Source organism: Paenibacillus sp. cl123 (assembly GCF_900101595.1).
Classification (GTDB): Bacteria; Bacillota; Bacilli; order Paenibacillales; family NBRC-103111; genus Paenibacillus_G.
Genome location: NZ_FMYY01000013.1, coordinates 51365 through 109035, shown reverse-complemented (window position 1 = coordinate 109035; position 57671 = coordinate 51365). Strand labels below are relative to the sequence as shown.

Here is a 57671-nt window from a genome sequence, read left to right as displayed (position 1 = left end):
GGCCCGTCCGGCTTCTTGGTAATACGACTCCATATTTTTCGGCATATTGTAGTGGATGACATACCGCACGTTCGATTTGTCGATCCCCATTCCGAAGGCATTGCTGGCCACCATGACGCGCACCTCGTCGTACAGAAACTGCTCCTGCGCCTCCGCCCGCTCCTTATCCGTCATCCCCGCATGGTACCGGCCCGCCGACACGCCCTGCCGCTTTAGAAACTCGCAGACCTGGTCGACCTCTTTGCGGGTAGCCGCATACACGATGCCGGCCTCTCCCGCATGCTCGCGGATATAGCCCGTCAGCACGTCGCGCTTGTTCTCGCCCTTCACGACCGTGAAGCTAAGGTTCTCGCGAGCGAAGCCGGTGACAAATACGCCCGGCTCCTGCAGTTGGAGATGCCGCACGATATCCGCCTGCACCTGGTCTGTCGCCGTCGCCGTGAAGGCCGCGATCCGCGGACGCTCCCGCAGCTTCGCGATCAGCTCGCTGATCCGCATATAGCTGGGGCGGAAGTCATGTCCCCACTGCGACACGCAGTGCGCCTCGTCGACCGCAACCATCGGCACGGTCAGCTCGGCCAGCAGGCCGAGGAAGCGCTCCGACTCCAGCCGCTCGGGCGCGACATACAGCATTTTATACTCGCCGCGAGCCGCTTTGCGGATGCGCGTCTCCACCTGCGAGTACGACAGCGAGCTATTGATATATGTCGCGGATACGCCGATGCTGTCCAGTCCGTCCACCTGATCCTTCATCAATGAAATCAGCGGCGATACGACGATCGTCGTTCCTCTCATCATCATCGCAGGGATCTGGTAGCAGATCGATTTGCCTCCGCCCGTCGGCATGATGCCCAGCGTGTCCCGGCCTTCCAGGACGCTGGCGATCACCGGCTTCTGCCCCTCGCGGAAATCCGAATATCCGTAATACTTGCGCAGCAGCTCGCGCGCGTCCTCCATCTCAAGAGGGCCCTGCCGCATCTCCGCCGGATCTTCCGGAGGCGCCTCCACTTCAAACAACCCGTTCCAATCCCATTCCATCAGCCGTTCTCTCCCTCCTCTCTTGATCCCGATCCCCCAAATCCGGTAAGTCTGGACACGAAAGGTTCCCCGTCCCAGCTTACTTCTGTGACCGCCTTCCGGCTCTTCACATCCGGCTCCTCCAGCAGCAGGAAAAAGTTAGCCGTCGGCAGCTCGCCCAGTCCATGCTTGGCCGACAGCTTGTCCAGATACGGCCGCATGCTATCGGCCGGTCCCGATAAATTCCCGCCGGCCGATGCGAAGGCATACAATGCGCTGGCTACCGGCACCCGCTTCACGCGGAAGCTTTCCGAAGCCCGCAGAAAAAAGTCCCAATCCCAATAGTGATATACCTCGGTATCAAACGGTCCCAGCCTTTCATGCAGCTCCCTCCGGTACAGGCATCCGGAAGCTACGAAGGTGGAAAACTTCCTCATCGCCTCCAGATCATGCTCATAGGCGAAAATAAACCGGCCGGTCGGACGGCGCGTCCCTTCGACGACCGTATAATCAAATATTTCCACATCCGAATATACCAGATCGCTGTCCTGCAGCTCGCGAACCATACGCTCCACATGCGCAGGCAGCAGCAAATCGTCATCATCGCAAAGCAGGATGTACTCCCCGCGGACGGCCGTTAAGCCCAAATTTCGCGCCGCCACATGCTTTCCGTTGCTTTCCATAGTCAACACAAGCGTATCCAGCTCGGGATATAATGCCGTCACACGCTCCACCGACTCTCCCGCATCGTTCACAATAATAATCTGCAAATGCGGATACGTCTGTCTGCTAAGCGATTCGAGCAGCTCCCCGAGCGCCTCAAGCCGATTGTAAGTCGGTATGATAACCGATACGAGCGGCTGTGTATCCATCCCGCTTCCCCTCGCCTTTCTGATTGCCTCTATATCAACTATACCGGAATATGCTCAAAAGGAAAACTGCTCAGCCTTGGCGATAAGGGCACAAACTTGCCAGAAGAGGTAGGAATCCTTACAGAAAATAGGAGAGAAAGCCCGTGGCTTCAGCCGCGGGATGAATCGGCTTAGGACAAGGGATAGCCTTTAGGCTGTTTTAATTGTCCTACATGGATACACGAATTTGTTGTAGCATATCCATCAAACTGATACCATGTTGGTATGGGACAATCGTACAGAACTACTAAAACGACCGTATCATTAATCAACTATCATGTTGTGTTTTGCCCGAGATACAGGCGTAAAGTGCTAGTCAATCAGGTAGAGACTCAGTTCAAGCAGCTTGCCCAGGGAATATGCGCTAAAACGATTGGGTACTTATCGCAATGGAAGTGATGCCCGATCATGTGCCTATTCTTCTGAATGTCCTGCCAACTGACTCTCCCGCTGAAGTCATGGCGAAATTGAAAGGAATAACTTCTCGTCGTCTCCGTGAAACGTTCAACCACCTGAAGCATCTGCCTTCTCTTTGGACACGTTCCTACTTTGTCAGTACGGCAGGAAACGTTTCAAGCGAAACCATCAAAAGATATGTGGAAGAACAAAAGACGAGGGGGTGAAGACATGCAGACGGTCACTGTTCAAATTCGCCTATTTCCATCCCATCCTTCTGTATTGGTGAATATGGGCAATGAATACATTCGGACGGTTAATCTTTTAACGGAGCAAGCCGAAGCATCTGGAACGTTTCCGAAGCTAACCTCAAAGAACATCGATGCGAATTTGCCCTCTGTCGTAAAGAATCAACTTATTCGAGATGCAAGAAGTATCTTCCAGAAGTCCAGGAAGAACAAGAAGCGTCCCATTCTAAAAAAGCGAGTGTACTACGTCAACAATCAGAACTATACGATTGGCGACGATAGCGTTTCTTTTCCTGCCTGCATAGATGGCAAAGTGCAACGTCTTGTTGTTCCTGCGTACATTGCCGAACGTGAGAGAAATATGCTTGCTAACAGCAAGCAAGGACTTCTTCGAGTCGTTCAGAAGTCAAACAAGTGGTTCGTTCATGTATCCGTTGAAAAACCGACCGGGCAAGCGACAGGAACAGCAGAAATGGGTGTTGATCTTGGCTTGAAAGTTCCAGCGGTTGTCGTGACATCAAACGGAAAGACGAAGTTCTTCGGCAATGGACGCAAAAATAAATTCATTCGCCGCACGTACAATGCCAGGCGGCGTAAACTTGGAAAACGAAAGAAGCTCTCTGCCATCCGAAAGCAACGTGGCAAAGAGAGCAGGTATATCAAAGATCAAAACCACAAAATCAGTCGCCAGATCGTTACTATGGCGCAGAGAGAGCACGTGTCGGTCATTAAACTGGAGAAGCTCTCAGATATTCGCAAAACGACAAGAACAAGTCGTAAAAACGCCAAGAATCTGCATAGCTGGTCGTTCTATCAATTGCAACAGTTCATTGCCTACAAATCGGCATTAGCTGGCATCCAAGTCATAGAAGTTAATCCAGCGTACACGTCACAAACATGCCCATCCTGCGGTGAGCGTAATCAGGCAAAAGATCGAATGTACCAGTGTTTTTGCGGATATGCAGCACATCGAGATCGTGTCGGTGCGATCAACATCATGCGTCAACCTGTGGCAGATGGCGTTCGTCCCAGGCTTTCTGGAAAAGCTGTGGGGGAATAGTCTGTCAGCCTGAATAGCTATAGGCTCTGATTCAGGACGGGCTATTGAACTAGCCCTTAACTTAGCAGCGGAAGCAGCGGAAACGGATGCGACCAGTAAACTAGCTAAGAATCCCACGCCTTCAGGCGTGTGGAGGTTCAAAATATGTTAGAAATGCTCAACTACATCTCTTTGTCTGATTCGTCACCCGGTCACAAACACCATTTATTGCTTGCAAGAAGAAAGGAGCCATACGTATGCTGCTCGAACAACCGGAATGGGGAGTCTTCTGGCAATATATTTTATTGTTTTTTCTGGCGGCCGCCCCTTGGTTGGAAGTATTCCTTGTCGTCCCTCTCGGCATCGCATGGGGTTTGCAGCCCGTGTCCGTCGCTGTTATCGGGTTTGCAGGCAACTGGATTCCCGTCCTGCTGATCGCCCTGTTCTTCCATCAGTTCAAGGCCTGGAGAATCCGGCGCAAAGCCCGCAAGGAAGGCCGCGACCCTCATGAGGTGGCATTGGAGGCCGCCGCTGCGGAGGAACAGGCCGCTTCAAAAAAACGGCGCCGGGCGCGCGGCATCTGGGAGCGCTACGGCATCCCCGGCCTTGCCCTGCTCGCACCGGCCATCGTCGGGACGGATATCGCCGCGCTGCTGGCGCTGTCATTTGGCTCCAAGCCCCGTTGGGTGCTCCTGTGGATGACGGTCAGTCTCGCCTTATGGACAATCGCTCTTGCAGTAGGCACCGTTTACGGCCTGGATTTCGTCGGTTGGTTTCAGAGGAAGGATGCCCCCGCATAAACCGTTCTCATTGTCCGTTTCGTCGGATTGATGTCCTGCGGCCATAGAGTGCGACTGCCCCATGCAGCGCACTCTTTCTGCTGTCTTCTTGCCGCCATGCCTATCGTCGAACCGCATGTATGGCATCTGCGGCAAATTTCTCGAAAACCCGCCCAGGAACCTAGTGACCGCAAGGAAATATAAGGGCTACAGCGACTACCTAGGTTTCTATCCGCAGGGAAAATATTTTTCGGCTCATGTAGGGAATTTCGCTATCTCATGTAGAATTAGTTAGAATCAAAAACAGGGTCAGTTGATCGAGAGATGCGTGAAAAATGATGACGATGCCTGAGTAAACGCCAGAGGCGAAGTCGGGACAGAAGTCAGGGCGAGAGCGGGGCGGAAGCGGGGGAGGTTAATTTACTCGCTTGCTAAGCCCTGTATCTATGCTGTTAAAGCACGGACTTTTCGTTCCTCTCCCTTCATGGGTACGTCGCGACGTCTATTTTCTCATCGGCAGCCCTAATGTGGTAAGGGAAAAAACGTATAGCATGCGCCCCAATGACGGGTAAAAGGCGAGAGTTGGACGGTTTTTCGTATATCATGCACCCCAATGGCGGGTAAACGGCGGGAGTTATACGGTTTTTCGTACATCATGCGCCCCACTGGCGGGTAAACGGCGGGAGTTATACGGTTTTTCGTATATCATGCGCCCCAATGGCGGGTAAAAGACGGGAGTTGGACGGTTTTTCGTACATCATGCATCCCAATGGCGGATACAAGGCGAAATTGGTGGGGATTATCCGCTACCGTTTAGCTCACTCATTTGTCCGAGCCCTGAGTAGTAGCGCTAAATAGCTTACAAGGACGGAGGTTTTATGCATGGCGTGGAAAACCGTTTACGAAACAGAGCATGTTACCCTAGTCGTTGATCAGGAGAAATCGCTCGTGATGATGGAGACGAGCAGCGGCGGCTATCGGCCCCGGTATGTCACGCTGCATTGGTCGCCCGAGCAGCTGGATGCGATGATTGATGCGCTGCAACTGGCGCGCCGCGAGCTGGCTGAGCCCGGACTGCCAGACTAACCGGAAGCCCATTTCCATGCAGAAGGATTTTGCCTGGGATGTGGAGCGCCAATCAGGTCCATGCTATGATAAAATTGGAACGTCAACCCACGATCGTCCGGCAATTATCCCGCTATTTCTCTTAATGAAAGCATGTGCTCCATCGGAGGAACATCCTATGCTCAGGCCACAAAGACTCTCCTCGCAAATGAGGTCCTATCGGGAAATTCAATCAACTTAAGGAGGTTTTCAGCATGCCGCCTAGATCCAAAAAACAACCCGCTCCTCTCGCAAACGCAGATGCATCCGCAGGTGCGGACAAAGATACTGCCACAGTCGCCTCCGCCTCAGCTCCTGAGACGGCGACGGCATCCGAGCAAGCTGCATCGCCGGCCCGCCGCCGCTCCGCTTCCCGGCAATCCGCTGAAAGTGCCGTCGCCATCAATGCCGTGGAAGCTCCACCGGCCGTTGACGACACGGTGCAGCCTGCTGCGACAGACACGGCAGCCGCTGCAGACGCCCCCGCCCATACTGAGGGCGCAAACGACGGGGTAGACTCCCCGGCGGCCGGGGAAGATGCAGCATCGCCGGCTGCAGACATGCACGCTTCTGTGAATGCTCCGGCTGATCAGTCTGAACCTTCGGATGCCGCCGCCCAAGAAACGGCCGAGCTTGTGCCCGCTGCAGACCTGGCTGTCCCTTCACATGAGGAAGTCGCCGTCACGGCAGAAGCAGAACCCGCGGTAACCGACGCGGAAGCGGTCTCTGCTGTAGACATGCCTTCCGCCGTGTCCGACAGCCAAACGTCCCGTCCGCGGCGCGGGCGGAAACGGCGTCAGCCCCTTGAGGCGGATGCTTCGGCTTCGGACTCAGCTGCGAACGCCAACGCCAAGACTGCCTCAACGCGCAAACGTTCAAGCGGGCGTCGGGCTGCGGCCGCATCGAAGGAAATGACGTCGGCCGCGCCGGAGAACTTCGACCCGGCTTCCGGCGCTATTGAGGCCGAGGTAGTGAAGCCTGTCCGCACCCGCGGACGCAAAAGTGCCGGAAAACCTGCGCCAGCCCCCATCGTAGAATCGGCGGACAGCCGGATTTTCTCCGAACCGGAAACGTCGGCATCGGCTGAGCAGCCGGAAGCGGCCTCTCCTCCGATTGAGCCGCCCGCCGCAACCGGAACTGGCTCCTCCCGATTGTCCGAGTCAGCTTCCGAAGCTGCCGACGGCCGGCTGCTGGAGCTGCTGGGCAGCGAGCTGAAGAAGAAAGAGCGCAAGCAGACGCATGAGAAGGACGGGGTTCACATCCGCAAGGATCTGAAGGAGCGTCTGGATCAGGCTTGCATGAACCGGAGCAAGGGCTTCAAAACGCTGCTGCTGAACTATGGCTTGGAGAAAGCTCTGGACGAGCTGGAGCGCGTGGAAGCCGAGAACCGCATCACCGAATAGCCGCATAGACAAATCATACGGCAAACAGGCAGGAGCCAGCTTCGACGGCTCCTGCCTGTTTGTTTGCTTTTTGCCTCGGCCGCTGTTAGATCGGAAGCAGCGCCACCTGATCCCTTTGCCGCAATTCTTGAACCATCCGGTACCAGGAATCCGGCTTTTCGCTCAGCGCTGAATAGTACGTTTCGAGAAACGTAGCGACGAGCTGCGCATCGACCGCTTGAACGCCTGCATCGTCTATGGGCATATAGCAGAATTCAAGGCCATGCACCGCCTCGCCGTCAATCTGCCAGGACGGGTGGACGTACTCCAAATCCAGCTTCAGATAGCCGAGATGCGCCAGCACTTCGCGGCGCACAACCGCATTCATCGCCTTTACGCCGCCGAACGCAAGCCCTTCCGACAGCTCGGGATTATAGATCTCAGCGAACATGCCGTTTAGCTTGCCTCCGGCCTCCGCGGCGGTCTGACGCAGATCGGCCATACGTCTGCCGGCAAGAAAGGGGCCGATCCCCTTTCCGTCTTTCCCGATGATCGTGAAGTCGGTCATCGCGATCTGCATATCCCGGTAATACCGGTATTCCGTTGCGCCAACGACCTTTCCTTCTTCAATGGCTACAAATACGCGTATGCCCGGGTCTTGAAGCGGCTCGGCCCAAAGCTCGTAAGCCAGCACTTCCTCGGCCGGGAATACGGCCTGCATCAAGGCGTGCATTTGTGAGAAATAAGGATCTTCGATATGGGTGATGCGATGATATTCCATGGATGCTCCGCCTCCTTTTCCCCTACAGCTTACCGCTTAACCGGCCACTCGTCAAATACTCCGATGTAGCCCGTCCGGCGAAATTCCCTCCCTCTCTTCACGATCAAGCTTGTAATAATCAAAAATGATTTGTTACCTAAATGAAATGTAATTTTCATCTCCCTTTAAGATTAAGCGCCTATAATAGAACTCGACCCCCTTTTTGATTATATATATTCCTTAAGGTCCGCTGCCGGTTGGCTGCGGGCCTCTTTCTTTTCGTTCAGAAGCCATGGCGGGGATTAGCGGTCCTGCTGCCGGCTATGCTCCTTGGAGTGGACAGAGCTGGGGACCGCTCATTAATTTCCCATTAAAAATAACCTCTCCGTACAACGGAGAGGTTATTGAGCAGGAATTTATTGAAGCAGGCGTTCTTCCATCCCTTTGACCAGAAGCCGCTTGCCCGCTGTCGTCCGGTAAAACAGGCGCTCCAGCAAGCCAAACAGCGTCCCGCTTATCCAGTACAGCCCGAGCGCAATCGGCGCCCGCCAAGTCACGAATAAGGGGATCAGCATCATCAATATCCCAATCATAACCTTCTGCCCCATGCTCATCGAGGGAGCCGCCGCGATATCAGTCAGCGGGATCAGACTTAAGGCGAAGGACAACATCCCCGTGATCAGCGGAATGAGATGGAACGGATCAGCCGCGGCCAAATGCGGAACCCATGGGACCAGCAGGGATGTCATTGTGCTGCCATGTGTGAGGAACAGGCCGTACATAGCGCTGAGTATCGGCAGCTGAAGCAGCGCGCCGGTGAAAGGCGCAAACGGTCGGTAACCATGCTTTTGATACAATTTATTCGTCTCTTGCAGGAGCTCAGCCGGATTTTGTCCGTGCAGATCTCGCAATTTTTTCAGTTCCGGATTCATGACCGCCGACCGGACCTGCTGCCTGGCGGCAGTCAGCTGAAACCGGTACAAAGCAAGCTTGACGAGCACGGTCAGGACGATAATGGCAAGTCCCCAATCTTGAAACACACGGTCGAGGACGGATAACATTTCGGCAAGCAGGGAAATAATCGGTTGAAACCAGGTATACATAGGATGCTCTCTCCTTTTCGTTCGTCACCCTTCAGGTTGACGATATGCGGGTCAGCGACTGGCAACCGCAGAGAGAGAAGGCGCATCCGGATTATCCGAGGAAAGGGGCGGCCGCTTGCGGCGGATGAAGACGATGCGCCTCGTATGGCCGGGCAGGTCGTGACTTCCCATGATCAGCGCCCAGCATGAAATTTTGTACGGCATATCGCAGCTTAAACTGCGAGAGACTGTGCCCATCCAAGGCGCTACGGCCCATACGGTGAAACCCAGCATAAACACAAGCAGCGGCATATCGATCGGCCATTCCATCTTCATCCCCCCTTTCTTCGCACAATATTAGCTCAGCGGCTTACTTAGCCAAAGCCAGCTTGCGGTATTTCAAATAGCTGGCCACTCGCCATGGCACGATATACCCGACCGCAATCAAATAAAAGAGCATCCCCAGCTCTGCCGGGTCCAGCCCGGACAAGTAGCTGCGCAATGCGAGACGAAGAGCGATCAGAGCCACAAGAACGACCATGAAAGCCTTGCTGCGCTTGGCGTAGATGAACCCGTCATCCCGGCGTTCATAATTCGTAGTCATAATCATCGGCACAGACAACACGGCCCCGCATAGCAAAGAGAGAATGACTTCCTTGGTCGAAAGAACCAGCTGCGGATTGAATAAGCCCAGTAGGCCAAAACTTAAGAAGAGCAGCGGCAGCAGAAGCCTGTACCCTTTTCCCCGGATAGGGCGGGAAGCGGCTTTCATTCTGCGCCAGAAGATAAGCCCGGCCACAAACACCATCATGACCATTGCACCGGATTGCATGATTACTCCCTCCATCCCCCACTATCTTTCCTGTATTGTATCACAAATAGGCCGTTTCGTGCGCCTTGCTTCGCTTGATACATCTTCCACACGACTCGGCTGCTTCACGGCTTGACCTGACCGCCGTACCTCATTAAGCTAAAAATAGACTAAATAATGCGGAGGAACTAACGATGAGCGAGGATTCATTCGAAACACGACCTGCGCCGCTGCCGCGCGAGGTATATGAAGACCAGGACGCGCTGGAGGCCCATGAGCGTGAGAAACAAGGCTGGGCGGAGGACGCTTACCAGCAATTTGTGCAGCAAGGCGGGCTGGAGCGGCTTCCCGGCTTAGGCAAACCGCTCCGGGTGCCTACCGGCGATATTCTCGACTCCGTGCTGCGCAATGCCAATGTAAAGCCGCCTTGGATCATGCTGAGAACCGAGATCGGCAATCGTATGGCTCAAGCGCTGAAGTTCATGGAGAAATCCCGCCAGCATCCGGAGCTTCATGACCTCCTGACTGAGATCAATAAACAAATTATTGAGCTCAATGCGCTGGCCCCGAGCCGGACCCTGCATCGCCAGCTGATCGGCAAGGACAATCTGCAGGAGCAATATACGCGCTGGTATGGCAAATAACGTGGGCAAGCCCCAAGCAATTCTCCGCCTCGCAGCCTCTCCGGACAAACGGCGCCCCCTGCTAAGCGCATAAAACCCCTGCAGACTGCCCGATTCTCGGTGAAGCCGAGAAGGCAGCCCGCAGGGGCTCAAAGCGAAGCCTATTCGATCATCTTAGAAGCTTTCATGAATCGTCTGATGCTCAAGCGGCAGCCGGCCTGTAGGTCTTGCCGGCTTGGCGGCTTTGCCGACCGGGATCATGACAACAGGCACATAACGCTCCGGAATGGAGAATTCGCGGATCAGCGCCTTGGCATCGTAACCGCCCATCGGTACGGTATCGTAGCCCTTGGCTTTGGCAGCCAGCATCAGCTGCTGGGCGGCAAAGGAGGCATTGCGAATCGCTTCATCGCGGGCAAGAACGGGATTGTTTGCGTAGGCTCCGTCAACCTGCTGCTTCATCATGCTGCGAATTTCCGGAGTTGCTTGCTCGTACACCTGCTCTGCCACCTTGTTGGCTTCCAGATCGCCAAGTACGACGATGACAGCCGAAGCGTCGACCACCTGCTGCTGGCCGTAGGCAATCGGCAGCAGACGCTCCTTGCCCGCCTGTTCGCGGATAACGAGAAAACGCCAGTGCTGCAAATTCCAGGAAGACGGGGCGCTGGAGGCCAGGGTCAGCAGCTCGTTCAGTTCCTCATCGGACATCGTGATACCCGGCACATATTGTCTGACCGAATGGCGGGACAGCAGGAACTGCTCGGCGGAAAACACCGTTTCTACTTGTTGACTCATCATATCCACTCCTTTATCTCTCTAACATTCTGCTCCTATCGTATCATAACGAACTTACTTTAGTAAAGCAAATAATTTTACTTCATGAACTCCGCTATTATGCCCGATATGGCAAATATAGCGTAAAGGTGCTCCCCTGCCCCTCTTGGCTGTATAAGGACAAATGTCCGCCCAGCAGCTTGGCCAGCTCCATGCTGATCGACAGACCGAGTCCCATCCCGCCATACTTGCGACTGATCGAGCTGTCCGCCTGACGGAAAGCTTCGAAGATCAGCCGCTGCTGCCCCTCGGCGATCCCGATCCCGGTGTCGCGGACCGAGAAAGCGATCCACCGATCAATCTGGTCCGGGCGATCGTCCTCCGCCCAGCGGATATCGATCACGATGGTGCCTTCATTTGTGAATTTCACCGCGTTGGAGACAAGATTCCGCATAATCTGATGCACCCGCAAACCGTCTGTCCACAGCAAATCAGGCAGATTGGGGTCCATTCTCGTTTCGAAGGCCACTTTCTTGCGCTCCGCCTCCTCATGATACTGATGATGCAAAATATGCGGGATCTCCGCAATATTAGTTTCCCCCAAATCGATGTCCAGCTTGCCGGCCTCCACCTTGGACAGATCCAGAATATCGTTGATCTGGCGCAGCAGGTCCTCTCCCGAAGTCCGGATAATAGTCAGATAGTCCAATTCCTCCTCCGTCCATCTCCCCTCATGCTGATCCGCAAGCAGCTGAGACAGCAGAATGACACTGTTCAGCGGAGTTTTCAACTCGTGGGACATATTGGCCAGAAATTCCGATTTATAGCGCGAAGCCAGAATAACCTGCCTTGCCTTCTCCTCGACAGCCGCCTTGGCTTCCTGCAGCTCTCCCTTTTGCACCAGCAATTGGTCGAGCGAAAGCCTCAGCTGCTCCGTCCGCACCCTCTCCATATAGAAGTCATACAGCATGAAGGCGAAGAAATAACAAAGCACGATGCCGAGCGGAAACGTAAATGGAAAAATGGACATGATGTAGGTAGAGGCGGGCAGCACGCCGAAAATCGCAAGATTAACCGCACTCAGCAAGTTGATGGACAAAATGCCTATGCTAAGCTTCCACCACAGCGTCCTCCCGCTTGCCCGGAACCGGATATTGAGCTCCATGCAGGCCAGCCCCAGCAAGGTCATATTGAAGCAGCCTACGAGCGCCGCTTCGCTGTAGCCGAACGTCAGACGGCTCAAGCCGATGCCGATGCCGATAACCGTTAGCCACCCCGGTTGACGGAAAATGAATATGGCTATAATCAGCGGCACTATTCTCAGGTCGAATATGACATTCTCATTCAGACGCAATCCGAACAGCATCGTCAGCCACCCGGCGAAAATGAACAGCAGCGCGAGCGCAGCCGACCGGCCCCGCTCCGGTATGATTCGGCTGAGCCCGACGCGCTGCAGCACATATTTGTAGACCAGATTAAACAAAAATGCAAGCGTAATCAGCAGGCTGATGTTAATAAAAAAGGTTTGATAGAATTGCATTTGTATCCTCCGGTCCGGTACCTGACGCTCGTCTTCATCCGCCTCACCCTGGAAAACCCGATTAATCCGGCTCGAAATTATTCGTCCCTTCCCAGGAAAAGCGCTTACATTCCTTATCCATTTGCTGTAAAATGAAATTATCCTGTCTGGATAAGGAGTGATAGCATGTTCATGCGCACGTCCGAATTTTATGAGAATTTACCCGCCAAATGCTGTACCAGCTGTCAGGAGCCTCTTGAAGAGATGGCCGATTGCTACAGCTCCACCTGTCCCAAATGCCGCGGCGTCACCTTTTATCCGCTCAGTCCCATCCATTCCGTACCGCCCGACAATCCCGAAGCTTAAATCGGCAGGAATCTCGCATCACAAACGAACGCCCCGGAAGGGGCGTTTGCTTGTGTTATGTTGTATTGTCATCCGATACAGGCTCACCCAAATATCCGTTACCAAGCTTCACGCATGGATTCACGTACCGCCACGGCAGGTCTCACAGCAAGCCCCGCCCCTTCGCTGCCCACCGGCAGCTTCAGCATCACGGCCCATGCCCGGCGAACCGGCTGCTCCCGTCTGAGTCTGCCCGCTTTGAGCCGCATCTCCTCCAGCTTGGCCTTGGATTGCGCCAGCTCCAGCAGTTGGTCAAGCAGCCTGCGGTCCTTCGAGGCCCTGATCGCAACGCCCGCCTCAACGAGCGCCTTGGCATTCTCTTCCTCCTGACCGGGGATCGGCTTATACAGCAGCATCGGGAGGCCGGAGGCGATCGCTTCGGAGGTCGTAAGTCCTCCGGGCTTGGTCAACAGCAAGTCCGCAGAGCCCATCCAGCGGTGAACCTCTTCGGTAAACCCGAGAATTCGCACATGCGGAGTCGGCATAGAAGCAAGCTCTTTCTCCAGCAGCCGCCTGGCTTTCTCATTGCTCCCGCATAAAAACACCAGCTGCAGCCGCTCCCGCACAAGCGGCGAACGGATTAAGGACCTCGTTTCCTCCGTCATCAAGCCCCAGCCTCCGCCCATGACCAGCACGACCTGCCGCTTGGGGTCCAGCCCCAGCTCAGAGCGGTAGGAGGCCCGGTCTCCGCCTCCGAAGAAGCTTGTCCGAACCGGAATGCCCGTGACGCTGATACGGGACTCGGCGATGCCCCGCTTCTCCAGCGCGCGGGCCACTTTCTCCGATCCGACCAGGAACAAATCGGTATGAGGCTGCACCCACAGCGCATGATCCGCATAATCGGTGATCACGGTGACCAGCGCCGCAGAGCAGCGCCCCTTCTCCTTCAACAGCGAGACGGCTGCCGCGGCCAAGGGGAAGGTGCAGATGACCAGATCGGGCTGTTTGGCCTTCAGCAGCTCCTCCAGCCTGGACTGGCCCAGCCTGAGGAAGGAGCGAGCCGCCGCCGACAACTCCATGCTCTCCCGGGACCTGCGGTAAAAATACCCGTAGAGGAACGGCAGCTTCTCCACCCCATGCAAAAATCCGTACTTAATAACAGGATGCAGGAGCGTGTAGACCTCCTGCATGTAATCGACGACCTCGGTCTCTACCTGCGGCCGGCCGACAGCACCGCGAGCCTCCGCCAGCGCCCGCGCCGCCTGACGGTGACCGTCGCCCAGGTCCCCGGTCAAGATCAGGGCGCGGATGCCCGGCCGCCGTTTGTTGGGTGTAGACATCGTTACGCCTCCTGCTTTCGTCCGTTTCATTTCCTCATCTAATCTCATTACCCATAAATCCCGCATTGAAACAAGCCTTGGGATAAAATCTAACATTTTTCTGTTCATTTATAGTACCATATTTAACCAGACGAATATATAGCTTCTCCTGAATCTGGCGGCGGCTATGCCTTTTGGGGATAGCCTGGCCCCTATCGCCTATGATAGACTAAGCTGGGTTTTATATACAGCAGAAGCATACATTATCTATTTCACAATGAAAGGACGAGCATGAATATGAAAGAGCTTGACTGGCTCAAAACATCCGCGGGCCTCGCGGCTCTGACCGTCGTCAGCGTACTGGTGTACAGCCTGTTGACCCGTCTGTCCGGCTCCGGCTATTATGACTTTCTTCTCTGGAATCTGTTCCTTGCCTGGATTCCATATATCTTCTCATCGGCCGCATGGGTGCTTCGCGGACGTATGTACCGGCTCCCGGCTATCCTGTGGGCGCCTCTGGCCGCGGCGTGGCTCCTCTTTCTTCCGAACGCCCCTTACATCCTGACCGACCTTATTCATCTCACGATACTCAAAAACAACTACGCGGCGGACGGCTGGTATACGTTCCAGTATTGGTACGACATGCTCGCAATTCTCCTCATCGCCTGGAACGGGCTGCTGCTCGGATTCGTCTCGACGTATCACTGGCATATCATGCTGCGCGAACGTCTCGGCGCCCTGCCAGGCTGGGCGATGGTCGCAGCGGTATCCTGGCTGTCGGCCTACGGCATCCTGCTTGGGCGTGAATACCGGCTGAACAGCTGGGATGTGCTGACAGGCACCGAGAAGCTGTGGCGCTCCCTGCTGGACAGCCTGGAGCCCCAAGCGCTAATGTTCTGCGGGCTGTTCGGCCTGCTCCTGCTTGCCGTCTACGCGACGCTTCACCTCTTGCTTCACAACGCGGAACGTCCGCGTTCCTACCGCTAGAGCAGCATCCGCCTCGTGGCGAACGGCCCCGGGCTTCTCCGGCGCCCGTCGTCTAGCCTAGCCCAATAAAAATCTCCGCGGCCCGATGCGAGCCCTCACCGGGTACGCTCCGGCAGGCGGCGCTCCCCAGCCCGCTTCCGCGGAGCCTGCGGCCAACCCCGGGTGCTGCCCTTGCTCCGCCGGAAGGCCGGCCAGCACTTGCAGGTAGTCGAAATCCGGATATGTCGCTTCATTCAGCAGATAAGCGCTTTGCGTAGCGAAGAGCACCCTGTGCCTGTTCAGCCGGGTGATGATGCTGCTACCGGAAGTAACGCCTATGCCATGGCCGAAATAACCGCCCTCCGGCATGACGATGACATTCTCCCCCTGATACTGCATCTGCCGCGGGTCTACCTGCGGATTTTTGAAGTACTGCACATCGCCGGGGAACGCTTCCCCTTGGCCCTTGACTGTAATCAGCCGCAAGTCCGCATCATGGTTCCAGGAGTACAAATACAGCCGTCCGAAGGAGCGGTCGAACGCCTCCCGGCCGATCGTATCCAGCACAGCTTTATACAAAATAATAATGATCGCCGTCGCGCATTCAAACGCATACAAGGGTCCGTTCGCATAAATATCTTCGACCGCAGCAGACGGGCTCACGCCGGGCCTCAGCTCGAAGCCGCCGTTATAGGTCAGCGACCAGTACCGCTCATTGCAGCGCGACAATTCGAACACCTCGAACGCCGCTCCGCTCACCCCGAGCGCTCTCGCGCTGGCTATAATGGCGCTCCTGGCCTGCAGCTCGAAGCGCAGCGCCTCCATTGAAGCATAATGAAACGGCGTCCTGCTGCTGCGCTTGCGGGCGTAGATATCCAGCTCCACGCCGGTTACGCCCGGGATGAACGGCGGCGCTTCCGCTCCCTGTATATAGATCATCTGCAGCCCCTCCTCCGCTAGAGGGGCCGGGATAATGCGCCCCTCGCTACATCTTATGCGGAGAAAGCGGCATTCAGGCCAATTTCCGGCTGCCGGTGTAATACCGGGCAGTCGACGGCAAATGGTCAACCTAATCCATCTCGTAGATCGACCCTGACTTGCTGGCGAACAGCTCAGTATACACTTTCTCGGCGTATGCGTCCGTCATCCCCGAAATATAGTCGGCCACCAGTCTCGGCCAGGACCAGCCGGCAAGATGGTTCTCATAATTCTCGACCCAATCGGGAGGAAGAATAAGCCTGCCCTGTTCCGGGACGATAAAGCTTTCCCACAGTCGGCGTATCATAATCTCGCTGCGCTTCTGCAGCCGCTGAACGCGGAAATCCTTGATCAGCGTAACCCAGGCGAGCTTCTTCAGAATTTCCATCGTCCGGTGCAGTTCCAGATCCTGCTGGCCGTCGCGCACGAACGTAATTTTTTTCCAGCCCTTCGCCGGATCGTCAATCATCCCGACCCGTCCGGCGAAAGTGCTGACCCAGCGCGCCTTCATCTCTCTGCGGGTGCGGGAGGCTTCTCGGTCGCAGGCCGCATATATTTCCTCCCATTGCTCCAGATAGGAGGTAAGCACTTCCTTGACCATAACAGGAATATCCACTTGATCCCAGCCGATATCCGAGTTGCCGTGATCGTTCACAATCTCCTGAACCAGGTGGCCGATGAGCCGGCTGTCTTCGAAAAATGTCCGGTTCATCTGAATTTTGCCCGCCCGGATGCCGTCCTCGATATCATGGGTCGAATAGGCAATATCGTCGCAAAGATCCATCAGCTGAGCCTCCAGCGTGGAGCAGCCCGCCGGCATCTTCCACCGGTCGCGGATCAACCCGATGCCGTCCGTCCACTCCATCCCGTACACGCCCTTGAGTCGATCAGGGTCATCCAGGCAATACGGATATTTATTAATCGCCAGCAGGACGGCCGCCGTCAGATCCAGACCGCTTCCGCTGCCCGCCCGCTTCTCCAGAAACATCAGAATGCGGAAATTCTGCGCATTGCCCTCATAAGCAAGCCCGTATTGTTCAGCCAGCAGATCGTTGAGCACCTCCTCGCCCTTGTGTCCGAAGGGCGGATGGCCCAAATCATGCGCCAGCGCCGCGCATTCGACAACGGCTTGATCCAGAATCAGACCCGGGTGCTCCCGGCGCTCCAGCAGCGGATACTGCTTGTTCATGCGCCTTGCCGACTCTCTGGCGATCTGGGATACCTCGATGGAGTGTGTCAGCCTTGTCCGGTAATAATCGCCCGTGCCGGCTCCGAACACCTGAGACTTGCCCTGCAGCCGTCTGAAAGCCGGCGACTGGATCAGCCGCGCATAGTCCCGCTCATACTCATCCCGTTCCTCGCTGAAAGTGCCGTGAGTCGGTTCGTCCAACCGAAATTGGCGCAAATCCATCTTGCTTCCTCCTAGACATCCCCGTCGTTGCCCGCAGCTGCCAGAGCTGCAGCCATCCCGGTACGACCGAATTGATTTTGTTGCAAATTGTACCACACTTGGAGCGGCGAGAGAAAGCGGCAAGCCTCCTCACGGGAGAAAAGGTTACATGGACATCCTCAGGCATCCTCATAGGTCGTGCGCTGGCTGCTCAATTACACCAGCCTCGCCTTGCCCAGCACGTTGATTTTTCACTTCATCGAGCGAAGCGGGCACGTTTCGCTCCTAGACCGCCCGCGAGCTTGGAGCTGGTTGCCCGGCCGCGTTTCGGCCTTTTAAGCACGCCGGCGGTTTCCAATCACCGGAGTTCACACGCTCCGAGATTGCCAAAAAGCCTGGCAGCGACCATCAAGATCGCCGCCAGGCTTATCGGGCTAGACGCCGCCGGACACGACGGCCGTTCAAAGGCGCGCGCTGCGCCCGTACGGGACCAGCCCGCTCCGTAGCATCCCTGCCGCCCTCTGTCCTGCCGCAATTGCCGCGGCGGGCGCATTGCTCAGCAGAGCTTATCGCACCGGCTGTGCCGGCTCTTGATCGGAGTCTGCCTCCGTCTCCGCTTCGGCAGCAATCCCCGATGGAGCTTCAGGCAGCAGATCATTGAAATATTGGGCGATGTACCGCTGACCGAACATTTCATCATACTGCAGCTCACGGTACACCTCCGCATCATCCTTGATGGATGGCGGAAGCTCGTTGTACAGCTGTCCGTCGGCGGCTACGACCAGATTGCGCAGGATGCCCGGCGCTTTCTTGGACAGCTCCAGCTGATACGCCCATGCCGGAGGCAGCTCCATCCCTATCCGGTCCAGCACATAAGCGCCAAGGAAGGAGCTGCTGATCACAGGCACTGTTTCCTTCGGCATATAAAAGTTGGACCAGGTGACAAGCGGCACGCTCTGCATCTTCTTCAATTCCTCGAGCGACCATTGCTCCGAACGATTGGTAGAGATGAAACCCGCCTGCGCGTACACATCATAGTCGTACCCCAGCATAGGCAGATGGTCGCCGTAGAATACGATAATCGTCGGCTCCGCAGACTGCTCGAAATGGTCGATCAGCATCTGCAGGCTTTTATCGGCATCCCGAACCCCTTGCGCATAAGTAGCCAGCGTATCTCTGGCCGTATCCGTCTGCATGCCCTTTACCGTAATCTCCTGATCGCCATACCGGCGGTCATCGTACGGACCGTGATTTTGCATCGTCACCGCGTAGATAAAGCTTGGCGCCTCGCTGCTCTCTACCTCGTTGATGATGCGGCGGGATACTTCGTCGTCCGAGATAAAGGCGCCCCGGTATTCCGGAGCCTCGAAGCCCGACTTGCTGATGAACTGGTCGAAGCCCATATGCCGGTATACCGACTCCCGGTTCCAGAACCAGCCCTCATAGGAATGAATCGCCGTGCTGGTATAGCCCTTTTCTTTGAAATAGGAAGCCAGACTTGGCAGCGGCTTGGATATATATTGCTGATAAGGCACCGAACCGGCCGGCAGGAAGCTCATCGATTGTCCGCTGAGCACCTCGAACTCGACATTGCTCGTGCCTCCGCCGAACTGCGGAGACAGCATATAGCCGCCGGTGCTCTCCTTCTGCAGGCGGCGCACCGTAGGCAGCGGGTCCTGGTCGAACGTAACGCCCGGAAGCAGCGTCGGGTCCCAGAACGCCTCATTCATAATAAAGATGACGTTAGGCTGCTTGACGCTCTCCCCGCCCCCTGCACTTGCCACGACCGCCTTGGCCTGACGGTAGCCGAACATCTCGTTCAGACTTTCGGCCAGTCCGCGCATAGCCGTCTCCGTGTAGCCCGGAGGGCGCTTGACGATCGTATTTTTCACATTCATCGTGAAAGCCACAGCGAGCCCGTTCTCCGCATAATTCTCGGACTGATTCCACACGATCTCGCCGGCGCCGGCCTTGTATACCAGCGTCTCGCTCCACGCCGCGCGGACCCCGAAGCCGTACAGCGCAACTACGCACAGCAGCCCTACGGCGACACGGACCGGAACCCGCATCCGGCTTCTCGGGAGCTTGGTCCCGAACAGGAACAGCAGCACAGCCGCCAGTCCGGCCAGACAGAGGCGGATGACCGCTTCCCGGCTCGTCACCAGCGGAAGAATATTCATGCTTTCTTTATTAAGGAAAATATCCCACGGGAAAAATGGCTCGCCGATCAGCTTGCGCTTGAAATAGCTCACCAAAGCGACGAGCGCGAGCAGCGCCGCACTCAGTGCTGCGGCGCCCGAATAGGCGCCGCAAATCGCATAAAGCAATAAAAAAACGAGCATGGCAAGCAGCCCGTTCAACGCGAATAACTGGGGATGTGAGAAGATCCACGTCCAAGTTTCGGACAGAGATCCACGATGAAGAAGCTCCGCGCCAGCTGCCAGAAGCAGCGGAAGAACAAGGATCGCCGTGCATAGGGCGATGGTGTGGACCGCCCGGGTATATACGGGTTTTCCCCGTCTGCTCCGGCCCTTTCTAGAGGTCGTACGCACCCTGGTCACTCTCCTATCGGCCCGCTATGGGAGGCGGACATATTTATAGCTAGACTATTCATTGACTATGTTAAGACATTGTAAACACGAAACATTAATTTAATATGAAAATAACCTGAAAGTAAGAAATTGGTTCAAACGGCCTAATGGCGCAAAAAAAGAAAAGCTCCTGATCGGAGCCTTTCGGGGAGAAGATATGGATGGTTTTAACGGCCGGATTATGCTCTGAGATAATGCAATCCCGTCACGCCAGATCGGCGTAAGTTGTCTCCGAAAATTTCAACCGTAAAATTAATCGGACAATGCGATTTGTTTTCTTCTCTTTTCATACGTTTCATTTTATCATATACGGTTCATTTTATCATAATTCGTCCGTCCGATGGTACTATCCCAAATACTGAGGAGCGTATATAATGGCAACCATACGGATACATGCGAAGGAGAAGTTGACATGCGGCTGACCGCTGAATTCCGGCAATTCCGCCAAGTGCCCCGAGCTTGGCTGCTCATGCTGACGTTGTTTTTGTATGGAGGCGGGGTGGGCATTTTGGCGCCGATGAACGCCATTTATTTGCAGGACCAGCTCGGGTTGTCCAAAGGCCAGATCGCCTCGATATTCTCCGTCTCTCTGCTGCTGAACATGCTGCTTACGGTCGGGGTCGGCTTCATCAGCGACCGGATGCGCCGCAAGAAAACGATTCCTCTGACCGCTTCTCTGCTCTGCATCGCCGGTCTGACCATCTATATGCAGGCGGAAACCTTCGTCCCCGCCTTGATCGGCATGACCCTGGCCACCGCGCCCTCCGGGATGATTATGGGCCAGCTGTTCGCCATGGCCAGGCAGCACTTCACCGCCCGCGCCCCGCTGATCGTCGAGATGTCCCAGCTGTGGCTGCGGTCTACGTACAGCGCCGGCTTCTTTACAGGGCTGCTGATCGGCGCCAATCTGTATCTTATCGCTTCGTTTCAAGGCGTGCTATGGGGCAATCTGGGCGGGTACGCCGCCCTGCTTCTGCTGCTGCTATGCTTCCGGGAAACGCCCGCGGCCGCAGGGGAGCTGCGCAAAACAGCCGGCGGAGAGCCGTTCTCCCTGCTTATGCTGATCGCTTTACTGCTGCTTTCCTGTGCGGACGCCATCCGCGGCCTCTATCTGCCGCTCGTCGTGCATGAGCGGTTCGGCAGCCCCGAGCTGATGTCGTATCTGTGGAGCGTTCAAGCCGTCTTCGAGCTGCTGTTCATGACCTTGGCCGGCTATGGAGCGGTCCGCTTCGGCAGCAAGACGGTCATTCTGGCAAGCAGCTTCTTTGCGCTGACCGCCTATTTGTGCTATGCGCTGTCTGATCGGCTCCCGGTCTTTTTCCTTATGCAGCCGCTGTACTCGTTGTTCGTCTCCGTGCTGTACGGAGTCGCTATGGGCTACGTGCAGCGGATGTTTCTGCACCGCACCGGCTTCGGAGCCAGCCTGTACGTCTTCATCGCCCAGACGGCTTCGCTGATCGGCTATTTGCTGCCGCTTGTCGTCGAAGGGGTGACGCCGCGCATTTTCTTTATCCCGAGCGCGCTTATCGTGCTTTCCATCGCCCTGATGACAAGCGTGCTCCTGGCACAGCGGCGGCGAAATGCGGGCCATGCCCCAGGCGGGCTTGAAGCATAGCCAACTGGCATGCACCTTCCGACTGTTAAACGTCCTTTAACAGTCGGAGGTGCATGCCGCCTCAAGCCGGGCGGTTATTGGCGCTATTCAAGCCTATCTCCAGACAAGGCCGCCCGCTCGCTGGAATCCCCCGCGGCTTCTCCGCTTACTTCTGCGTGTCCCGCAGCCTGACTGCCAGCACGCGCATCATGCTCTTCAGCACGTCCAGCCTCGTGAAGCAGAAGGAAAGCGCCTGCTCCCGCGGCAGTCTGAGCAGAAGCGCCGGTCCGGCAGCCGTACAACTGGCCGAGCGCGGCTCCCCGTCGATGAGCGCCATCTCGCCGAAGCAGTCGCCCGAGCTCAGCAGAGCCAGCTGCTGCCCGCCCCCGCTGTGTACGCGGACGCTTCCCTCGATAATGCCGTACAGGCAATCTCCCGGCTCGCCTTCGCGAACGATGGCTTCCCCGGCCTCGTAGCGGATCTCCTGGACCATGCCCGCCAGCTGAACGAAGTCATCGGCCGATACGTGAGCGAACAGATCGATGCGCTGGAGCACCAGAATCCGGCGGAGAATGGCTCCGCTCGTCGCCGCCTCCTGCCGCCGGCCCGGTTCCGTACGAAGCTCGACCGCCGCGGCCTCCAAGCCGCCGGCTGCTATCGCGGCGACCGACGACTGCGCCTCCGTCTGTCCGCTATCCGCCAGCGGCCCGGCGACGGCTGCGGCGGCCTCCCGGTTCACGGTCCGAAGCCGTCGCGATAAGATGGCCATCAGAGACAATGCCATCTCCTTATGGTCGAAGAGCAGGTCGTAGACATCCTCGGAGTCCAGACGCCACAGCCTGGAGCCTCCGGCAGCCCGGACCGTCGCCGCCCGAACGCTGCTCGTCAGCACCGCCATCTCGCCGAAGCAGTCGCCCGGAGCGAGCAGTCCCAGGCGCTGGCCGCCCCGCAGCACCTCCGCGCTGCCTTCCCGGATCACGTACAGCGCGTCTCCCGTCTCGCCTTCGGTTATGATCGGCTGACCTTCCGCCGCCAGCACCTCCCGCAGCCGGGTACCGAGCGCAGCCAGCTCACGACCCGTCAAGCCCTGGAACAGACTGACGGAGCGGAGCAGCCGCACGCGCTCTACCTCAGCGGCCGCCTGCTTATGCTCGTCAGCTGTCCAGCGGGCAAGCCGCCCTCCAGCCCCGTCGGCAGACAGACCGGCAGCGGAAGCGAGAATCACGCTGCGCAGCCAAACCTCGCCTGTCTCCAGCAGGCCCGCGATGTGGGTATGGACGGTCGCCTGATCCGGCTGCTCCGCAAGGGGGCGGGAGGCATGCGCCATCATCTGGGCGATGGAACTGCGCAGCCGGCCGCTTACCAGCTGGTCGACAACCTCGGCAGCGCTGGCTTGACGTCTGGCGTCCGTGCCTGACCAGTTCACGTGAACGGCTTTCATCGTCTGCGGATCATAGCTGAGCGCCAGCAGCCCGAATATCCGCTCCGCCGTCCGGAGCCTGGCCTCGTCAGCAGCTGCGGCAATCTCGGCCAGCTCAGGGGCGGCAGCCAGCGCCTCGCTCGCATGCGCATAGAGCCAATAACGCTCGAGCTCGGCGGCGGCGCAGTCTTCTGCCGTAGTCCCGGCCCCTTCATCCGGGCTGAAGCCGGCTTCGGCCCGGATCGCCACCAACGCGTCGAGCAGCCGGCCTCTCAGCTCCTCATCGGCCTTGCCGTAGACGCTGAGCAGCAGGGAAGACGCCCGCTGTCCGCCGATAAGGGCCAGCGCCTGCGGCAGAAACGGAGCGGCCGGATGACCCGCCTCCTGCAGATAAGGCCCGAGCAGCGGCAGAATCACGGCTTCCTCATAGCTGGCCAAAGCATGCAGCGCCGGCGCCCTCGTGCTGCCGTATGACAGCAGCGGCACGATCGCCTGAACCAGCTCCGGCACCTGCAGCACGGCGGCAGATTCAAGCGCGCGCACCCGCACCTGAGCCGATTCATCCTGCAATAGCCGAAGCAGAGGCTTGTAGAACGAAGGCAGCCCGAGCTCGCCAAACAGCGCAGCCATCGCCTGCCGCTCCTCTTCTTCGGGACTGTCCAGCAGCTCCTTCAAGGTGCCGACCGCTCGGAACATGCCCTCGATGCCGTAGTGCTGGATAAGTCCGGCGATGCCCGCAGACCGGACGACGATGGCTTGATCCTGCAGCAGCCCGGTCAATGGCTCCAGATGCTCCTCCCGGGCATAGGCCGCCACCGCCAGCCAAGCCCGGGCGCGAATGACCGGCTCCTCCGCGCCGGTCAGCCGCAGCGCTTCTTCCTCCAAGCCTGCCGGCGTATGCCGGCGGATCCAGTCCAGCGCCCAGCGCTTCACCTCTGCCGATGAATGGCGAAGTAATGACGGCAGATGCGCCTCCAGCTCGAAGCCCTCCAGCCGCTCGAGAACGCGCAGCGCGTACAAAGCCTGGGCCGCATCCTCGCTCGCGATGGCATCGGTCAGCAGCTTCCGGCTCGCAGGGTCCATCAGATCCAGTCTCGTTTCCTGCAAATCGAGATCCTGCGTGCGGAGCGAGCGAAGCAGCAGCTGCATGTACGCGCCCCGCAGCCGGATGGCGGCGATGACGGCGATCAGCAGCGCCGCCATAATCAGATAGCTGAACTGGGCGGCCGACAGCAGCGGCGACAATGCGATCAGCAGCAGCGCAGCAAGGCCCTTGGCCCCGTTGCGGGCCACGCCGTCCAGAAAGCCTTTCGCCCGCCCCCTCCACTCCGGCGCGACCGGGAACATAATCAGCTGGTTGACCGAAGAATACACCGTATCCCCCAGCACCTTGTCGGTCCCCTTCACGGAGACGGCCATCGCCAGCACCGGTATGAGCAGCACCCCGAAGCTTCCGGCGAGCAGCGCCAGCGGGAACAGCAGCAGCGCCGTCATCACGCCGAACCTGGAGATCAGCCGCCCGGATACCAGGAGCTGCACCGCCAGGGCCAGCAGGCCCGAGAAGCCGTAGAAGCTGCCCATAAAGCCGGCCAGCGCGTCATCCTGCAGCGTTCCTTTCAGAATTACTTTAAACTGATAGTCGATCAGGACGAGCGAAAGCACGACCGCCCCCGACATGATCGCCACATATTTCAGATGGGGCACATGCTCCATAAAGGTCCGAAACGAACCCCCGCCGGCGCCTCCCTTTTTCCCGCCGTTTCCCGCAGAGGGCGACGGCGACGCGAATAAATCACTCCCGGCCCCGGCCCGTCTCGCCAGACCGATCACAAACACCAGACAGAGAAGCTGCAGCAGCGCATAGCAATAAATCAAATTCTCCGTGCCGATGGCGCCGGAGAGCCCCTTCAGAGCGAACCCGCTGACGATGCCCCCTGCGATCCCCCCGCTGCCTACGAGACCGATCATCCGCTTGGCCTTGCGCTGATCCATGACAGAAGCCGCGAGCTGCCAGAAGCTGACGACCATCAGGAAATTGAGCACATCATAGCCGATATAGATGACCGGGAATACCCAGCTCTGCCCCGCGGCTACACCTGCCCTTGACAGCAGGGACAAGCCGCCGGCGCCCGCAATCACGGCCAGCGCCAGCCTATCCTGCCGCCATCTGCCCCCAAGCCGCTGGTAGGCCACGCCTGCCGCCATAAGCGCCAGCGCTTGCGGCAAATACATTTTTGACAGCAATGCCGAATCGAACCGGCTCAAAAACATCGCGTCCGCAGCGGTGCGCCCGATCGTCGAGGCAGACACCGCGCAGAACAAATAGCCGAACAGAAGGAGCACCTTCCCATACTCCTCCCGGTCGGCTGTAAAAGCGGTCAAAGAACCGCTCAGGCGCTTGCGCAGATTCGGCCGCCCCATATCTCGCTCCCCATTCCTTCTCTAAGTCCTTGGCATATAGTCTGATTCTACAATAACTGTGATTCTTAAGCACTAACGAATTTCCGAGTCCAAAGACCCGGCTCACGGAAAAGCGCCCCCTGCTCCCAGTTGATGGACCGGGGGTTCGTATGCTACGTTCATTAGTACCATAACAGACTGTCAGCAGTCGCAAGGAGGAGCGCCCTATGTCAACGGATACTTACGCCAACCTGATCGGCGTCGTGATCGAGAAGCTTATTCAGACTCACAAGGAGCTGCAATTCAACTATGAAGGTCTGAGCAGCATTCTCGGCTCCCATTCGGAAGAGGAACGGGCCAGTGTCCCCGAGCTGATCACGATGGCAGAGCTGCGGGACGGCTACCTGGAGCTGCTTCAATCGCTCGAGAAACGATTTCCCGGGGTCAAGTAAAGGAAGCCGCCGGTGAACCGGTCGATCAGCCAGCGGTCATGGCTGACGACCAGGACCGGGCCGGGAAAGGCTCGGATCGCCTGTTCGAGCTGCTCCACCAGCTCCAGGCTCAGATGATTGGTCGGCTCATCCAGCAGCAAAATGTCCGGACGCGCGGCTATCAGTCTGGCCAGCAGCAGCTTCCGCAGCTGCCCCGGGCTCAGCTCCGAGACCCGGCGGCTGAATTCGGCGGCGCCGAACAGTCCCGTGTCCAGCAGCTCGCGGGTATGATCCTCCAGGAAGCCGGGCCGCCCATACCGGTACAGCTCCAGCACCGTCCGCTCCCGCTCCTCCGGAGTAAGCGCCGGTTCCTGCTCCCAATACCCGATGCGGGCCCCGGACGATATCTCCACCGTCCCCCGGGACGGCTGCAGTTCGCCGGTCAGCAGGCGCAGCAGCGTCGTTTTGCCGGAGCCATTCGGCCCGGCGACCAGCAGCCGCTCTTCCCCCTCCAGGCAGAAGGTCAGCCCTTCCAGCAGCAGCCCGCCGCTTTCCTCGGCCGTATAGGCCACCCCATCCGCACGGATCCACGGGGACAGATCGGAGCCCTCGCGCTCCAGCCGGACTCGGAAGCTTAACGGCTCAGGAGGCTTGGCCACCGGATTTGATTCTATGCGCTCCAGCTTTTTTTCAGCGCTTCGAATATTTTGCGAGATGCGCCGCTGCACCCGTTCCCCGGCGAAATGCTTGACAAACTTGTCGGGATCGGTCGCCGGCCGGTTATGCCCCACGAGATAGGCCGTCTCCTTGACCTGCCGGCGCAGTTCCCGGATCTCCTGCTGCTCCCGTTCGTAAGCTTCCTGCCATCGCAGCCTTTCCTGCCGTTTCTTCTCCCGGTACGCTTCATAATTGCCCGCATAAGAGGAGCAGCGCCTAGTCGCCTCATCGATCTCCAGAATGCCCGTAGCCGTACGATTGATGAACAGCCGGTCATGGGAGGCATACAGCACCGTCCCCCTATAGCCGCTCAGATACCGCTCCAGCCAGTGCAGCGACTGCTCGTCGAGATGATTGGTCGGCTCGTCCAGCAGCATGCATTCCGGGGAGGACGCGAGCAGCGCCGCCAGCGCCAGCCTCCGCTTCTCCCCGCCCGACAGCGTCCCTACCCGCCGGTCACGCGAGAGCCGCCCCAGACCCAGTCCCTCCATCGCGACGGACGTTCTGTATTCCGCTTCATAACCGCCAAGCGCTTCGAAGCGTTCGGCAGCTTGCCCGTAAGCCTTCAGCGCAGCTTCCGCCCGGCCTTCCTCCCCGCTTTTGCCCTCCATACCTGACATGGCCTCCGTCTGCCTGACCATCTCCGCCTGCAGCCGCCGAATCTCGCCCAGCGCCTCCTCCAGATACTTGTCTACCGTCTGTTCCTCACTTACCTCCACCGTCTGAGGCAAATAACCGACCCGGACATGCGGCGCCGTAGTTACCGTTCCTTCATCGGGTTCCTCCAGCCCCGCCGCCAGCTTCAGCAAGGTCGATTTGCCCGCGCCATTTTCCCCGACGAGCGCCACCCTTTCCCCTTTAGTAAGGTAAAAGGACGCCTTATCGAGCACAGAATGATCCCCGTATAGTTTCGCAACTTCTTCGAATGCTATGACTCGCATAAATCCGCCTCCCCGCATGTCGTTAGATTGGACGAGAACGCCAAAAACCGTGAATGCAGTGCGCACCCACGGCCAAACAAACCTATACGGAAACAAGCAGGCTCCGATCAGGCGGTTCATTCCGTTGCGACGCGGGTACTTCTCGGTATCGACGAATGCCGGCAGCAGGACTGCTGCAATCGTTCGAATACGGCGCGGACGACAGACGTCAGCCTCTCGTCACGCCCGCTCGCCTGAACCTGTGCATCATCAGGCAAGCGCGTGTCTGCATAGCCATTCCGGTATCTGGAGGTTATACAGCCAAGCGAAGTGTCCACATCGGCAACCAATACCACCTTTCTCAAGTTGGGTCCCACAGACCCTCATGCAGCCCATTTTAGTCCAAAAAACGGCCCGAAACAAGTGAAATCCCCGTTATAGTGAAACTTTCCATGCCTGTGCTGCGTAAACCATCCGAACAAAGCAAAGGAGGAATTCGCATGTTGAGACGTCTTCTAGGCAAGATTATGGACAGCGCGCTTCATTCCAAACGCCCCCGCCGCTACTACGGCAGCAGCTCCGGACGCCGCCATCGTCCAGGTCCAATGCGGCATTCGTCGTCTCACCGCTACCAGCAGCATCGCTCCTACGGCTCCGGCTACTATAAGAAAAAAGGATATTCCAGCTCCTAACTGCTGGCGATCACCAATAACGAGAAAAACTTCCAGCCCTTCGCTTCATGCCCGAAGGGCTCTTATTTTTTTGCGGCGCTCAGCGCCGCTATTGCCAGGTCGACCGCTTCGGACAGCTCGGCCGCGCCGGAGAAGCCTTGCTCCAGCTTCATCAGCTTGCCCAGCAGATGCCGGGTGGCAGGGGAGACGACCAGCTCCTCCCGCCAATCGCCCGCCTCGTCCTCCTTTTCTTCGTAAGACGAGTACAGCAGAAACAGCAGCAGGTGACCGAGCGCATACAGATCGCTCTCCACCACCGGCAGCCGCCGCCACTCCTCTTCCTGATCCTGCGGCTTCTCCAGCCCGTCCATGTCGCCGATCCGGCGGGCGAGGCCGAAGTCGATCAGCATCAGCCGCCCCGAACGTTCCATCACATTGGGAATCCGGAGATCGAGATGCACCCAGCCCCGCTCGTGCACGAATTGCACGACCGGCAGCAGCCTGCGCAAGAGGTTCAAGCTCTCCAGCTCGGTAAACCCCCGCCCCTGCTCGAAGATCAGATCCTCCACCGTAGCCCCGTCCACCCATTCAATCGGAAGCCACAGCCTGCGGCCGTCTTCGATCAGTTCGCCGCAGGCCGGAATATGAGGATGGGCCAGCGTCCGCAGAGCCTCATGCTCCCGCACCAGCAGGCTGCGGCCCAGATTCCGCTTGCTGGGCTTGGCCTGCTTGAGCACGACAGGCTGCCCGTTATGCCCGTCCTCGGCCAGATAGGCCAGCCCGTAGCTCCCCGCGCCCAGCAGCCGCTTCAGCTCATATTGTCCGTTCAGACGGTAGCCTTCGGGCAGCGGATAATCGACCCAGGTCTGATACACGCCGCGCAAATAGCCGATCAACGCTCACACCTCCTGTTCCGTCACTAGCGGAAGGCAGCCGCCCTCCAAATCATGGCTTCTCTCCCCGCCCGCCGGGCAGCAGCAGCCCGAGCAGCGAAGCCGTTCCCCTCAGCCTGGGGCGGCGGCGATGCGCTTGCACGTAGGAGTAGTCGGCAAGCGTCACCCTCGCGTCGCGCAGCGCATAAGCAAAGTCTTCGTCAAGCATCAGCCGGTATTCCCAGACACGCTTTTCCCATGAAGGAATCAGCCTGCTCATCTCGGCGTCTTGAGCCGCCGGATGGATATACGTCTCCACCACGCCCTCCGGCAGCTCATAGAGCTTGCGGATCAGCATCTGCTTGAAGCTGGCGTACGTCTCGCCCTCCTGGACATGGTAAGGATGCGTAAGCAGATAGTCGGGCAGCGGAACGCCAAGCGTATCGGCAAGCGCCACAACTTTGCGAAGCGCCTGCTGCGCCCCCGGGATGGAGGCCAGGAAGCTGTCTCTCGGATCGATGTATCGGAACAGCCGGAACGGCAGACCCCAGCGGGAGCAGCGCCACAGCACATCCGGCAAATAGCTCCTGCCGGTGGCAAGGCCGTACAAACTGCCCATATGGTTGTCGACATGCGAAAGCCGGATGCCCGCCCCCACGGCGGTGTCATATTGAGCCTGCAGCTCGCGCCGCACCTCGCGAGCCGCGGCATTTCGCTCGAAAGCTTCGACGGTCGGATGCAGATAGCCGTCGCCGTCCTGAAGAGAAGCGGCACCGGTCAAGCTTGCCCAGCGGTAGCCCGCGAATTCGCTCGTCAACGTCAGATGCAGACCTATGCGGCGCTCCTCCCTCCGGCGGCACCATGCCGCCGCTTCTCCGAAAGCCGGGGCGGGCGGCATAATCGTAGCCGAGGACACCCTGTTTTCCTCCAGCAGATGCATGATCGCCTCATTTGCCGCCCGGCTCTGCCCGAAATCGTCACAGTTCAGGATAAGACAGGTGCCGGGAGATCCGGCCTTGCTCGGGAAGGTTTTCATCGTACCGGCCCGCCTCCTTGCAGGTGATTGTGCCGGCCAGAGCCAGAGCCGCGCCCAGACTCGCCGTTCCTCATGATCGTCAGCGACAACAGAAATGAAATGACCAGCAGGCATGCCGGAACCACGCTGATCAGCACCCGGAAGGTGCCCGCCGGATCAGGGCCCGGGTTATCCCCGCTGACATAACCGAACGTCATGCCGACGATCCAGAAAGCCAGCGCCGAGATCAGCCCGCTGGAGCGCGTAATAAAACCGCCGACCGCCGTGTAGACGCCTTCTCTCCGCTGCCCCGTCCGCTCATAGTCGCGGTCGATGATCCGGCTGCTGAGGACGGGTGGCGTCACCAAGAAGCCCGCAAGCCCGAAGCCGACCAGGATGCCCGCCGCGATGCCGCTCGCCAGACTGCTGCCGAACCAGAGCGGAATGACGGACAGCCCGTAGGCGGCCAGCGACAGCCTCCAGCTGCGCACCCCGCCCAGCTTCCGGACAATCCAGTACCAGACCGTGACCAGAGGAATGACGGAGACGAAGACGGAGGCAAGCAGAATCGACACCTGGGATTCGGGGATTTGCAGCACGTATTTGGCATAAAACGGAATCATCGAGCTGACAAGCCCGTTGACGGTTTGCGCGAACGAATTGGCAATATTGAAAATCCAAAATTCCCGGTTCTGCAGCGTGGCCCGAAATGCTTCCTTCAGCGGCAGAGCGGGCTCCTGGCGGATCTGCTCATCCTCGCGGACAGAGGCCATGCAGAGCAGCATGCAGACGGCGAACAGGACAGCATATACAAGCGACATATATCCGAAGCCCATCCAGGCAAAAAGCAGAGGCGTGACCGCCGAGCCGATCAGGATAGCCGCGATTTGAAAGCCTTGCTGGATCGCGGAAGCCTTCGCCCGCAGCCGCTCACCCCGGAACAGCTCGGGGAACAGCGCGCCGTAATTGACCCAGATGATCGTCGCCACCCCTTCGAAGAGCACGAGCGCGACGAGAAACCAGAGAAACAAGCCATGCCCGGACAAGCCTTGGGGCACAGAGAAGATCATGCAGAAGGTCAGCATGAAAAACGGAATAGAAAACCATATCCACGGCTTGCGCCGGCCGAAGCGCGTTCTTGTCCGGTCAGACCAATAGCCGGCCAGCGGCTGGTTCGCCGCATCCCAGATCAAATAAACCGTCCGGGCCAACGTAGCCAGCCCTATGCCGAGACCCAGCTTCTCTACATAATAATAACTGTAGAAGGCGCTGAAGGCCTGGCTCGGGATCATCATGGCAAACATCCCAAGCGCATAGGCTATCGGGGAGTTCACAAAGGTTTGGCGCATCGCAAGATTCCTCCGCATGCAAAAAGTGTGATCTGCCCCTGCACCCGGCTGCCGAGATCATGGCGTAAGCGCGTTCGGCAAGCAGCCTGCTTGGCAGCTGCAGTATCCTCTATTCCTATTCATCGTCGTTCGCCGACATTCCTTCTGCCGGCTTCGCGGAATCCAAGGCCCTACTCCGCTTCGCACACCGCGACATAGCGGGAGAAAGAGCCTTTCCGTACCGCGCAGCCGTCCTTGACACGCAGCCCGGCCTTCCCGGCCTGCTCGTCCACCGGCTCCATCGCGACGACAATCACGCGGTCCGCCAGGCGGCCGGCGCTTTGCAGCAGCGCCAGCTGCTCGTCCGCCGACAGCCTGGAGCACAGATTATAAGGCAGATCCAATATAGCCGTATCATAACGGCCCGTATGGTCGCGGATGTCCCGGATGCGCACAAGTTCCGGACGGCTGTAGCCGAAATGACGGAGATTCACCCGGGCGCCCGTCACGGCCAGCGGATTGATGTCGAAGCCTTCGATATCGATGCCCATCGACAGCGCTTCGATAAGCACAGTGCCGATGCCGCAGCACGGATCGACGGCCCGGATTCCATCGGGGTACGGGATGGCAATATTGACGATGGCCCGGGCGACCCGGGTGCTCAAAGCCGTGGAGTACGGCCGCGGCTTGTCCTTATGCCGGAGCCAGACGGCCTCCTGGTCCAGCAGCTCCCCGAACACCCAGCGGTCCGGCAGCCTGGCCAGGCCGAAGCGCAGGTCTGGCGCGCGCATCTCGGCCCGTCCGCGCACCCGGCTTCCGACCAAGCGCTCCAGCTCGCGCTTTTGCCCGTAGTCCGCATCCCCGTCGGCCGGGACGAAGATGACCTTGAAGGAAGCGCCGTCCAGCTCCATAGCGCCCGCCTGATCCGCGATGTCTTCGGCGGAGCCTCCTGCGCAGCGAATGCGAAGGCGCTGCTTCATGAACGGACTGCGGCTCGGGTCCAGCCGCAAGCCGCTTTCGATCCAAGTGGCCGCTCCGGCTTCGGCGCAGGAGGCTCCGAACCAAGTCCGCTGCTCCAATGCGCACAAGTCCGCTTCATCCTCATGGAAAGCGTAAGTGTACAGATAGCGCTCGTTGTCTGTCATGCTTGCCATTCCACACTTTCCGGCCGCCCGGAGGACGGCTCTCGTATTGAATTTGAATATTGGCCATGGGGCGAACAGCTTGGCCAATGGCCATCTTTGGCAGATGCCGCTTCTACTGACAACCTCTCGCTCCATCGCTTATAATGATGCTTATTCCAATTCACCGGCATCCTATTCCGGATAAGGAGCTGCAGCCCCTATGAACTCCCGACGTTATACATGCGCCGCAGCCGCCGGCTGCCTGGCCCTCTGGGCGGCGCTGGCTCTCTGGTTCGGACAGCGTGACCTGCAAATATCGCTGGCGCTGGCCTCTCCCGGCGCAAGCTGGGCGCGGTGGTTCGAGATCTACGGCGAGCATCCCGCCATGCTGCTCGTATGGACGGCGGGACAGCTGCTGTTCAGCGCGGCCCGGCTGCTCCCCGCGAGGACCCGGCTGCTCCAGCGTCTGCTCGCGCTGGCCGTCCAGTTGACCGCCGGCCTCGCGCTGGTCCATATGACGGCCGGGCGCGGGCTCGGCATGGAGCTCTCGGCGCTCCAGTGGGCGCTGGCGGTATTGCTGCTGGCCGCGGCAGCGATTGCCGCCCAGCTTGCGCTGCTGCGGATGCCGGCCGAGCGGCTGACCCGCCTTCACCGGGCCGCTTGGCTGACGCTGCTGCTGGTCGGCGGCGAGCTTGCGCTCGTCCACTCGCTCAAGTCAGTATGGGGCCGGGTCCGCTTCCGCGATCTGCTGCCCGGCTATACGGACTATACCGCCTGGTATACGCCGATGGGAAGGACAGGCAACCGGTCCTTCCCATCGTCCCACGCGGCCAACAGCTGGGCTCTGCTGCTGCTGCCGGTCTATGCGTCGGCCGCGCTGGCAAGGCCCGCTATCCTAAGAGCCGCCTGGATCGCGGCGCTGCTCTGGGGCCTCGCCACTTCCTTCAGCCGGCTCGTGGCCGGAGCGCATTACGCCTCCGACCTGCTGGTCGGCGCCAGTATCACGATCCTGCTGTTCCTTCTCCTCTGGCGGTATATGCCGCTGGAGCTGCCTTACAGCGGTATGAAGTCTTACCGCGGTCAACGCGGGCAAGATCCCTCCGGTCCGGACGTGAGGCTCTGACCCGGCCCCGGGAGCATCCGAAGCCCTCTCGGAGGGCGCAAGGAACCGAGAGCGCTTGAGCGTCTGCCTGGCAGTCCGTGCCCCGGCGCCGCTCGATCCCGATTTACGACAACAAGGGACCTTCGCTCCAGAGAGCGCAAGGTCCCTTGGCCTGCCCGACCGTTTGCACGAGCTTGCAGGCATTTCTCAAAAGGTTGCCGTCTCGGCGGCGGCAGTCTCCTTCATCGGGAGCCTTACCGTCATCTTCGTGCCTTCCCCGACGCGGCTGCGAACCTCGATATGTCCATGATGATGCTCGACCAGCTGCTTGACCATAAACAGGCCAATGCCCTGTCCGCCCTTCTGATCGTTCGTTTTTTCATATTTCTGAAAAAGCCGCCCCAGTTGGCTCTCGGTCATACCGACGCCAAAATCTTCCGTTTCCAGGACAAGGAAGCCATCCTGGCAATAGGCGCTGAAATTAACGGGGCGGCCCTCCTCGCTATATTTGATCGCGTTGCTGATAATATTGGAGACAATGAGCTTGAAGCCCGTCGCATTGCTGAGCAGCCGCTCACCGCCCTCCAGACGAATGTCGGGATGAAACAGGATATTCTGGGTTCTAGCCTTCACATCCATCATCTCCATCACTTCCAGCAGCAAATCCCGCGGAATCGTCAGCTTGCGTCTCCACAACGCATCCGTCGAAAGCATCTGCTCCGTATTGATGATATGGGAGATTTCATTGTCGATCAGCATGACGTAATCGCAGATCGCCTTCAACTTATCCCGGTCCTCCGGCTCCTGAACCTTGTTCATCAGCAGGGTGGAATACGCTTTAATAACCGTGAGCGGGTTGCGGACTTCATGCGATACCACATGGGCGAAGTCGAGCTTCTGCTTGTACAGGTCCATCTGCGACTCCAGCTCCTGCTGAGCGGAAAGTATGGGAAGAACCGCCGCATCGCCTTCTTTACGCTGATACAGGCCGGATAATACAAGCGCTTCGTCAGTCATCAGATACGGATGGGACTGCAGCGCTTTCAGCTGCACCGCAGCAGCCACTATATTGGCGTCGTAAGCGCATACGGTTAGAAACCCATGCTTGCTCAGCACCGCATCGCACTCGGCCTCATATTGGAGGATCTTATCCGGTATATGGTCCTGGGGCTTCCAGCCCACCTGCCCCCATACCCGAACGTCGGTCATGCTAGCCACGAATGGCTGGACAATCCCATCCAGATTCGACAATATTCTCTGGAAATGAAAATCCCGGTAGGTTTCGTAGAAATCGGCCTGATTCATATAATGCAGCCTCTCACGCCATTGTTCCGCATCCGACTCCGCTAGAAGCTTGCGCTCCATCGCTTCGTACATCTCCCGAGTGTCGATGATGATGACATGCTGGGCGAGCTCCATTCCCGATCTGATGAAGGAAACGGCGTTATCGATATACTTATCGTAATCGCTAAAAAAATACACAATATGCGAGCCGCTTTGCACTTGGATCTTGTTGGTTAAAGGGATACTGTTTTGCGGAGCCATTCTTGTTCCTCCGATATGTTCGTTTCCTACCGCTGTTCCGAGACGAACGAGAAGCTTGCAGGGGTCTCACGTATTCGTTATCAGCGCGTTTGAAATAGGTTCAGCACCGTAAGGCTTTACTTTTATTATAGCTTTCCACGGTGAAAAGACAACGCAATATCCGGATATTGCCGAGTGAAATTATGCGAAATCTTACGAAAATCCACGAATTGTGCATGTCACGTAGGCCATTTTGCAATTGACAGCTATTTTTTAGTACTGTATAGTACTAATTATGAAAACAAAACGTTCCAATCGCGACCGAATTTTGGATGTTGCTTCCGAGATGTTTTTGACCAAGGGATTTGCGGTAACCTCTATGGATGACCTGGTGAAAGCCAGCGGAGTCGCCAAAACTAACATTTATTATCATTTCAAAGGCAAAGAAGAGCTGCTCGGGGCGATCGTCGACCGGATGATCGATCACTACCAATCGCAGGCGCTGCACATCGCAGGGCTTGCGGAACTGCCGGTCGCCGCCAGACTGCAAAGGCTGGTGCTGGCCTTGTACGAGCAGAATGAGGTCAAGAGCAGCTTGGGCGGATGCCCGTTTCTGACCTTGTACACACAGACGGCAGGGGAATGGCCGGAGGGCAAAGCCCGGATCGGGCGTTTTTTCCGGAGCCAGCGGGAGCTTGTACAGGGACTTCTGCAGGAAGGAGCGGCAGCGGGCGAGCTGAAGCCAGCGCTGCCTCCCGATCAGCTGGCCTCCGTCCTCGTATCCGCGGTAGAAGGAGCCTTGTTTCTCTCCCACGCGACAGCAGACGAGGGGATCAAGGCCCATCTGCTCGATTCTCTGAGCCTGCTCCTGCAGCCTGCCGGCACATCGTCTCTCCCTTCTTCCTGAGCTTCCTTCGGGAAGCAGCCGGGGCCGCGAACGGCTGAGCGAAGCCGGATCCAAACTTTAGCGTCCAGCTAAAGTTTTCTTTTCCCTTTTGTAGTACCGTTCAGTACTAATTCATATGACAAGGAGACTATGCCATGCCTGACACCCTTACTATCTTTTTGACCGGAGGTACCGGCTTTATCGGCAAGCGGATCACCTCCGCCCTCGCCGGACCCGGGAGGCGGCTGCAGCTTCTGGTCCGCACGGAAGGTAGCTTCCGGAGCCTGCTTCGCCACACCGGCCTCTCCCAGGCGGATGGAATCGAGCCCGTCCTGGGCGACCTCAGCCGGCCCAAGCTGGGTCTGACGGAACAGGACTATAAGCGCCTGTGCGACAAGACGGATGTGATCATTCATGCCGGCGGGCCCATGAATATCACGCTGGGAGAAGCGGAGGCCGCCTCTGTCTTCGATCAGGCTTCGGGCGAGCTGGCCCGGCTGGCCCGGCACATCCATCAAGCGAGAGGCTTGCGGCACCTCATTCATCTGGTCGGCTTCAAAAGCCCCGTCACTGCCGAGGACGCTCACAAGCCTCTGCCGGAGCAGCTGATGAAGGGGCAGCCGCCTTATGAACGCGCCAAATTTATGGCCGACTGGCGGCTGCGGCAAAGCGCGCATCAGGACGGCTATCCCTTGTCCGTCGTCCATCCGGGCGTTGTCATCGGCGATACCGCTACAGGAAGCACCGAGCAGACGGCAGGGCTCGGGCTGCTCGTCACCGCCGTCGCCCGGGGCCGGATGCCGCTCGTTCCCGGCGGCGCTACGCACTGGCTGCCGCTCATTCACGCAGATCAGATAGCTGAAGCCGTCCGGGAGCTGGCGCTGCAGAAAATCCCGGCCGGGGATACCTATTATCTGCTGAACAACCGGCGTCCGCTGGGCGAGCTTGTCGCCGATATCGCCCGTACGCTGCGCGTCCCCGGACCGGTAAGCCCTATTCCTATCGGCCCGGTCCGCCGTCTGATGCATAGCCCCGCAGGCAATTGGCTCGGGGTGCCTCCGGAATCCCTGGACTTCCTCGCGGACGGCGAATATCCGATGGACTCCCTGTTCAAGCTGCAGCGTGCTCAGGGACTTCCGCCCCTGGAGGTGAAGCATTTCCCCCATGTAGTCGCGGATCTGGACTATCGGCTGCATCATCCCGCCGGCTCTGCCGTCGAAACCGATTCCGGCTTCACGCGCGGCAAGCGCGGTCCGCTCGCTACGCTGGAGCGCGGCGGCGACGGCGCTCCCATCGTCTTCCTTCACGGCCTGCTCGGGAGCGCGGATACATGGCTGCCTGTAGCGGAACGGCTGCCGGAGCCGCTCCGTCAGAGGCCATTATGGCTTGCGGACCTGTCCGGCTTCGGCCGCTCTCCGTTCCATGGCGAAGCCGGGGACCGCTTCCTCGGCGGCTTCGTCCGGGCCGTCGCCGAAGCGGTCCGGACCGCCGGCACGCCCGTCACCTTGGTCGGCCATTCCTTCGGCGCGCTCATTGCCTTGCGGCTGCGCGACGCCGCCCCGGAGCTGGTCTCCGCCGCCTTGCTGCTGCAGCCGACGCTTTCTCCCGCTCCGGCGCGCTATCGCCTGCCGCGCAGCCTGCTGCGGCTCGGACTGCGCCGGATGACGGCCGACCGGCTTCGGCGTCTGCTGGAGGCCGAAGCCAGCTTTCCTGCCGGGCATCCCGTCCCGGACAGCTTCATCGCTCACGCGCTCGCCGAACTCGGATCGACGAGGGTTCGAGCTACGACGGCCGACGCGCTCGCTTTGCTGGCCTCGGGAGAAGATGCCGTGGCTTGGGGGACTGTGGGCCCTCCCATGTCCGTGCTATGGGGCGTGAAGGACCGCGCCTACCGTCTGCCCGAACGCCTATCCGCAGCAGGGGGTGCAGGTCCTGCTGCCTCCGGTGTCCCGACCGTCTACTACGGCGACTATGGCCATTATTTCCCGGTCTCCCATCCCGGCGAAACTGCCGAGTGGATAGGAGAAAGAGTCTTGTCCGCCCGGTGACGGTGATCCGGCTAGAAGCGGCCGATGCTCGCCGATCGGAATGCAAGCAAAACGCCTGAAGGCCCGATGCTTCCTGCGGACAAACGGCAAGTGGGCGAATAGCTCGGTATGCTAACGGAACTCACCGTTCCGTAGAGCCGCCTTTCTGGCGACCTGGCCATTCTTGCGGAAGTCAGCGATCCTTAGCGTCGCTTACTTCCGTTACCACGCCTTTCATCCTTTGCCCCTCCACGCCACCGGGTACCCACGGCTGCTGGCGCTCGCCCTTGGCGCCGGCAAATGGCCCAATGGAACAGCGGTGCTTTCCCATTGTTCGCTTGGATCTTTAGTGGGTGGTGGGGTTTCGTGGCCAGTTTATCGAATTTTTGGTTCAGTTCTTTCAGCTTCAGGATCCAGGCGAGGCGTTGCCAGTAAAGAGCCGCCTTTCTGGCACTACCAAGAACGTTCCTACTCCCCTGCGTAGTCCTTCCACCCGGCATTAAAAAAACGCCTTCGCACTGGGGATTGGTCCCTAGTTGCCAGGCGGTTTCAGGTCAATTTGTCCGGCAGCTTCTTACTTACTCTCATCTTTCCAAGTCAGGCGTATTTCGGTCTTGCTCATGAGTGAGCTGCCTAAGCTCATGACGCTGCTGCTCCGTATGAAGCGAATCATTAACCTGCCTTGAGACTTTCTCCCAGGTCCGCTACTTGCTTCTCCAGCTGCTCTACCGACTCTTTAAGGCCGTTTTCCTGAATAAGTTCCATCTTAAGCCCGGACGGATATTCCTTAAACATCTTGCCATCTTCTTCATAAATCAACGAGCTGTGAGCTTCTTTTGCTTTCGTACGGGCATGACGTGTAGCTGCTTTCAAAAAGCTATCCAAACTGGCAGTATACTTCAGTAATAATAGTTTTTTACCAGAAACTTCTCTGCAACTTTGAGTAAGATTAGAAGGCACATAACAAAAAATGGGAGGGTTGCTTATTGAAATTTGACAAGGAAATAGAAAATGCTATTGTCTGGGCAAAAAGACACATGGATTCAAAGGAGTACCAGCTTCGATGTCTCGGTTTCGTTGAAGATGCTTATGAAAGAAGTAACGGAATTGAGATGTGGGGGGGCGATGATGCTCTTGAGTCCGCTGAAATGTACGAAGTACAAAACAATATTGGATTTCCACCAAAAGGAGCTTTTGTTTTCTACTCCTGTTCAGGCTTAGTGGATGGAGAAGTTAAAAATTGGGGACACGTAGCTTTGTCACTAGGTGATGGAGATGCGATACACGCATGGGACAAAGTAAGAATAGATAACTATTTAGAAATTGAAAGTCTAAGACCAGCGCCAGGGTGGACCCCGCCAAAGTTTATAGGATGGGCTCCAGTTGGACGGATATTAGCCGGAATACAGAATAAGCAATGGGATTAACGCGAAGTTACGCTAACTGGGAACGTTAATTCAATCTTGACACAGCGGCGGCCGGCTACTCGATCGGCCGCTGTTCGAGTTGAACTAACGGGCAGCATACGACCCAAAAGGTGGACATATTTCTAACCACTGATTCCATGCATAACATAAAATTAGGCATTTAACCAGTAACGAGCCAAAATGTATGGAACAAAGGGTGATTATATGAAAGACGAAACACGGAATGGATGTATACCGCAACCGATAAGGAATGATGGTGCCGGTTGGTGGGATTTAGGACCACGAGACGTCATGCGGGACCTAGAAAACCCTGACATGCTAGTTTCGCCTGTTACTGATTCTGGAACGCTTCCTAACCTAAAGTTTTCTTTCTCCGATACTAATATGCAATTAAATCACGGTGGTTGGTCACGGGAGGTAACAGTTAGAGAACTTCCTATTGCGACCACGATTGCTGGTGTGAATATGGCTTTAACCCCAGGTGGCGTGCGTGAGTTGCATTGGCATCAACAAGCGGAATGGGCAATCATGCTTGTGGGGCGAGCGCGCATAACAGCTGTTGACCAGAACGGAAGGAACTTCATTGCTGACGTAGGCGTGGGCGACCTTTGGTATTTCCCTCCAGGAATTCCGCATTCTATTCAAGGACTTGAGGAAGGCTGCGAGTTTTTACTTGCCTTCCCTGATGGAAACTTCTCTGACCTTAATACTTTAACTATCTCCGATTGGTTCGCACATACGCCAAAGGACGTACTATCGGCGAATTTTGGTGTTCCTACAAGCGCTTTTGCACATATCCCGAACCATCAGTTATACATTTTTCAAGCAAACGTTCCCGGTTCGCTTGAAAGTCAACAAGTAGCAGACCCGCAAGGAACGGTGCCAAAAACCTTTACACATCGACTAATTGCACAAGAGCCGATTATAACTCCAGGCGGGAGTACAGTACGTATAGTGGACTCAACCAACTTTCCTATTTCGACCCAAATTGCCGCATCGCTACTGGAAATCAAACCAGGCGCAATGAGAGAAATGCACTGGCATCCAAACCAAGATGAATGGCAATATTATATCTCAGGTACGGCACGCATGACGGTTATGGGACCCAATGGTACTGCCCGCACTTTCAATTACCGTGCTGGGGATGTAGGATATGTACCTCGTGCCTTTGGTCACTACATCCAAAACACAGGGAATCAAAGCGTCTGGGCTATGGAGTTGTTTAGGAGTGACCGCTTTGAAGATGTTTCACTAAATCAATGGATGGCTCTTACACCTTATCCATTGATTCAACAGAACCTAAATGTAGGACCAGAATTAATGAACGCATTGAAAAAGGAAAAACAATTTATTGTGGAAAATCCGGGATATTCCTACTATCCAAGACCTGAAAGATAAGTACATCAGCATCATTTTAAGACTCCCTGGTTTGTATTGAAGAGTTTGTTGCATTAACTGGGAACGATAGCTTGATGAACTCCTGGCAGCCGGCCATTTTGACCGGTTGCCGTTTTTATTGAAGTAACGGGCAGGATAACATGGTTGATGAACTTAAGAAGAATTTTTCTATGAATGCTATCATTCTTGACTTTTCGGTTGAATTTTTAGGATGAAGAGCTCGGGATAGACGTGTATCAGGCTGTAGAATAGCCCCCGCCTGTACGGCAATTGATGATCTATGGTATCCGAATACTGCCTCGCCAATTGGCCTGTTGGATCTTTGAGGGAGCAGATTTTTTGTTTGCTTTTACTACGTGATTGTGGGGGAGGCGGTCAAAATCATGATAATAATCCGAGCAACCGGCAAAGTGCATATAGCTGGTGCTCGCCCCGAAGCTGGTCACGGATGCGAAGCTCAAGCTTCTTAAGCGAATCGTTCGCGGCTACGATGGCATGATCCGGGCCATTCTTGTTCAGTTCATCGAGAACCGAGCGGATCACTTCCAACGAAAAGCCGGACGTGCGAAGCGTTCGGATCAGCAGCACCTTCTGTAAGACGGTTTCGTTGTAAATCCGGTACTTGCTAGAGGCCCCACGGTCAGCGGTAAATAGTCCGGCCTGCTCCCAATACCGAATGGCTGTAGCCGGGATGCCGGATTGCTTGGCCAACCTCCCGATAGTCAGTGGATCACCTCCGCTTATTGCTCGACCCCCATCAATGCTTATCTTCGAGGTTTGCTCCAGCAGCCGAATCGTCTGAAGCGCAATATGACGTTCCTGCACAAGTGCGACTTTAGCCTCGGCAATGGCCCACAGTGCTTCGTCAAGTTTACCATTGATCAGCTTTCGCATGACGTTCCCTGTCAGTTTCATGCCAAAACCCGGCTCCATGGCACGAATACAGTGGTAAAAGGCGATGTGGGTTTCTGTGTACTCCCTGTACCCGCAGTCCGTTCTCCCAACAGCAGGCACGATTCCCCAAGCCTCATAATGGCGCAGTGTGCTCGTACTTATATTTAGCTCACGAGCGATATCAATTGGTCGTATCCGTTTTGGCACCTTTTAAACCTTTCCTTTCTTTAGCTCTAACAACATTAAAGAACAATGGGAAGGTTTTGTAAACTGCTCTTAGTGAATTAAAGACGTTTATTCCCAAAACTTTATCACTTGCTTCCATGTTATATGATAAGGTTACGCGCGAATAAAACAGAGGAAGGAAGAGGTTCTAATGCTTCAAATTGAAGCAGAACAGCTTGGGATGTCTTACCGTGTGCCCGTTCGTGGGAGCGGAGTGGTCAACTCACTAAAGTCGCTTGTTCATCGTACATATCGGGAGGTAAACGCTGTGAATCGCGTCAGCTTATCGATTGGTGCGGGAGAGATCGTTGCCTTTCTTGGGCCCAACGGAGCTGGTAAAACGACGACGCTGAAGATGCTGAGTGGGATATTACATCCGACCTCAGGATCGGCGAACGTACTAGGCTTCGTGCCGTGGCGGCGTGAACGTGCCTACTTAATGCAAATTGCGTTTGTCCGCGGTAGTAGGCCGCTCTCCGTTCCCGGGGAACTGACCGTGCTCGATGGTCTTCGGTTTCAGCAGCAGATCTACAGGATATCTGATGGAGCATTCAAGCAAAATTTGAGCGTTCTGAGCGATATGCTTGGGTTGAACGCCATACTAGAACGCCAGGTGCGCGCACTGTCACTCGGCGAGCGGATGCGTGCAGGACTAGCAAGCTCGCTATTATATAAGCCGAAGGTGCTGTTTCTGGATGAGCCGACGATCGGGCTCGACGTGTCGACAGCGATGGCGGTTAGACGTTTTATTGCCGCGTATACAAACGAATTTAAGGCGGCCGTTCTGCTGACGAGCCACTATATGGCAGATGTTGAACAACTGTGCAAACGCCTTATCCTTATCCACAGAGGCAGCATCCATTATGACGGAAGCATACAGGGTCTGAAGAAAACGCACGCGCCGATCAAAATCATCCGAATTCCCGAGGCGTCGTTGCCCTCAACCGCCTTTGCCGAAGAAGGGGCGGTTATCACGATCGAACCGGACGGTCAGACTGCGATTTCCGTACCGAAGGAGTCGGCCGGCAGAGTCGTTCAGCGCCTAATGAGTGAATATGTCCTCAATGATTTTATCATAGAGGAGCCCCCGATTGAGCAGTTGATCGACCGGATCTACCGGGAGGGGGCGGTGCCGCGATGAGTCTGCTGTTTGTTTATGTGCAGCGATATTTTCTTCAATGGTTCGCATGGAGAAGCTTCGCTTTCACGCTTGCGGTCAATCAGGTTGTTCCGCCGCTGATCGGATTAGCCGTCTGGGAGACGGCGCTTCCCGGCAACGAAACTATCTCGGCTTATTACTTCGTGCTGATCATCGTCAGGCTGATGACGGTTTCTTATGAGAATCACACGTTCTCCACCCGTATTTATAACGGTGATTTGATGGATGACTTGCTTCGTCCACATCCGGTCATGCTGCAGTCGCTGGGCGAGAATATTGCAATCCGGATATGGCATACCATAATCGGATTGCCACTCTTCGTCATTCTCGGAATCGTGCTGGATATGGAACTGAATATTGGCATGCTCCTCTTAGCACTACCAGCTGTCGTTCTGGCAGCCGCGTTGCAGTATGTGTTTACGTACCTGCTGGCGATGAGTGCTTTTTGGACGGAGCGCGCTCACTCGATCGTATCGGCGGGAGGACTTTTCATCTATTTGCTCGGCGGCATTGCCGCACCGATCGGGCTAATGCCCGAACTGATAAAACAGATCGCAGCCCTTCTGCCGTTTCAGGGGATGATGGCGTTCCCAGCCGAATTGAGTGCGGGTATGCTCGATTCGAGGAGCATTGCGAACGGATATATTCAGCAAGGTATATGGCTCTGTATCATGCTGACGGCAGCAAGGCTTGTGTGGAGGTTCGGCATTCGCAAATATACGGCGGCGGGAGCGTGAGGGAAGATGTTTATGATCAAGCTGATGCTCGCGCTTTTTGGGCTTGCGATGCAGAGGAGCCTAACCTATCGGACTAATATGATGGTTGAGCTGTGTATGACATTATTGGGTTCGGTAGCGAGCATTATGGCACTGAGTGCGATATATGCGAACGTGTCCGAGTTGGCAGGTTGGACGTTCGGCGAGACACTGATTCTATTAGGGACGTACCAACTCATTAGTGGATTGTTTAACGCGCTCGTGACGCCTAACCTGTCGTTCTTTCGCGAGAAGGTCATTGGTGGAAGTCTGGATGACTACTTACTGCGTCCAGTTCCAAGCCTGTACTCGGCGAGTTTTAATCATTGCCACCCGTTGGCACTCATGAATGCCGGAGTCGGAATCGTTATCCTTACAACTGGTCTTGTCCATCTGGAGGAGGTGCCTTCAGTTCCTGATTCGGTCGCCTACCTCTTTGTACTGGCCATTGGCTTCGTGATTGCATGGGCCTACCGGGTCGTACTAGCGAGCCTTGCATTCTGGATGCCAGGCTCCGAACCCTCCGTCATCTACGATGCATTATGGGAGCTCGGCCGTTATCCGCTGTCAGTATATAAAGCGCCTTTGAGGAAGCTGCTTACATTCGTCGTCCCGGTCGCGCTTGTCGGAACGATGCCCGCCTCAATCCTTACAGAAGGTGCGCAAGCGAAGACGCTTTTGGCGGCAGTGGGGATAGGGGCTGGAGCCTTCACGGCGGCGCTCCTCTGTTGGAGTGCAGGGCTTCGCCGTTATACTAGCGCGGGCGGTTAGTTAGTTCTCGATGATACAAATGTGGAAGCTCATACTTTGCGCATTTCTGCTTCATTCTCATTAAGCAAACGGGAGACGTTAATTGCAATAGCGGCAACTGATGATTCTTCATTTTCAAAGACCGCGTAAAATCAACAAATTCAGTCTAATACTAATCTTCATCAAACAGCAGCGCATCAGTTGCCGGCAAGTAGGTGTTAAAGGAATTGGGAATGCCGTTTCGTTTTTTTTAGGTGAGAATGCCGCCAACATTTTGTTTCACGGCATTCTCATTTTTTCCTTAAGCCTTGACGCATTGCACCGCTTTGGCCCTTGCCGTAGAGAAATGGTCCAACAAAGAAGCCACCGTGCGCCCATCCACATCGACCCGATATCGGTTCTTTTTGGGGAATAATCCATACTCCGAAAAAGAAACAATATCAGCCGTTTGATGCGTCTTCACGTTCCAAACCAGCCAACGCCCCTCACCCGTCTTCTTTACCCTATATGTGCTCACATGCTTGTTCCTCCCCATAACATTTGTTATAGCCGCCTGTCCCCAGCGATGGGGACAGGCCCGCAAAATTATCCTTATGCTTTCGTTCTGCACAGAATGTTCTAGCACGCAGAAAAAGGCGGCCTGTCCCGGCGGCCGCCCTTGTCTTCACGCGTTTCATTATGATGATGCCAGCCTGCTTCCTCGGACGTTTCCCTCCCGCCGCTGGCTAGAACATTCTTCTTCTTAAGTGCCGGGCGGTTTACAATGCCCCTACCGTCTGCCGGTGGCCGGCAACTTCCTTCTCCCGGGCAACCGGCTTCGCGACAGCCTCTGCCGGCGCGCTGGCATGAACCGCGTCGCCCGCCTCGATATCGCCGGCCAGCCCGTAAGGAAAGCATAGCGGTGCGCCGGTACGCGGGTCATGGATGATATCCGCCCGGATAGCGAACACTTCGTGCAGCATATCGCGGGTGATAACCTCTGCCGGACTGCCTTCCACGATCAGATCGCCGTGCTTGATGGCCACGATATGCTGGGCGTAGAGCGCGGCATGGTTCAGGTCATGGACCACCATGACGATCGTCCGGCCTTCCTCCCGGTTCAACCGCTCCAGCAGCTTCAGCACTTCCAGCTGATGGGCCATGTCCAGAAAGGTCGTCGGCTCATCCAGAAACAAAATATCGGTCCCCTGCGCCAGAGCCATCGCGATCCATGCCCGCTGGCGCTGTCCGCCGGACATCTGATCGATCGGCCGGTCGGCGAACTCGTTCATCCCCGTCACGTCCAGCGACCAGGCGATCATCTCCTTGTCTTCCTTGGACAAGGAGCCGAAGCCCTTCTGATGCGGGAAGCGGCCGAACGAGACCAGCTCGCTGACCGTCAGCCCCTCCGGAGAAACCGGGTTTTGCGGGAGCATTGCCAGCTGCTTGGCGACTTCCTTGGTCTGCATCTGATGGATCGACTTGCCGTCAAGAAATACGCCGCCCTTCTGCGGCTTCATGATTCGAGCCATCGTCTTCAGAATCGTCGATTTGCCGGAACCGTTGGCCCCAACCAGCGCCGTAATCTTCCCGCTCGGAATGCTGACATTCAGCGAATCGACGATCATTCTTTCCCCATAGCCAATCTGAAGCCGTTCTGCAAATAACCGGGACATGATGCTCTCTCCTTATATGTGAAAATAGTTATAAAAGTATGCGAAAGTTAATGTAATGTAATAAATATGATAATGATTCTCATTTTAGCCTCTTCTTCAATGATAATGCTTATCAATATCACTGTCAACTAATTATTGTAAGCATGAGCATGATATCCGCCTAAAAGTCCGGTGAACAAAGCGCGGTCTACAGTTTACAGTTTACAGTTTACAGTTTACAGTCTGCGGTCTGCGGCGCGGCTTTCAGCAGATCTCGCTGCTTCAACTCCCCATCGGCCCCTCCGGCCTCTTGCCCGCCGGACTTCTAAACAGGAAAAACCCTTTGTTAGCCGTACGGCGGCTTTCAAAGGGTTTTCGATCTTTATTTCCCTGTAAATGTCATCGACTGAAACGTTTCATTCAGCCGCTTCCACTGCTCATCCGTCTTCACGGCGTCGTTGATACGCAGACGCACCGAGTAGACGATGTTTTCATGGGTAAACACATACTCATGCAGCGTATACGGAATGTTGCGCGACTTGTATTGCGTCGCAAATTTTTTCACGGGAACGCCGAACAGCTCCTCATCCGTGACCGTATACGAATAGGCGGCATCGGCCTCCGCATTTTTCTTGTGCTCCTTCTCCAAGGCGTTCAGCCTGCTCTGCAGATCGCCCGAATCGTCGGCCGCTACCGTCAATCCCCCGCCCTCGAACAGGAACGACTGAACCGGCGAGTCTTTGTCAGAGTCATAACCTCCGTACCACGATTCCGGCGCTTTGAGCGCATACCGGTATTTCTTGCTCGTATACGTAACGGTGCGGGCCGGATCAAGCAGATCGTCTTCATCCTGGATAAATCCGAGCGACCGGTTCGCCCATTCCTTCGGGAAATGAATGGACTTCTTCAGCGTGTCCGCAACGCTTTCCATTTCCTTCATGTCCGCATTCCCCGGGTAATACACCGCAAGCTCATACTTGTACTTGTCCTTGATCAAATAGATGACGCGGACGTGATGCCACTTGTCGCCCATCGTATAGGCATATTCATTCTCTACCGCCGGGACGCCGTCGATGACGATATCCCGCGCGCCTTCCGTCTTGCGGTAGTCGGCGGCATAGCGGTCTTCGAACTTCTTCTCGCCTCGCTCCGCCCATGCCTTAAGCGTGTCGCCCGATGCGGCGGACGTAACGGAGATCAGCAATGCCTTCTCTTCATCTTCGCTGTGATAGCTCAAGCTGCTGCCCCAGCCTCCGCCATCCCAATCCGCGGGCACATCGAAGGCGATGCCGTATTCGGTGGCCACCGTATCCGTCGTCTGATAGACAGAAATATCTTTCAGGCCCGCATTGTTTTCGTCATAGCTCAATACGAACGAGTCCAGCAGATCGTTGTAGCTGTTGCGCTTGAAGCTGCTGGTGTACAGCTCTTCGCTGTGAACCGTCAGCATGATGCGGAAAAGCGTATCCCCCCGAAGAAAAACGCGGCTCTGCATCAATTCGCCGCTGTAGCTGCTCTTGCCGACCAATAAGGCGTAAGCATTCGGTTTCTGGTCAATATAGCGCTTCTCCAGAATCGTATAGCCATAACGATCCTCGTCCAGCTTGCGGAGCAGTCCGAGCGGCGACAAGTCCTCGCTCTGGTCACTTTCGATCGAGATGTCGATGGAGAATTCGCCCTTCGCATCCATGAACGACACGCTGCGGCCATCCGCGTCCTGATCGCTCTTGATCAAGCCTGCCGGATATTTCATCGACCAGCCGTAATGGCTGTCGCCGATATGCGTCTTGCCTTGATCGGCGTCGATATAAGAGCCGGCCGCATCCTGCACGAGGGACGTCGCGCTGGATTCGTCTTCGCCAAGCGCAACCTCCGTCACCTTTTGCGTGCTGCCCGATTTCAGCGTCAGCTTGATCTTTTGATCCGGCAAATAGTTTTTGAGCGCCTCATTGTACTGCACCAGCGTCCCGGTAGGCGAAGACTCGATCGCCAGGAGCACGTCTCCTTGCTTGATCCCCGCTTTGGCCGCCGGAGAATCCGGCTCCACATACGTGACCTCCAGCCCGTTGCCGGAAGGAATGCCGACGACCGCCTCCCAGCTTTCTCCGAGCTCTATCCCCAGATAAGGCCGCTTGACCTTGCCGTACTTGAAGAAATGATCGAGCACATGCTGCACCGTATGTACCGGGATTGCGAAGCCAAGACTGTCTACGCCGTACTCGACATACTTCAGGGTGTTGATGCCGATGACCTCGCCCTTCATATTGAGCAGAGCTCCGCCGCTGTTGCCCGGATTAATCGCCGCGTCGGTCTGGATCAGCTGGTATTTCGACTGGACGGACCGCTCCATCCCGCTGACGATGCCGTAGGTCACCGAGTTGCGCAGGGCGAACGACAGCGGCGTCCCGATCGCCATCACCGGCTCGCCTACCCGGATGTCCGAAGGATTGGCGAATTGGGCGGCCTTCAGCCCCGTCGCTTCGATCTTGACCAGCGCCAGGTCGCTCTCCTCGTCATAATGAGTTGTCTTCCCCGTATACGACTTGCCGTCTGACAGGACAACCGTCATATTATGCATATCCTTGACGACATGCGCGTTCGTCAATATGTATCCGTTGCTGCGGACGATCACTCCCGTCCCATGCGCGAGATTGTAGCGGCTCGCCTCCCACACCTTCTTGCTGTCCATCGGCTTGCCGATAATCGCGACGACCGAAGAGGTCGTCTGCTCGATGACCGCGGGAATGGCCGATTCGGCCGCCGTATAAGCGTAGGTGCCGATAGGCGCGGCGAGCGTCGCCAGCAGGACTGCCGAAGCTGCGGCCAGAGCCGCTTTACGGCTCAATATTGTGATGTTCTTCATCTTCAGGTGTTCTCCTCGTCAGCCCCCATGCAGGCCATTCATTTCCATCTCCAGTAAAATCTATCATAATTCCGAAATCTATTGCAAGAAGGAAATGACTTCATAGAGCCGAAGTCCGTCCGTCTCGACCATATACCCGAAAAAAACGCAAAAATCCCCTCTACCAGCCGCGTCTTGACGGCTGATAGAAGGGATGGCCGGGGGACCGTCAGCTTCTCTGAAGCTTTCGGAGCACCCGGGCAAGCTGCTTATCTCAACACCTTGTCGATCAAGCCATAAGCCAGCGCCTCATCCGCAGACATAAAGTAATCGCGGTCCGTGTCGCGCTGAATTCGCTCCAGCGGCTGGCCGCTCCGCTCGGCAAGAATGTTGTCCAGCGTCCGCCGCGTCTTCAGAATGTGCTCCGCCTGAATCGCGATGTCCGAGGCTTGGCCCCGTACGCCGCCGCCGCTGACCCACGGCTGATGAATCATGACCTCGGCATTCGGCAGCGCGATCCGCTTGCCCGGCGTTCCGGCTGCGAGCAGCACCGCTCCGAAGGAAGCGGCCAGCCCGACGCAGATCGTCGAAATATCCGGCTTCACGAACTGCATCGTGTCGTAAATGGCAAGTCCCGACGTTGTCGAACCGCCCGGACAATTGATGTACAGATGGATATCCTTCTCCGGATCGCTCGCCGTCAGGAACAGCAGCTGCGCAATAACGGAATTGGCCGTCTGATCATCGATCGCGCTGCCGAGGAAAATAATGCGGTCCTTCAGCAGTCGCGAATAAATATCGTAAGAACGCTCGCCGCGCCCGCTTTGCTCCACTACCATAGGAATATAACTCATCGTATGATCCGCCTCCCGGATTTCAAAATGATAGGCTATGCTGCGCAGCTAAGCGGGCGGCCCGCCATCAGCCGCGCCTCTGCGGCCTGCTGTCCGAAGCCCGAGGAGGTCACCCGGATCACCGGACCTTCCGCTCCTCCGGCGCTGCTGCCCGTATGCAGCTCGCGGACCGTTGCTTCCTGCGAGCTGCCGCCGTCTGCGCGCCGCGACTCCCAGACAATGATCGGAGCCGGCCCCTGCCCGCCGCGCTCCCTTCGTTCGACCTGCTGCTCCGCTTTTAGTACTCGCTCCCTCATCCGCATTCCCTCCGATTGGTTCAAAATGCTGTGCTGAGCGCTGCACCCGTTCCGCCGCCCAGACCTACTTCCCGGAGCTTTTTCCGGGTTCCGCCGCTTCGCCTTCCGGCTCCGGATAGACGGCCGTCATTACCCGGAAGCCCGTGCCTTCGCCGCTTCCCGCCGCTCCGTACTTCTCGGACAATCCCCGCACCGCCTCCGCATAATCGCGGACAAATGCCTGACGGGCCGCCTCATCCGGCAAATAAACCTCTGTTTCCAGCACCGCGCTGGGCACCTCAGCTTCATCCGCCAGCTCCATCAGCCGCATCGCATCCCCCCGCAGCCGCTCGGAGGCCATAATCAGGTGGCTCAGCGCCCCTTGATCTTTCATCCGCTGTATCATCGCATCCGGCCAGCCGAAGGCGTCAGGGATCAGATACGACCGGGCGATCGCTTGGTAAAGCACCTCGACCAGGTTTTTAACCTGCCTTGTGCCGCTCCGCCGAATCAAGCCTACCTTCTCAAGCGCCTTGAGATGATAATTGACCTTCTGCGCCGTCTCGCCGACCTGCCTGCCTATCTCGGAAGCCGAAGCCGGCTCGCAAAGCAGACGCAGCACCTCCGCCCGCAGCGGATTCAGCAGCGCAACCGCCTGCTCGGCATATTCCAGCCGGTACAGGTCTTGGATGTGAGGCTTTGATTTGCTCATGAACATCACCATAAAAATTATTTTTTACGTAAACTTATATTAGTACGTTAATGCTTGTCTTGTCAAATCCCATTATGGAGTTTGCCGTGCAACGCCAGCGGCAGCCGTAACAAGCGGCACGGCGACCGACGGTGCGCTTTTCCCGCCCGAAGGATGAATCCCCGAAATAATTGGAAAGCTAACTGTATTCCAAATCACCGTAAAGGAGCTGCGTTCGGAATGCAAGCGCAGAACCTTTATGGTGGGCATCGCTTTGAAAGGAACGGTTAACTGTCTATGACGACCAAACAACAAACGAGCCTGGTTCGAGGCTTGAAGGCCCGCCATATGACGATGATTTCCTTGGGCGGATCGATCGGAACCGGGCTGTTTCTAGCCAGCGGCGGAGCGATCCATGCCGCTGGTCCGGGCGGCGCTTTGCTGGCGTACACAGTCATCGGGTTTATGGTGTATTTCCTGATGACGAGTCTCGGGGAGATGGCCGCCTATATGCCGGTGGCCGGCTCCTTCAGCACCTACGCGGGCAGATTCGTCGACCCGGCCCTTGGCTTCGCGCTCGGATGGAACTATTGGTTTAACTGGGCGATTACGATCGCTGCCGAAATTTCTGCAGCCAGCATCATCGTCAATTACTGGCTGCCGGACTCCTCTCCCCTACTGTGGAGCGCCCTGTTCCTGGGGATCATGGTGTTCATCAATTACTTGTCGGTCCGCGCTTACGGCGAATCCGAATTTTGGTTTTCGTCGATTAAGGTGGCGACGGTGCTTATTTTTATCGGGACAGGCATCCTGATGATCGTTGGCATTATTGGCGGAACGCCTCAAGGCTTCGGCAACTTTCTGGAGGGCGGATCGCCGATCCACGGCGGCTTTATGGGAGTGCTCGGCGTATTTATGGCGGCAGGGTTTTCCTTTCAGGGGACCGAACTGATCGGTATAACGGCGGGGGAGAGCGAAGATGCGGCGGTGAGCGTGCCCAAGGCGGTCAAACAAATTTTTTGGCGCATCCTGCTGTTTTACATCTTCGCGATCTTTATTATCGGCATGCTGATCTCGTACCGGGACCCGGCCCTGCTGAGCTCGGATCTTCAGCATATCTCGGTCAGCCCTTTTACGATCGTATTCGAGAAGGCCGGATTCGCCTTTGCCGCTTCGGTGATGAATGCGATCATTCTGACCTCGGTGCTGTCGGCCGGCAGCTCCGGCATGTACGCGTCGACCCGGATGTTATGGTCGCTCGCCCAGGAAGGCAAAGCCCCGCGGTGGCTGGCGTATCTGAACCGGCGAGGCGTTCCGCTCGCCTCTCTGGCGATCACGGCCGCGATCGGAATGTTTGCCTTCTTCGCCTCCCTGTTCGGAGCCGGCATCGTTTACACCTGGCTGCTGAATGCCTCCGGCATGTGCGGCTTCCTGGCCTGGCTCGGCATAGCCGTCAGCCATTACCGCTTCCGTCAAGCTTTTCTGCAACAGGGCCATAGCCTTGACGAGCTGCCCTACCGGGCCAGATGGTTTCCCTTTGGGCCGATCGTCGCCTTCTCCATCTGCTGCGTCGTCATTATCGGTCAGGGGTTCACCGCCTTCCAGGAAGAAGGGACAGATTGGTACGGGCTTGCGGCCGCTTATATCGGGCTTCCTTTGTTCTTCGTCGTGTACGTCTCGTACAAGCTGAAGCACCGTACCCGGCTTATTCCGCTGCAGGACTGCTGGTTTGACAGTGAGAAAAGCTCCTGACATGCTGTGCGATTTTGAAAAATACTCTTGCGAAGAACCATGCATTCCGAGTAAAAACTGTCCGTTCGGAATCACTTGCCATCAAATGACGTTCGGACGATCCTGAGAAAATCTTGGCTAAGCGGCATTAATTTAAACTGCGCGTTCTAGTACACGCAAAAAAGGAGTGCTGCCCGCAAAGGTTAACACTCCCGCTTCCTCACAATAGTTCCCATCCGCTTCCCGCCAAGCCAGGCGGCTTAGCTGGCAGAAGCCGCCGGCCTCTGCCAGGGCCCGCCGCCGGGTGACGGATGACGGGTCGAAGCCCGTTCACTTCCGCTCCACAGTCACGCCCTGCTCCGCCGCAAGCCGGCTTAGCGCCTCTTCCGCTTCGGCAAACGCCTGCTCGCCCCGAATATCGAAATAGTGGGACCCCCATTTGCCCCGCATATGCAGATGGACCTGCCGGCGCTTGGAGTGAACAGCCAGCTTCTCTATATCGCTCCACGCATACTCCCTCTTCCCGAACCGGATTCGGCGGCCGTCGGCCTGCAAGGGCCGGGGCTTCAGCAGCATGCCCATCATCGCAGCGCCGGTTACCACCATCAACAGCATCAAGACTATAAACAGCACCTGCAGCCATCCGTCCAAGTTCCGGCTCAGTAGCGGTATCCATATCGCCGGAAATGTTATAAACGGCACCATGACCGCCATCATCGATGACTGCGTCGCCTGCACGGTATATTCTTTTTCTTCCATAGTTCCGTCCTCCTTTTCTGGCAGCTATGACATGGAGCGTCTCTGTCCCGAACCATCCCTCCGCAGCGGGTTCGCGTGCTGAATACCCTTAAGCTTCCTGAGCAGGCTCTACTGCCCCAGCACCCACTTGTCCTTTTTGAACATGGCATACGCCGCGGCAAATCCAAGCCCGATCAGCAGCAGCGAGCTGCCGAGCACCATCAGCAGACTGGAGATCGAGAAGATGCCGTAGATCAGTTCCTTGAGCAGGGCGAAAATATTCATGAAAGGAATGAGAAAATGCGCCGGCGTCAGCTCGTTCGGGGCAAGTCCGATCAGCAGAAAGTACGGGATCATGCCGACAAACATGATTGGAGACATATAGCTTTGCGCCTCCTTGTAGCTCTTGGCTACGATACTGATGATCATCTGCAGCGCGGCGAACAAAGCCGAGAAAAGGACGATGCCGAGTACGGCCGAGAAAAGCAGCGCGGCCGCCCCTTCCTCGTAGTCCAGCACGGCAGCCATCCGCTCGGTGAGCAGCTTGGTCACGACTACGAACGCCAGAATGGAGAAGATGCCGCTGACCGTTCCGAGCGTCGAAATCGTCAGCCACTTGGCTGCGATCAGCCGGAGCCGGCTGACCGGTGTAATCAGCAACGCCTCCATCGTCTTGCGCTCCTTCTCTCCGGCGAACAGGTCGGTAGCCGATGGCATGCCTCCCAGCATGACGGACAGCGTGATGATCAGCGAGAACAGCATGGAGATCATCATCGTCGACATCTCGCCGCCCCCCTGCAGCTGCCGGACATCCACAGCGAAAGGCTGGATCTGCTTCGGATCGACGCCCGACGCGGCGAGCCTCGCATCCACCAGCGTCCGCTCTTTGTCCGCCAGCTGTTCCTTCAGCAGATCGACCGAACGCGAGACATTCATGCTCGACTGATCGGCATAAATCTTAACGTCGGCGGCCGCCCCGCTCTCCAGCCTGGAAGCGAAGTCCGGCGTCAACTCGAGCGCAATCTGCACCTCGCCTTCCAAAGCAGCTCCCTGCGGATCGGCCACCCTCGTCAATTCTACATCCGGCATCGTGGACAGCCATTGCCAGGTCGCTTCATCTATCGTCTGCGCTACGCCAACCTTGGCCGCCGCGGGCGCATTTTCGCGAAAGAACAGATTTTCATACAGCAGCGACATGCCCGAGATAAGCAGCACCGGCAGGAAGATGCTAAGCATCAGCGTGCGACGGTCGCGGAAGCTGTCCTTGAGTTCCTTTTTGTATATTCCCCATATCATCCCGCATTCCCCCTCACGAGCCGCGACATCATGATGTAGTTCAGATCCTTGCTCTGCTCCGTTTCGTAAAGCTGTTCGAGCGTTCCGTTATAAACCATCTGTCCCTTATGAATCATAATCACCGAGCCGCAAAGCAGCTGAATCTCCTCCATAATGTGGCTGGAGAAAATAATTGTCTTGCCCTCGCCGCGCAATTGATGAATCAGCTGACGGAACATGTTCGCCGAGGTGATATCCAGCCCCGTCGTCGGCTCGTCGAACAGGATAACCTCAGGATCATGAATCAGCGTGCGGGCGATAGCGACCTTCTGCTTCATCCCCTTCGAGAAGCCTCCAACCTTGCGGTTGATATAATCCTTCATCCCGAATTTGACGGTCAACGCATCGATACGCGCCTTCGTCTCATGAGCGCTCAGCCCGTACAGCATCGCGAAATACTCCAGATTTTCTCTGGCGCTCAGCCTGTCGTACAAACCGGTCTCGCCGCCGAACAGCACGCCGATCCGCTTCTTGACCTCCATCGCCTGCTTGACCGTATCGTAGCCCGCCACAGCGATGCGGCCCTCCGTCGGCTCCAGCAGCGTCGCGATCATGCGCAGCAGCGTCGTTTTGCCCGCGCCGTTCTCGCCGAGCAGGCCGACAACCTCTCCCTGCCGCACCTCCAGCGTGATGGAGCGAGCCGCCTGGACCGCTTCCTTTTTCGCCGGAAAGGTTTTGCTTACCGATTCTATCTGGATCATTCCGACTGCCTCCTTCATCTCTGAGCCTTCGATCTTTCATAGCCTGCTCTGTCCTGCTCTGTCCTGCTCTGTCCTGCTCTTCTGCCGTTTTGCCACGAGCGGCTTTCTTATCCTTATCTTAGCCGATCGGCGGTCTATGTCTACGAAGATGTCGCGAATCGTCCTTTTCCTGTCGCGAATAGGGCGCATCCTGTATAATGGATGGGAATGCCAGTCCTTGCATACCCCACTACACAGGAGCGGATGACCCATGATTCGAGTCGGCCTGGTCGACGACCAGCCTTACGATCTGGAGAAGCTGGCGGCCATCATCGGACAGCTCGACGAGGCGCAGATCGTATTCGCCACCCAGGACCCGGAAGAAGCTTACCGGCAGGTCAAGAAGGACAAGGTCGACCTGCTGATCGCCGATATCGAGATGCCGGGGCTGTCGGGCTACGAGCTCGCCCATTTCGTGCATTCGTACGCGCTGAAGACCGCGGTCATTTTCGTCACCGGACATAGCGGTTATGCCGTGCATGCCTTCGAGCTGCAGGTTCATGACTACATCATGAAGCCTTACACCCGCGAGCGGCTGCTCCAGTCGGTGCGCCGGTTCATGGAGAAGCATCAGGAGCAGGATGCGGTCCAGGGCAATTTGATCATTAAGCAGAAGTCGGAAATTCATATAATCCGCAAGCCGGATATCGTATTCATCGAACGGACGGGCAGAACGACGACGATCGTGACGACGGGAGAGCTGTACGAAACTTATCAGCCTCTGGCCGAGCTGGAGGAGAAGCTGAAGGAACGCGATTTCTTCCGGTCGCACCGGTCATTTCTGATCAATATTCATCATGTGAAAAACTTCAGCCTGTATTCCAAGCATTCCTACTCCATCTCCTTTTATCCCACCAAACGCACCGCGATGATGACGAAGGAAAAAATGGACGAGTTTCAGACGAAATATTTCTAATCTATCCCTGCGAAAAGGAGGCGCTCCGCCATGATCTGGATCGGACAAGCCATGCGGGGCGTCCTTCCGGGCGCGCCCGCGAATATGGAAGGGCAGGACGGCACGGCTTCAGCGGCGAGCTACACCGCCGCTGAAGCAAGCTCGGCCGCCTTCACGGCGCCGTGGCTCCCGGCCTTGCTGCTAGCCCTGCCGCTCATCGCTTTGCTTCTGCTGGCGCTGGCTCTGCTCGCCGCATGGCGCTGGAGGCGGCGGGCGCGGGCGCTGGACAACGCCAACAGCCTGCTGGTCGCCCAGCAGGCCAAGATGGAGCGGATATTAACGGAAGTCCGGTCCGAGCGGCATGAATTTCTGAAGCATCTGCGGGCTATCGAGCAGTTGGCCGGACAGGATCATGACGGGGAGCTGGACGATGTCCGCCGTTACATCGGCGAACTGACGGCCGATACGCGGCGTATTCATGCGCCTCTTCAAGGAGAGAAGGGGCATATGGCCGCGCTGCTCGCCCATATCGCCGCCGAGGGAGCCGCCTGCGGCATCGAGGTCCGGCTCGAGCTGGATGCGCCTCTGTCGGCGATCCCTGTCAGCTTCGTCGACCAGACGAAGCTTGCCGGCAATCTGCTGGGCAATGCGCTGGAGGCGGCTAAGCGCTTCACGCTTGAAGCTGCTGCGGCCCCCAGGCCCGGCCAACGCCCGGCCGTCCTCGAGATCTCGACCGTCCGGCGCAGCGGCCTGTACGTGCTTGAAGTGCGCAACTCCACGCCTCCCCTGCCAGGCGAGCTGCTGGACAGCTTGTTCCGGCGGCCTGTCGCCACAAGCAAAACGGACGGCGATGCCGACCGGCATGGCATCGGCGCCTACGTCGTCGCCGATACCGTCAGGCGCTATCATGGGCAGCTTGACTTTGTCTGCGAAGCGGGGCTGATGACCGTGAAGGTAAAGCTGCCCGTGGTCGTCGGCGACGAGAAGTAACCGCGGCGGCTGTCGGGAAAGCAACCGCCTGCAGCACTGGCGCTGCTGCCCGTACACCGCCGATAGCCGCCGCCCCAGCTGAAGAACGCTGTCCGCAGCTGTCACGGCTGTACACCCTCTCCAGCGGCCTCTCCGTCGGAATCCGGCTGTCGGGAAAGCAGCCGCTGCTCCGAGACAGCCTCCCCGGCTGCGGATTGGCTTCCCCTCGCGGGTGAATGCAGCCTTTCATGCCTTTCATGCCTTTCATGCCTTTCATGCCTTTCATGCCTTTCA

At 57.2% G+C, this 57671-nt stretch carries 50 protein-coding genes and 2 pseudogenes (1 of these 52 cut by a window edge); 22 read left to right on the top strand and 30 right to left on the bottom strand.

All coding sequences use genetic code 11. From position 1 onward, the window contains the following. Window positions 1-978: the 5' portion of a DNA helicase RecQ gene (gene recQ, locus BLR08_RS19445; protein WP_256257721.1), read on the bottom strand. 831 nt of this gene lie to the left of the window's left edge; only the first 978 of its 1809 coding nucleotides appear in the window; it begins with the start codon at window positions 976-978; the stop codon falls past the left edge of the window. Window positions 979-1037: 59 nt separating this feature from the next. Then, on the bottom strand, window positions 1038-1889 hold the full coding sequence (locus BLR08_RS19440) for a glycosyltransferase family 2 protein (protein WP_072333697.1): 852 nt from the start codon (window positions 1887-1889) through the stop codon (window positions 1038-1040). A 264-nt stretch (window positions 1890-2153) separates the two neighbouring features. Here BLR08_RS19440 and tnpA point away from each other — a divergent pair. The 5 genes and pseudogenes from tnpA to BLR08_RS19415 all read left to right on the top strand — a co-directional run bounded on the left by tnpA (window position 2154) and on the right by BLR08_RS19415 (window position 6897). Beyond that, window positions 2154-2551, top strand: a pseudogene (gene tnpA / locus BLR08_RS19435) (IS200/IS605 family transposase). A 4-nt stretch (window positions 2552-2555) separates the two neighbouring features. Next, window positions 2556-3632: an RNA-guided endonuclease TnpB family protein gene (locus BLR08_RS19430; RefSeq protein ID WP_072333691.1), complete on the top strand. Its 1077-nt coding sequence runs from the start codon at window positions 2556-2558 to the stop codon at window positions 3630-3632. Between the two features lie 236 nt (window positions 3633-3868). Then, a complete protein-coding gene (locus BLR08_RS19425) occupies window positions 3869-4411 on the top strand; it encodes a small multi-drug export protein (protein WP_072333688.1) in 543 nt (180 codons plus the stop codon). Window positions 4412-5272: 861 nt separating this feature from the next. Continuing rightward, complete coding sequence (locus BLR08_RS19420; protein WP_072333686.1) at window positions 5273-5476, top strand: hypothetical protein; 204 nt, start codon at window positions 5273-5275, stop codon at window positions 5474-5476. A 233-nt stretch (window positions 5477-5709) separates the two neighbouring features. Beyond that, window positions 5710-6897 (top strand): hypothetical protein, encoded by a 1188-nt coding sequence (locus tag BLR08_RS19415; protein WP_072333683.1) that lies wholly within the window; start codon window positions 5710-5712, stop codon window positions 6895-6897. Between the two features lie 85 nt (window positions 6898-6982). Here BLR08_RS19415 and BLR08_RS19410 read toward each other — a convergent pair whose 3' ends face one another. The 4 genes from BLR08_RS19410 to BLR08_RS19395 form a co-directional block, all read right to left on the bottom strand. Next, a complete protein-coding gene (locus tag BLR08_RS19410; protein WP_072333680.1) occupies window positions 6983-7657 on the bottom strand; it encodes a GNAT family acetyltransferase in 675 nt (224 codons plus the stop codon). A 395-nt stretch (window positions 7658-8052) separates the two neighbouring features. Continuing rightward, window positions 8053-8739, bottom strand: a complete 687-nt coding sequence (locus BLR08_RS19405) for a YidC/Oxa1 family membrane protein insertase (RefSeq protein ID WP_072333677.1) — start codon at window positions 8737-8739, stop codon at window positions 8053-8055. 51 nt (window positions 8740-8790) lie between these two features. Beyond that, on the bottom strand, window positions 8791-9048 hold the full coding sequence (locus BLR08_RS19400; RefSeq protein WP_072333673.1) for a hypothetical protein: 258 nt from the start codon (window positions 9046-9048) through the stop codon (window positions 8791-8793). A 40-nt stretch (window positions 9049-9088) separates the two neighbouring features. Continuing rightward, window positions 9089-9550 carry a cytochrome c biogenesis protein CcdC gene (locus tag BLR08_RS19395; protein WP_072333669.1) on the bottom strand — a complete coding sequence of 154 codons (462 nt, stop codon included), beginning with the start codon at window positions 9548-9550 and terminating at the stop codon, window positions 9089-9091. 173 nt (window positions 9551-9723) lie between these two features. Between BLR08_RS19395 and BLR08_RS19390 the strand changes: the two genes are divergently transcribed. Then, window positions 9724-10173 (top strand): DnaJ family domain-containing protein, encoded by a 450-nt coding sequence (locus BLR08_RS19390; protein ID WP_072333666.1) that lies wholly within the window; start codon window positions 9724-9726, stop codon window positions 10171-10173. Between the two features lie 153 nt (window positions 10174-10326). On the opposite strand, the gene BLR08_RS19385 is transcribed toward BLR08_RS19390, so the two are convergent. Continuing rightward, window positions 10327-10947 carry a nitroreductase family protein gene (locus tag BLR08_RS19385; RefSeq protein WP_072333651.1) on the bottom strand — a complete coding sequence of 207 codons (621 nt, stop codon included), beginning with the start codon at window positions 10945-10947 and terminating at the stop codon, window positions 10327-10329. 97 nt (window positions 10948-11044) lie between these two features. Further along, window positions 11045-12466 carry an ATP-binding protein gene (locus BLR08_RS19380; RefSeq protein WP_072333648.1) on the bottom strand — a complete coding sequence of 474 codons (1422 nt, stop codon included), beginning with the start codon at window positions 12464-12466 and terminating at the stop codon, window positions 11045-11047. Window positions 12467-12631: 165 nt separating this feature from the next. Between BLR08_RS19380 and yhfH the strand changes: the two genes are divergently transcribed. Beyond that, window positions 12632-12811, top strand: coding sequence for a protein YhfH (gene yhfH, locus BLR08_RS19375; RefSeq protein ID WP_072333645.1), 180 nt, complete (start codon window positions 12632-12634; stop codon window positions 12809-12811). 98 nt (window positions 12812-12909) lie between these two features. On the opposite strand, the gene BLR08_RS19370 is transcribed toward yhfH, so the two are convergent. Continuing rightward, complete coding sequence (locus BLR08_RS19370; RefSeq protein WP_072333642.1) at window positions 12910-14130, bottom strand: MGDG synthase family glycosyltransferase; 1221 nt, start codon at window positions 14128-14130, stop codon at window positions 12910-12912. Window positions 14131-14400: 270 nt separating this feature from the next. Here BLR08_RS19370 and BLR08_RS19365 point away from each other — a divergent pair, with 270 nt between their 5' ends. Next, complete coding sequence (locus tag BLR08_RS19365; RefSeq protein WP_083537358.1) at window positions 14401-15096, top strand: DUF1361 domain-containing protein; 696 nt, start codon at window positions 14401-14403, stop codon at window positions 15094-15096. A 57-nt stretch (window positions 15097-15153) separates the two neighbouring features. On the opposite strand, the gene BLR08_RS19360 is transcribed toward BLR08_RS19365, so the two are convergent. The 3 genes from BLR08_RS19360 to BLR08_RS19350 form a co-directional block, all read right to left on the bottom strand. Next, on the bottom strand, window positions 15154-16014 hold the full coding sequence (locus BLR08_RS19360) for a protein-glutamine gamma-glutamyltransferase (RefSeq protein ID WP_072333638.1): 861 nt from the start codon (window positions 16012-16014) through the stop codon (window positions 15154-15156). A gap of 130 nt (window positions 16015-16144) precedes the next feature. After that, window positions 16145-17464 (bottom strand): deoxyguanosinetriphosphate triphosphohydrolase family protein, encoded by a 1320-nt coding sequence (locus BLR08_RS19355; protein WP_072333635.1) that lies wholly within the window; start codon window positions 17462-17464, stop codon window positions 16145-16147. Between the two features lie 545 nt (window positions 17465-18009). Next, window positions 18010-19995 (bottom strand): LTA synthase family protein, encoded by a 1986-nt coding sequence (locus BLR08_RS19350; RefSeq protein ID WP_072333632.1) that lies wholly within the window; start codon window positions 19993-19995, stop codon window positions 18010-18012. Window positions 19996-20446: 451 nt separating this feature from the next. Between BLR08_RS19350 and BLR08_RS19345 the strand changes: the two genes are divergently transcribed. Beyond that, the gene (locus BLR08_RS19345) at window positions 20447-21649 is read left to right on the top strand and encodes an MFS transporter (RefSeq protein WP_072333629.1); all 1203 of its coding nucleotides are present in this window, start codon (window positions 20447-20449) and stop codon (window positions 21647-21649) included. Window positions 21650-21794: 145 nt separating this feature from the next. On the opposite strand, the gene BLR08_RS19340 is transcribed toward BLR08_RS19345, so the two are convergent. Beyond that, the gene (locus BLR08_RS19340; RefSeq protein WP_072333626.1) at window positions 21795-25469 is read right to left on the bottom strand and encodes an Npt1/Npt2 family nucleotide transporter; all 3675 of its coding nucleotides are present in this window, start codon (window positions 25467-25469) and stop codon (window positions 21795-21797) included. Between the two features lie 206 nt (window positions 25470-25675). Between BLR08_RS19340 and BLR08_RS19335 the strand changes: the two genes are divergently transcribed. Then, a complete protein-coding gene (locus BLR08_RS19335; RefSeq protein ID WP_072333622.1) occupies window positions 25676-25900 on the top strand; it encodes a hypothetical protein in 225 nt (74 codons plus the stop codon). On the opposite strand, the gene abc-f is transcribed toward BLR08_RS19335, so the two are convergent. Next, window positions 25864-27537: a ribosomal protection-like ABC-F family protein gene (gene abc-f, locus BLR08_RS19330; protein ID WP_072333619.1), complete on the bottom strand. Its 1674-nt coding sequence runs from the start codon at window positions 27535-27537 to the stop codon at window positions 25864-25866. The genes BLR08_RS19335 and abc-f overlap by 37 nt on opposite strands. Before the next feature lie 479 nt (window positions 27538-28016). On the opposite strand from abc-f, the gene BLR08_RS19325 reads away from it, so the two are divergent. Next, entirely contained in the window at window positions 28017-28208 is a 192-nt protein-coding gene (locus BLR08_RS19325; RefSeq protein ID WP_072333616.1) for a hypothetical protein, read from the top strand. A gap of 62 nt (window positions 28209-28270) precedes the next feature. Here the strand turns inward: BLR08_RS19325 and BLR08_RS19320 are convergent, their stop codons facing one another. The 4 genes from BLR08_RS19320 to BLR08_RS19305 all read right to left on the bottom strand — a co-directional run bounded on the left by BLR08_RS19320 (window position 28271) and on the right by BLR08_RS19305 (window position 32556). Further along, the gene (locus BLR08_RS19320; RefSeq protein ID WP_072333613.1) at window positions 28271-29083 is read right to left on the bottom strand and encodes a serine/threonine protein kinase; all 813 of its coding nucleotides are present in this window, start codon (window positions 29081-29083) and stop codon (window positions 28271-28273) included. 49 nt (window positions 29084-29132) lie between these two features. Next, entirely contained in the window at window positions 29133-30095 is a 963-nt protein-coding gene (locus BLR08_RS19315; protein ID WP_072333611.1) for a polysaccharide deacetylase family protein, read from the bottom strand. Next, complete coding sequence (locus tag BLR08_RS19310) at window positions 30092-31423, bottom strand: MFS transporter (protein ID WP_072333608.1); 1332 nt, start codon at window positions 31421-31423, stop codon at window positions 30092-30094. Before BLR08_RS19310 ends, BLR08_RS19315 begins: the two co-directional genes overlap by 4 nt. A 170-nt stretch (window positions 31424-31593) precedes the next feature. Further along, entirely contained in the window at window positions 31594-32556 is a 963-nt protein-coding gene (locus tag BLR08_RS19305) for a TRM11 family SAM-dependent methyltransferase (RefSeq protein ID WP_072333605.1), read from the bottom strand. Between the two features lie 190 nt (window positions 32557-32746). Between BLR08_RS19305 and BLR08_RS19300 the strand changes: the two genes are divergently transcribed. Next, window positions 32747-33649, top strand: coding sequence for a phosphatase PAP2 family protein (locus BLR08_RS19300; RefSeq protein WP_072333602.1), 903 nt, complete (start codon window positions 32747-32749; stop codon window positions 33647-33649). A gap of 186 nt (window positions 33650-33835) precedes the next feature. Here the strand turns inward: BLR08_RS19300 and BLR08_RS19295 are convergent, their stop codons facing one another. Then, window positions 33836-35173, bottom strand: coding sequence for an MEDS domain-containing protein (locus BLR08_RS19295; RefSeq protein ID WP_072333599.1), 1338 nt, complete (start codon window positions 35171-35173; stop codon window positions 33836-33838). Window positions 35174-35447: 274 nt separating this feature from the next. Between BLR08_RS19295 and BLR08_RS19290 the strand changes: the two genes are divergently transcribed. Together BLR08_RS19290 and BLR08_RS19285 are read left to right on the top strand one after the other, a co-directional pair. After that, window positions 35448-36059 (top strand): TetR/AcrR family transcriptional regulator, encoded by a 612-nt coding sequence (locus BLR08_RS19290; protein ID WP_083537356.1) that lies wholly within the window; start codon window positions 35448-35450, stop codon window positions 36057-36059. A gap of 134 nt (window positions 36060-36193) precedes the next feature. Continuing rightward, window positions 36194-38086 (top strand): alpha/beta fold hydrolase, encoded by a 1893-nt coding sequence (locus tag BLR08_RS19285; protein WP_072333592.1) that lies wholly within the window; start codon window positions 36194-36196, stop codon window positions 38084-38086. 651 nt (window positions 38087-38737) lie between these two features. Here the strand turns inward: BLR08_RS19285 and BLR08_RS30770 are convergent. Beyond that, entirely contained in the window at window positions 38738-38950 is a 213-nt protein-coding gene (locus tag BLR08_RS30770) for a hypothetical protein (protein ID WP_218131589.1), read from the bottom strand. Between the two features lie 101 nt (window positions 38951-39051). Between BLR08_RS30770 and BLR08_RS19275 the strand changes: the two genes are divergently transcribed. After that, entirely contained in the window at window positions 39052-39492 is a 441-nt protein-coding gene (locus tag BLR08_RS19275) for an NlpC/P60 family protein (RefSeq protein WP_090586358.1), read from the top strand. Between the two features lie 204 nt (window positions 39493-39696). After that, the gene (locus tag BLR08_RS19270) at window positions 39697-40890 is read left to right on the top strand and encodes an oxalate decarboxylase family bicupin (RefSeq protein ID WP_072333586.1); all 1194 of its coding nucleotides are present in this window, start codon (window positions 39697-39699) and stop codon (window positions 40888-40890) included. Between the two features lie 381 nt (window positions 40891-41271). Here the strand turns inward: BLR08_RS19270 and BLR08_RS19265 are convergent, their stop codons facing one another. Next, window positions 41272-41805, bottom strand: a complete 534-nt coding sequence (locus BLR08_RS19265) for a MerR family transcriptional regulator (RefSeq protein ID WP_256257718.1) — start codon at window positions 41803-41805, stop codon at window positions 41272-41274. 30 nt (window positions 41806-41835) lie between these two features. Next, a pseudogene (locus BLR08_RS32140) lies at window positions 41836-41991 on the bottom strand (MerR family DNA-binding transcriptional regulator); the annotation flags it as partial. Window positions 41992-42277: 286 nt separating this feature from the next. Here BLR08_RS32140 and BLR08_RS19260 point away from each other — a divergent pair. The 3 genes from BLR08_RS19260 to BLR08_RS19250 are packed head-to-tail and all read left to right on the top strand — an operon-like array spanning window position 42278 to window position 44694. Beyond that, entirely contained in the window at window positions 42278-43150 is an 873-nt protein-coding gene (locus BLR08_RS19260; protein WP_218131588.1) for an ABC transporter ATP-binding protein, read from the top strand. After that, window positions 43147-43905, top strand: coding sequence for an ABC-2 family transporter protein (locus BLR08_RS19255; protein ID WP_072333580.1), 759 nt, complete (start codon window positions 43147-43149; stop codon window positions 43903-43905). Before BLR08_RS19260 ends, BLR08_RS19255 begins: the two co-directional genes overlap by 4 nt. A gap of 12 nt (window positions 43906-43917) precedes the next feature. After that, on the top strand, window positions 43918-44694 hold the full coding sequence (locus tag BLR08_RS19250; RefSeq protein WP_176835560.1) for an ABC transporter permease: 777 nt from the start codon (window positions 43918-43920) through the stop codon (window positions 44692-44694). Window positions 44695-45431: 737 nt separating this feature from the next. Here the strand turns inward: BLR08_RS19250 and BLR08_RS19240 are convergent. The 5 genes from BLR08_RS19240 to BLR08_RS19220 all read right to left on the bottom strand — a co-directional run bounded on the left by BLR08_RS19240 (window position 45432) and on the right by BLR08_RS19220 (window position 50990). Beyond that, complete coding sequence (locus BLR08_RS19240) at window positions 45432-46328, bottom strand: ABC transporter ATP-binding protein (protein ID WP_072333571.1); 897 nt, start codon at window positions 46326-46328, stop codon at window positions 45432-45434. 361 nt (window positions 46329-46689) lie between these two features. Beyond that, window positions 46690-49170: a S1C family serine protease gene (locus BLR08_RS19235; RefSeq protein WP_072333568.1), complete on the bottom strand. Its 2481-nt coding sequence runs from the start codon at window positions 49168-49170 to the stop codon at window positions 46690-46692. Between the two features lie 248 nt (window positions 49171-49418). Beyond that, the gene (gene clpP / locus BLR08_RS19230; protein WP_072333565.1) at window positions 49419-50003 is read right to left on the bottom strand and encodes an ATP-dependent Clp endopeptidase proteolytic subunit ClpP; all 585 of its coding nucleotides are present in this window, start codon (window positions 50001-50003) and stop codon (window positions 49419-49421) included. Window positions 50004-50038: 35 nt separating this feature from the next. Beyond that, entirely contained in the window at window positions 50039-50299 is a 261-nt protein-coding gene (locus tag BLR08_RS19225) for a hypothetical protein (protein WP_072333563.1), read from the bottom strand. Window positions 50300-50363: 64 nt separating this feature from the next. After that, window positions 50364-50990, bottom strand: a complete 627-nt coding sequence (locus tag BLR08_RS19220; RefSeq protein ID WP_072333870.1) for a winged helix-turn-helix domain-containing protein — start codon at window positions 50988-50990, stop codon at window positions 50364-50366. A 276-nt stretch (window positions 50991-51266) separates the two neighbouring features. Between BLR08_RS19220 and BLR08_RS19215 the strand changes: the two genes are divergently transcribed. Further along, entirely contained in the window at window positions 51267-52721 is a 1455-nt protein-coding gene (locus BLR08_RS19215; RefSeq protein WP_072333560.1) for an amino acid permease, read from the top strand. 309 nt (window positions 52722-53030) lie between these two features. On the opposite strand, the gene BLR08_RS19210 is transcribed toward BLR08_RS19215, so the two are convergent. From BLR08_RS19210 to BLR08_RS19200, 3 genes are all read right to left on the bottom strand, one after another. Beyond that, window positions 53031-53459: a hypothetical protein gene (locus BLR08_RS19210; protein WP_072333557.1), complete on the bottom strand. Its 429-nt coding sequence runs from the start codon at window positions 53457-53459 to the stop codon at window positions 53031-53033. Between the two features lie 108 nt (window positions 53460-53567). After that, complete coding sequence (locus tag BLR08_RS19205) at window positions 53568-54734, bottom strand: ABC transporter permease (RefSeq protein WP_072333555.1); 1167 nt, start codon at window positions 54732-54734, stop codon at window positions 53568-53570. Then, window positions 54731-55474 (bottom strand): ABC transporter ATP-binding protein, encoded by a 744-nt coding sequence (locus BLR08_RS19200; RefSeq protein WP_072333552.1) that lies wholly within the window; start codon window positions 55472-55474, stop codon window positions 54731-54733. The genes BLR08_RS19205 and BLR08_RS19200 overlap by 4 nt, the downstream gene beginning before the upstream one ends. Before the next feature lie 250 nt (window positions 55475-55724). Between BLR08_RS19200 and BLR08_RS19195 the strand changes: the two genes are divergently transcribed. Together BLR08_RS19195 and BLR08_RS19190 are read left to right on the top strand one after the other, a co-directional pair. Then, complete coding sequence (locus BLR08_RS19195; protein ID WP_072333549.1) at window positions 55725-56429, top strand: LytR/AlgR family response regulator transcription factor; 705 nt, start codon at window positions 55725-55727, stop codon at window positions 56427-56429. A gap of 30 nt (window positions 56430-56459) precedes the next feature. Then, window positions 56460-57398 carry a sensor histidine kinase gene (locus BLR08_RS19190; protein WP_072333546.1) on the top strand — a complete coding sequence of 313 codons (939 nt, stop codon included), beginning with the start codon at window positions 56460-56462 and terminating at the stop codon, window positions 57396-57398. Window positions 57399-57671 lie beyond the last annotated feature (273 nt).

Bases quoted from the DNA above. Each gene is read 5' to 3' on its own strand.
- BLR08_RS19300 (WP_072333602.1), top strand. From the start codon at position 32,747: ATGAACTCCCGACGTTATACATGCGCCGCAGCCGCCGGCTGCCTGGCC.
- BLR08_RS19215 (WP_072333560.1), top strand. From the start codon at position 51,267: ATGACGACCAAACAACAAACGAGCCTGGTTCGAGGCTTGAAGGCCCGC.
- BLR08_RS19210 (WP_072333557.1), bottom strand. From the start codon at position 53,459: ATGGAAGAAAAAGAATATACCGTGCAGGCGACGCAGTCATCGATGATG.
- BLR08_RS19345 (WP_072333629.1), top strand. From the start codon at position 20,447: ATGCGGCTGACCGCTGAATTCCGGCAATTCCGCCAAGTGCCCCGAGCT.
- BLR08_RS19285 (WP_072333592.1), top strand. From the start codon at position 36,194: ATGCCTGACACCCTTACTATCTTTTTGACCGGAGGTACCGGCTTTATC.
- BLR08_RS19225 (WP_072333563.1), bottom strand. From the start codon at position 50,299: ATGAGGGAGCGAGTACTAAAAGCGGAGCAGCAGGTCGAACGAAGGGAG.
- BLR08_RS19355 (WP_072333635.1), bottom strand. From the start codon at position 17,464: ATGGATTTGCGCCAATTTCGGTTGGACGAACCGACTCACGGCACTTTC.
- BLR08_RS19255 (WP_072333580.1), top strand. From the start codon at position 43,147: ATGAGTCTGCTGTTTGTTTATGTGCAGCGATATTTTCTTCAATGGTTC.
- BLR08_RS19325 (WP_072333616.1), top strand. From the start codon at position 28,017: ATGTTGAGACGTCTTCTAGGCAAGATTATGGACAGCGCGCTTCATTCC.
- BLR08_RS19265 (WP_256257718.1), bottom strand. From the start codon at position 41,805: ATGAAACTGACAGGGAACGTCATGCGAAAGCTGATCAATGGTAAACTT.
- BLR08_RS19390 (WP_072333666.1), top strand. From the start codon at position 9,724: ATGAGCGAGGATTCATTCGAAACACGACCTGCGCCGCTGCCGCGCGAG.
- BLR08_RS19370 (WP_072333642.1), bottom strand. From the start codon at position 14,130: ATGTCTACACCCAACAAACGGCGGCCGGGCATCCGCGCCCTGATCTTG.
- yhfH (WP_072333645.1), top strand. From the start codon at position 12,632: ATGTTCATGCGCACGTCCGAATTTTATGAGAATTTACCCGCCAAATGC.
- BLR08_RS19310 (WP_072333608.1), bottom strand. From the start codon at position 31,423: ATGCGCCAAACCTTTGTGAACTCCCCGATAGCCTATGCGCTTGGGATG.
- BLR08_RS19305 (WP_072333605.1), bottom strand. From the start codon at position 32,556: ATGGCAAGCATGACAGACAACGAGCGCTATCTGTACACTTACGCTTTC.
- clpP (WP_072333565.1), bottom strand. From the start codon at position 50,003: ATGAGTTATATTCCTATGGTAGTGGAGCAAAGCGGGCGCGGCGAGCGT.
- BLR08_RS19385 (WP_072333651.1), bottom strand. From the start codon at position 10,947: ATGAGTCAACAAGTAGAAACGGTGTTTTCCGCCGAGCAGTTCCTGCTG.
- BLR08_RS19270 (WP_072333586.1), top strand. From the start codon at position 39,697: ATGAAAGACGAAACACGGAATGGATGTATACCGCAACCGATAAGGAAT.
- BLR08_RS19220 (WP_072333870.1), bottom strand. From the start codon at position 50,990: ATGAGCAAATCAAAGCCTCACATCCAAGACCTGTACCGGCTGGAATAT.
- BLR08_RS19240 (WP_072333571.1), bottom strand. From the start codon at position 46,328: ATGTCCCGGTTATTTGCAGAACGGCTTCAGATTGGCTATGGGGAAAGA.
- BLR08_RS19290 (WP_083537356.1), top strand. From the start codon at position 35,448: ATGAAAACAAAACGTTCCAATCGCGACCGAATTTTGGATGTTGCTTCC.
- BLR08_RS19250 (WP_176835560.1), top strand. From the start codon at position 43,918: ATGATCAAGCTGATGCTCGCGCTTTTTGGGCTTGCGATGCAGAGGAGC.
- BLR08_RS19340 (WP_072333626.1), bottom strand. From the start codon at position 25,469: ATGGGGCGGCCGAATCTGCGCAAGCGCCTGAGCGGTTCTTTGACCGCT.
- BLR08_RS19400 (WP_072333673.1), bottom strand. From the start codon at position 9,048: ATGGAATGGCCGATCGATATGCCGCTGCTTGTGTTTATGCTGGGTTTC.
- BLR08_RS19420 (WP_072333686.1), top strand. From the start codon at position 5,273: ATGGCGTGGAAAACCGTTTACGAAACAGAGCATGTTACCCTAGTCGTT.
- BLR08_RS19200 (WP_072333552.1), bottom strand. From the start codon at position 55,474: ATGATCCAGATAGAATCGGTAAGCAAAACCTTTCCGGCGAAAAAGGAA.
- BLR08_RS19395 (WP_072333669.1), bottom strand. From the start codon at position 9,550: ATGCAATCCGGTGCAATGGTCATGATGGTGTTTGTGGCCGGGCTTATC.
- BLR08_RS19195 (WP_072333549.1), top strand. From the start codon at position 55,725: ATGATTCGAGTCGGCCTGGTCGACGACCAGCCTTACGATCTGGAGAAG.
- BLR08_RS19190 (WP_072333546.1), top strand. From the start codon at position 56,460: ATGATCTGGATCGGACAAGCCATGCGGGGCGTCCTTCCGGGCGCGCCC.
- BLR08_RS19205 (WP_072333555.1), bottom strand. From the start codon at position 54,734: ATGATATGGGGAATATACAAAAAGGAACTCAAGGACAGCTTCCGCGAC.
- BLR08_RS19315 (WP_072333611.1), bottom strand. From the start codon at position 30,095: ATGAAAACCTTCCCGAGCAAGGCCGGATCTCCCGGCACCTGTCTTATC.
- abc-f (WP_072333619.1), bottom strand. From the start codon at position 27,537: ATGCGAGTCATAGCATTCGAAGAAGTTGCGAAACTATACGGGGATCAT.
- BLR08_RS19405 (WP_072333677.1), bottom strand. From the start codon at position 8,739: ATGTATACCTGGTTTCAACCGATTATTTCCCTGCTTGCCGAAATGTTA.
- BLR08_RS19335 (WP_072333622.1), top strand. From the start codon at position 25,676: ATGTCAACGGATACTTACGCCAACCTGATCGGCGTCGTGATCGAGAAG.
- BLR08_RS19415 (WP_072333683.1), top strand. From the start codon at position 5,710: ATGCCGCCTAGATCCAAAAAACAACCCGCTCCTCTCGCAAACGCAGAT.
- BLR08_RS19380 (WP_072333648.1), bottom strand. From the start codon at position 12,466: ATGCAATTCTATCAAACCTTTTTTATTAACATCAGCCTGCTGATTACG.
- BLR08_RS19430 (WP_072333691.1), top strand. From the start codon at position 2,556: ATGCAGACGGTCACTGTTCAAATTCGCCTATTTCCATCCCATCCTTCT.
- BLR08_RS19360 (WP_072333638.1), bottom strand. From the start codon at position 16,014: ATGATCTATATACAGGGAGCGGAAGCGCCGCCGTTCATCCCGGGCGTA.
- BLR08_RS19440 (WP_072333697.1), bottom strand. From the start codon at position 1,889: ATGGATACACAGCCGCTCGTATCGGTTATCATACCGACTTACAATCGG.
- BLR08_RS19365 (WP_083537358.1), top strand. From the start codon at position 14,401: ATGAATATGAAAGAGCTTGACTGGCTCAAAACATCCGCGGGCCTCGCG.
- BLR08_RS19295 (WP_072333599.1), bottom strand. From the start codon at position 35,173: ATGGCTCCGCAAAACAGTATCCCTTTAACCAACAAGATCCAAGTGCAA.
- BLR08_RS19235 (WP_072333568.1), bottom strand. From the start codon at position 49,170: ATGAAGAACATCACAATATTGAGCCGTAAAGCGGCTCTGGCCGCAGCT.
- BLR08_RS19425 (WP_072333688.1), top strand. From the start codon at position 3,869: ATGCTGCTCGAACAACCGGAATGGGGAGTCTTCTGGCAATATATTTTA.
- BLR08_RS19410 (WP_072333680.1), bottom strand. From the start codon at position 7,657: ATGGAATATCATCGCATCACCCATATCGAAGATCCTTATTTCTCACAA.